Source organism: Paenibacillus nuruki, assembly GCF_001721045.1.
Taxonomy (GTDB): Bacteria; Bacillota; Bacilli; order Paenibacillales; family Paenibacillaceae; genus Saccharibacillus; species Saccharibacillus nuruki.
Genome location: NZ_MDER01000038.1, coordinates 1 through 57671 on the forward strand (window position 1 = coordinate 1; position 57671 = coordinate 57671).

Sequence of the window (57671 nt, forward strand, 5' to 3'; positions counted from 1 at the left end):
CTTAGTAAGTGATATTAAAAAAAGAAACATCAAAAGTTTATTATTAACAGTTGAGTTCTATGATTTATCTAAATATGAAAACAAAGATGATTTTGAGAAACAATTAAAAAAAATTAAAAATCCAACATTATTTTCTATGCATAAGGAAAAAACATTGCTTAAAAAATATAACATTAAAATAGATAATAATTAAATTATGAGGAGGAAACAAAATGGCAACAGATTTAGAATACTTAGAAATGGCTGAGAATCCATATGAAAATGATAAAACTCAACTTTTTATTCCGAAGAGCTAATAGCGTTTTTTTAGATACAGAAAGAGACTAAGTCGCTCTATATGTACATATGTACAAAATACGAGTTTTGTGATTATGTATATATGATTTGAGAATACTTATGTTTTGTACTATTTTATATCTATAGTTATTACTCATATATTGTATATCCTGCTAGCTTTTTATTATTTAATAATTGCTAATCTTAATTTTCTTATTGCCGCTATTTGATACTTTCAATATTTAATTACATTGGTTACTAAAGTTATTGTATTTAAATACATATTTATTCTTTAATTTAATTCATCTATTGATTCTAGCAAATTACTGATCATTTTTTCTATGTAAAGCTACTAGAAATTTTTGTAAGTTATCTAAAAAGATATTACGCTCTCCACGCTCAATTTTGTACCTTTCAATGGACATTATCATTATTCCATCCTGCTCCACATCCAATCCAACCTAGTTATCACCCGATGAATTGAACTTCACAGCTACAAAGACGCCATCTTTTGAGGTTAATCTGTAATAATCAAAATTTGTATGATTTGGGTAATGCTTGTTAGACTTTGATGAAGCTTGATATTCAATGATTATGTTCATTATATAAAAAGACCTCTTGTAAGTTCAAAAAATGCACAAGAGGTCTCCCAAAAAATTGATTTAATAATTAGCTTACATCACGCAGTCTTCAGACTTTGATTTTGCGACCTTTCCAACTCACGGAACGGAAAACATTCACCCTGATAAAGGAATATAAATAGATGCCTATAAAAAACGCAAACCATATCGGGTAAACAATAAAAATCGCTTTTTTGAAGTCCCCGACTCTGCCGGCAAACCATCCTGTCTGAATGGCATACAGGACATATAATATCCCGCTCAACAGGATCGCAGCAGGATTCCATCCTATTAGGGAAGAAACTAGAGCGGATGCAGCAATGAAACTGCCAGATATCCATAAGATGACCATGAACATGACAACCGGATGCGTCGATTTGGAACCGACGGCAAAACTTTTACACCAGCCCTCGATCAGACTGCCAATGCCTTCGGGATACATGCGCAGAGATATAATACCTTTCCCCCCCAGGCAGCGTACAGGAAGATTTTGTTCAAGAAACGCCTCTCCTAGTGCCAGATCATCCATGATGGCTCCTTCGATTTTCTTATGCCCTCCAGACAAAAAATAATCATCGCGATTGCATAAAATACACGGACCGAACGAACCAGCCGTTTTAAAACGCGAACCCCAAATGGTAAACAGATTCATTCCGGTTACAACGATAATGTTAAAAATAACAGAAAGATGTTCATACAAGCGCTCTACCGTATGAAAAGGTTGTAGCGCTGTAATACCTCTGGCTCCCTTTTCCTGATAAAACTGAAGCAGTTTGTTAAGCCCCTCTGGGCTTTCGAATTTGGTATCCGCGTCCAAAAATAATAACCAGCTTCCTTTAGCTTGTTCGGTGCCGTACCAGCAGGCTGAGGATTTCCCCGCTCCTTCGTTCTGCAACACCTTTGCACCGAAGCTTTCCGCTACAGCAGCGGTCTTGTCCGATGAATCGTCATCCACAACCAGAATTTCGAATGAGGTAAACCGCTGCTCCTGTAGGGACCGCAGTAAAGGCACGATCCTGCTTTCTTCATTTCTAGCAGGAATAATAATAGATAGAAATGGTAGATTGGTTGCACCCCTAGAGGAGGCAAGAGGTACAGGTAGCGACCAGAACACGAGGAAGCCGACTATCACTGTTCCGAATCCAATCGCTAGTTTGATAATGTCCAAAGTCGTTATAACATTCGCCCCCTTTCTTTATTTCACCGAATAATCAAACAGCTTGCCTGTATCATCTTGGATCAATTCTTGGGCGGCAATTTTGGCAGACAGAAGTACGATTGGAACGCCAGCGCCGGGATGTGTACTGCTTCCAGTAAAGTACAAATTTTCGCAATCGCTCGCTTTGCTTTGCGGACGGTAGTGGTTGCTTTGTTTTAAAATAGGCTGCAAACCAAACGAAGCACCATTATACGCATTGAACTTGGAACTAAAATCCAGCGGTGTGATATGCGTTTCGGTCACAATCTCATTATCCACATTTTCAAAACCACGAATCTTTTTCAATTCATTTAGGATGTAACTGCGATAATAAGTAACCGTCTCCTCGTCCCACTCATAATTGGATTCGGTTGCATTTGATACAGGCATCAGAATATACAATCCATCTGTTCCTTCAGGAGCCATGGAAGGATCTGCTTTTGACGCAATATACACGTAAAAAGAAGCATTCGTCAGTTTTTTTCCATCAAAGATATCATTGAGATTCTGGTCCATATCCTCATTGAAAATAAAATTATGCACATGGTCAGTTTCTTCATACTTGCGGTTCATACCGAGGTACAGCAAAAAACAGGAGCAAGAATATTTCATGCTGTCAACTTTCTCGTCGGTATACTGTCCTTTGGCAGACTTGTCTTGTACCAGATGTTTGATTGCATAAGGAAAGTCTGCGTTGCAAACAACATAGTCCGAAGAAATGTTTTGTCGGTCCACGACAATCCCTTCCGCTTTTTGATTTTGAATAGATATCTGCTGTACATCTTGACCGTAATGAATGATTCCTCCAAGCTCTTTGAAGAGTCTTTCCATCGACAAAGCCATCGTATACATCCCGCCCTTAATAAACCATACTCCATATAAAAATTGAAGCATCGGAATCATTGTATAAAAAGAAGGGCTAGTCAGAGGTGAAATGCCGATATATAACGTTTGAAAGCTGATCATCTGTCTCAGCCTTTTGTTCTTGATATACCGACCGACAAATTTATCCGCGGTATCGTAAGGTTTTAATTTTATTGCCTTTTTCAGCATTGGGAGGTTATAAAAGTCACTCCTTTTACGGAAAGGTCTGGGAAGAATATAATTTTTAGCAATGATGAATTTTTGATAAATCTCATGCAGATACCGAAAAAAGCCTGCTGTATCTTCTTCACTGATCGCTTCGATCGTTTTGGTCAGCTTGGTCATATCGGAGGAAATGTCAAAAGGCTCATCAGGAATATCACTAAAATAAGCCCGATAAATCGGATCTAGTTTTTCCATAGGAATATAATCGTCCGGGTCGCGGCCGCACACTTCGAATAGTTCCCGATAGATTTCTGGCATCATCACGATGCTAGGTCCCAAATCGAATTTGTATCCTCCGTCCAGTTCGATCCGGTTCATTTTACCACCGGGTGTTAAACCTTTTTCGTAAATTTCTACTTGGTAGCCAGCAGCCTGAAGCCTGATGGCAGAGGCAAGACCCGCCACCCCGCTTCCGATGACAATTACCTTTTTACTCATACAAAATCCTCATTTCCACATCCTATTTTCTTTGTTCCGATATCGATTGTTTACAGAATCCTCTTTCTCAACTTCTTCAAAGCTTTCATGTTTCGTTCCGAATAAGGCGGGAATTTGCCTGGAAAGCGTAGATAATGGTACGTTCGAACGCTCGTTTTTTCATAGCTAAAAGCCAGAAACCCAGCTTTGCCATGGTAAGCGCCGTATCCGCTTTGGCCAACTCCGCCAAACGCAATATGGGGACTCGCCGCATGATGAATGACTTGATTAACGCTGATCGTCGAGGAACGCATATATTCGTTAAATCGCCCAATCTGATGTTTGTCAGTGCTGAATATGTATCCAGTAAGAGCATCGCGCTGAAGACTGCCACCGGATAATAACGAATTCAAATCGGTATAGGGAATAACCGGAAGAACCGGACCGAAAATTTCTTCTTCCAGAACGGAACTTCCCGGCTGAATATCCGTCAACACGGTTGGAGCGATAAACCGGTCGGCTTGATCATACGCACCGCCATACTGAACGGTGCCCTGTTCGATAAAATTTATCACTTTTTGAAAATGGGCTTCGGTACAGATTCGCCCATAATCTTTGCTTGTCTGAGGCTGCTCTCCATAGAAATCAGAAAGCACCGTATAAATTTCAGCCAGCGTTTTTTCGTAAACGGAGCGCTGAACAAAAAGGGTATCCGGCGCAATACAAGTTTGGCCGGCATTGATGAATTTTCCCCATACAATGTCCTTAACAGCGGCTGCCGAAAAACCCGTTTCATCAAGAATACACGGGTTTTTCCCGCCGAGTTCCAGAATTACTGGCGTGAGCTGCTTGGCTGCCTGATCCGCCACCCGCTTACCAGTTTGCCCGCTGCCTGTGAAAAAAATTAGATCAAACGGTGCTGTAGTCAGCAGGCTGGCGGTTTGCGCATCTCCTGTTACCACGTGCAGTTGTTCAAGCGGAAATACCTGATTGATGATTTCTTTTAGCAGCTCGGCTACTGCCGGCGCATATTCGGACGGCTTGATAATACAAGAGTTCCCTCCCGCGATAGCTCCGATCACAGGCATTAGGGTAAGCTGGACCGGATAATTCCATGAACCGATAACCAGTACGCTTCCGTACGGATGTCTCTTTTTTCGGAGTGATTCGATATAGCCTAATTTCAAGTACCGGGAACCTCGGGTACGATTCCATTTATTGATATGCTTGCAGACGTAATCGATTTCGTTCAACAGAACGGCAATCTCCGATGAAAAAGATTCAAATGCCGGTTTACCCAAATCGGAATAAAGCGCATCCGTTAATTCTTTTTCGCGTTCCACAAGAATATTTTTCAGCTTTAAAAGCTGTTTTTTACGCATCTCGTTTGAAGGGCTGCCTTGGCGCAGTAATTCTTCACGCTGCTTTTCAGGCAAGGTCTTCAGAAAATGATTTTCATTGTCCGGCATGTGAAACATCCCTCTGCACAATTTTTTTGCTGACCAGCTGGCCGCTTAACGTAACCATCGGCATTCCGCCGCCCGGGTTTACCGTTCCGCCTACAAAATATAGATTGGTATAGCGTTCGCTTTGTTTGGCATGCTTGAATCCTTTATTTTTTTTACGATTTGATACCGTTCCGTAAATAGCACCGCGGTCAGAGCCATACATCTTTCTGATATCTTCTGGTGTCCACATATCTCTGGTCACGATATTGGCTCGCAGATCGTGTAAGCCCATTTTTTCCAATTTGATCAGAACTCGCTCGGCAAATTGCTCATAGTCCTGCTGAGTGAATGGTTTCTGATCCCGTATGTAAGGAATATGGGGCAATACTTTGATATTTTCGTGTCCTTCAGGAGCCTGCGACGGATCGGTTTTATTAACATTAACCAAGTAAATAACCGGGTCCTCGGGCAGGGTATGTTCATGGAAAATGGATTGCATTTGCTGCTTCATATTTTCCGCAAAAAAGAAATTATGATGGTGAAGCTGAGGGTAGCTTTTTTTCACGCCTAAATGCAAAACAAGACCAGAACTGGCCGGTTCGAATTTTTTCTTTAATTTGTCTACAAAGCGGCTGTCTTCGTCCAGTAACCGTTCGTAAACCGGGATGACCTCCATATTGGAAACGTAATAATCCGCAGTCAACTTTGTTCCGTCTTCCAAAAAAGCTCCCGTGATTTCGTTATTATTTTTTTCGAGTTTGACGATGGGTGTCCCGAGATGGAAATGAACTCCCACTTCTTCAGCCAGCTTCACCAAACCGTTTCCCAGTTTATTCAATCCACCGGGTACATACCATAATCCCTGATCATGTTGCATGTAAATCATCATATTCAAAACGGCCGGTGCGTCGTAAGGCGAAGAACCTACATATTTGATGAAGTAGGACAGCATATCGCGCAATTGTTTATTGCTGATCCGCTTGTCGATTGCTCCATGAACAGTAGAAAACAAATCGAAATTTTTTAACGCACCAAACAGACTCGTATGCTTCATAATTTCTCTTATGTTATCTACACCATGCTTAAAATAGGTTTTGTCCGTCATATTGTAGATCCTTTTGGAATATTCAAGCAGATCCTGATACTCGCGTATATCTTTTTCACTCAGAGAGTCGTTCTTCTCCTTCATGTCCTGTAGATTTTCATATAAGTCGATGATGTTTCCATCAGGAAAAAAGGAACGCCATTGATGATTCAGCTTTTCGATCTGCACATAGTCCTTCATTGATTTGCCACTCGCAGCAAACAAATTCTCAAACACTTGAGGCATTGTCAGAATAGACGGGCCCAAATCAAAACCGAAACCGTCCTGGTCCAGTCGGTTCAACTTCCCTCCGATGTGATTGTTTTTTTCATATAAAGATACCTCATATCCTGCCTGTGCCAGCGAAATTGCAGCTGACAGTCCTCCAAGTCCGCCTCCGATAACCACTACGTTTTTGTTTGTCGTTTTCACTTGTCTTGTTTCTCCTTCCATCAATCAAGAATGGTGTTCATTGTTGCGCCAAGCCGGCACATGTCTTACTTTATTCTGCATACCGCTCATTCGCCGTTTCTCTGATTTTACGTGCAATCATTTCCCAGGCTTCCTCCGCTTTTTCTTTTGGACCCAGTTGGGTAAAAGCGTGCTTGCAGTCTTTGAATACTTTTTCCTCAATATGTACCCCAGCTTCCTTTAATTTCTCTGCATAACATTCCGCTTCCGGCCTGAAAGCATCATATTCTGCGATGAGAATAAGGGCAGGTGCCAAATGGTCGCTTACGACAGCGCGAACCGGAGAAGCGAGAGGATGTTCTGCTTGACCTTTTTCCGGGACATAGCACATGTTCAAAAAGTGAGCGGCCTGGGGATATCGTGCCCGCCATTTGTCCGTTTCCGGCTTGTTGGCATGCGGAGTCGCAAAATCCAGCATCGGGCATGACAACACTTGAAGCAACGGTTGCTTTTCCTTTTTTTCCTCCAAATAGAGACAGAGCGCAGCGGCCAGATTGGCTCCTGAACTTTGTCCGCCGACCATCATTTTTTCCGTGTCAATGTTCAAATCGTCGGCTCTGCTCTGGATCCACCGAAATACTTCATAGACTTGTTCGAGTGCGTTGGGAAAAGGGTACTCCGGCGCTTTTGCGTACTCCACATTCGCAATGATGCATGCTGTCCGGTTGGCCAGATAACGACAGTACGGATCGTCCATCTCCTTTTCGTGCATGATGAACGCTCCCCCGTGAAAATTAATATACAACGGGAGTTTTTTCAGTTTGGATTCCGAGGGATAGTAGAAGGAAATATCCGTGAGTTTTACAGATGTCTCTACTTTCATCTCTTTTTTTTCCTTCACTGGCTCGAAGGGAAGCATGGGCATCTTTTTCGCCTGATTGGGGAGAAGACGAAGTAACCTTGCAGCCATACGGGTGAACGTGAACATAAGGATAACCTCGCTTTTTTGCCATTTAAACTAGAAATGAATCGTTTCTAACTTTAGTTCTCTAATGCTATTACCCTTTTTTCCTTTAAATGTACTAATTTTAAAAAATGTCACGTCAAATACTGATTAATCAGCGTTTGACGTGACATTTTTGTGAAGAATACTTTATACGTAGAAAGCGTCACTATGATTTACTAGAAAATTTCCAACCCTAACAAAACATACATTGTCTATCCCAACTCTGCTTATATTCTGACATTAAGCCCAAATAACAGATTGTTTTCGAAGAAAGCGAACATTTTCTCAACACATTAGATTAGAACATATGCTTCACAAAGCTCTAAGCCTTACGAAGCATATATCTCTCACTCAGCTTGGATAGCATATCTTTCGTCATCGCCTTCAAGTCATAGCGGGCATGAAATCCCCATTCTCTTGTAGCGGCCGTTGCATCAATAGAATGCGGCCAACTATCTGCGATCGCTTGTCTCTTGGGATCCACATTATAATCAAGGACGAAGCCAGGAATCTCCTCTCGAATCGCCTCAGCGATTGCCTCTGGGTCAACACTCATTGCAGTGACATTAAATGAGTTCCGATGTACTAACCGACATGAATCCGCTTCCATTAAATCAATGATAGCGTCTAGCGCATCTGGCATATACATCATGTCCATATTCGAATCCTTCGCAATATATGATGTATACCTTCCAGCCGTCACGGCTGCGTAATATATTTCTACTGCATAATCGGTTGTTCCTCCACCGGGAGGTGTCATATAAGAAATTAAGCCAGGGAAGCGTAATCCTCTTGTATCCAGGTCATATTTATGAAAATAATAATCACACAGCAGTTCACCTGATACCTTATTCACACCGTACATCGTATTTGGTCTCTGGATGGTATCCTGTGGGGTATTATGTCTTGGAGTCGAAGGACCAAAAGCTCCGATCGAGCTAGGTGTGAAGAATTGGCAACCGAGCTCTCTAGATACCTCAAGTGCATTCATCAATCCGCCCATATTCAGATTCCAGGCAAGCAAAGGCTTCTCCTCTGCCGTTGCTGACAGCAATGCAGCCAAATGAATGACAGTATCGACTTCATATCGCTTGGCGATTTCGAACATTGCCTTATCATTCGTCACATCCAGCAACTCGAATGGTCCAGAGCGAGTGATTTCATGGGTAGATGACTTGAGATCTGTAGCAACAACGTGATCCGTGCCATATAGCTCACGTAGCTTCATCACTAACTCTGAACCGATCTGACCGAGTGCTCCCGTTACCAATATCTTTTTCATCAGACATTCCTCCCGAAGTAGACTCCCACGTATGCATCTAGATCAGTTTCATTTCCTTACCGACTTTCTCATAAACAGAGATCACCTGATCTAGCATTTCCTTCGTATGGACAGCCGTTGGCATATTACGTATTCTGCCAGTTCCTTTTGGAACAGTTGGGAATACGATGGCCTTGGCATAGATACCTTCTTCATAAAGCCGCCTGCTGAACTGCTGGGTAGTCACTTCATCGCCGATGATACACGGAGTGATCGGCGTTTCGCTTTGACCTACATCATATCCAAGCTGACTCAAGCCATGCTTTAACTCCTTGCTGTTCGCCCATAGCTTCTCAATCAGTTCTGTATCACTTATTAAAATATCGACTGATGTGCTACAAGCAGCGATTGCAGCCGGTGGTAGTGAGGTCGAGAATAAGAATGGACGGCTTCTCAGCTTCAACCATTCGATCAGTTGTTTCTTACCAGCGACATAACCGCCAACAACGCCGATCGCTTTGGATAACGTACCGATTTGAAAATCAATGCGGTCGGATAACCCGAAATACTTGACGGTTCCTGCACCTGCTCCTAGAACCCCCGAGCCATGGGCATCATCCACATACGTAATCAGATCGAATTCTTCGGCTATTTTTGCGATTTCGGGTAGCTTAGCTATATCGCCATCCATAGAGAACACGCCATCGGTGATGATCATAATTTTATGATATTGTCCTGATTCTGTAGCTTCTTTCGCCTTTTGCCTTAGATCATCCATATCTGAATGCTTATATCGAATCACCTTGGCTCTCGATAAGCGACAGCCATCAATAATTGAAGCATGATTCAGTTCGTCTGATAAAATCGCATCATGCTGATCCATTACCGCAGATATAGCAGCCATATTGCAGTTAAATCCCGATTGATACACGATAACAGCTTCTGTCTTTTTGAAATGCGCAAGCTTATCTTCAAGCTCAATATGCAGATCCATCGTACCATTGATGGTTCGCACAGCTCCTGCGCCAGCACCGTATGTCTGCGCCGCCTTCACTGAAGCATCAATCAGGCGCTGATCGGTTGCGAGTCCCAAATAGTTATTGGAAGACAAATTGATCAGAGACTTTCCATCAATCTGAATAACAGGCCCATTCGCACCCTGTAGCGTGTCAATGACGTTATACAGACCTTTCGTCTTTAGATCCTCGATATTCACAGTCAAAAATTGTTCTAATGCTTGACTCGACATTGCATTCCCTCCCTAACATACAAATGTCCTTTTCCAAGAGACAATATTTTACTTAGTAAACGCTTACAATGTAGATATTATGCTGATTTCAATGTATCATCTTTTTTGTTTTTTGTACACACATGAAGGACATATCGTATACACACCCCTCTTATCAGAAAGAAGCACTTTTTTTAAATAATCTTGTAACTCCAGTATAAGAATGATCATCTAATCTCTAACTTTAAAACCCTAAATCCTCAGTTAAACACATCATTCACATGAATCGTCTATCTAGTGATCCAACGTGCTTTATCACTCATCAGTAACTCGACTACATTGGCGTTCACCCAAACGACCAAATGCATTCATACAGCGATAAGACTCGATTCATTCCTCGGATTTACCGTCCATGAATAGATTGGTATGATTGGTGGCACTTATACGATCAACCTACCTTGTTTGCATTCACTAACTACGTTTCTACTCATATTACCATCGTATCTATAATCTCGATAAACGGGGTCAATCGAAGAAATGATCTAATAGCGACTGTGAACTGTATATTTAGCTTAATAAACAAAAATAAGAGCAATCCGCAAAGGGATACTCTTATTTTTAGATTGATTATTAGTTAGACGATACACTCTCAGAATTGCCTCAGAACGTATACGATTCCCCGTCATTAGGTACATGAACGTTAGCAGACATTCCTTTTTTAATAGCAAAGTTTCTTAGATCTTCTCTTGAGAGATTCCAGTGATTCACGGCTTCCATATGAACAGAGATAATTTGAGATTTTGGAGTAGCTTGATATACATTGTAAATGTCTTCCTCGTTCATAACCAGTGAACCGCCTTGCATAAACTGGTTGTCTCCACCGTTTACTACAATGATTTCGGGTTGATGCGTCTGAATAGTCTGTTGAACTTCTTCATACCAGACCGTATCTCCAGCGACATATAACGTTTTTTCAGTGGGATGCTTGAATACTACACCGCATACTTTGCCTGCCATATTCAAAATTTCTCCACGTCCGTGCTCGCCTTTTGTTTTGATTAATTGAATACCTTCGTATACGGTATCTGTTTGTAGCACTTCAACATTTGTAAAACCAGCGTTTTGGATTTCTTGAGCATCTTCTTCATTTTGTGTAAAAAGCTTTATTGCTTTCGGTAGAGCTTCTTTAGCTGCATCATCCCAGTGATCGATATGCAAGTGAGTAACAATTACTGCGTCTACCTCGCTAATTATTTCCTCGATTGAAAGAGGTAAAGCGACTAGAGGATTTTTTTGATCTTCTCTAGCGGCATTAGGAAAAGCAGGAAGTGTGCCCTTTTCAGATAAAAATGGATCGACCAGAAATTTCTTGCCTGCATATTGAACGATAAGAGTAGCATTACGGATTAATTGAATATTCATTTTATAAAACTCCTTTTATTTAGATACGATAAGTACATATTAAGATTTGTAGAAATAGGTATTTCATTTCTGTACAACTTTTAGCGTATAATCAAATGATAAAGGTTATTTGGATTTCGGAAAACAACCTGACGAAACCATTTCGTAATAAATCATTTCAAGATGAAAGGATTTCTATATGCAACTTGATCACACGGATTATCAGATCCTTCGAATATTAGCAGAAAACTCACGTATTCCTTGGAAAGATCTTGGAGAACAGATTCATATGACCGGACAAGCGGTTGGCAATAGGATCAAAAAGCTTGAAGATAACGGCGTGATCCACTCCTACTCTTTGATTGTGGATGAACTCAAGCTGGGTCTTGCTTATACAGCGTTTGTTATTATTACGATGAATAGTGCCAATCACAAATCTTTTATACATTTTATTGATGAACGGGATGAAGTTATCGAAGCACATCGTATTTCTGGAGAAGGTTGTTATCATTTAACATTGAAAGTCAGTTCGCAAGACCAGTTAAATGATTTTCTGGATGCGTTACTTGTCCATGGCAATTACAGTTTGAATTTATCGATCCAAAAAGTTAAACAAAGCGATGTATTAACAGCCATATTAAAAAATAAAAGTAACTCTTATTCATAATCTTTATACAAAAAGGAGCCTGCAACAATGGGTTCCTTTTTATTGATTACCTCATATCCAATGACAACCTCTCTCTATCATCCTAATCTCTTTTTTCAAACTACATTTGACTACTCATTCCTTATATCGTATTATTCTAATATAACGATATAAGGAGAATTCATATGGACACTACTGCTTTTGATGTAAAAGATCTAAAACAATTTGATGAACCTGCCAATCTATTAAAAGCTTTATCCCACCCTATTCGCTTATGTATCGTGCGTGGACTGATACGCAAACGTAAATGTAACGTTTCATATATGCAAGAATGTCTGGATATTCCACAATCGACGATTTCGCAACATTTACAGAAGCTTCGCAGTACAGGGATTGTCACCACAGAGCGGAGCGGACTAGAAGTGAACTATCTGCTTGCAGATCCACGAATTGAACAGATCATCCATATTTTATTTGGAGAGGAAGATTGCGAATCATGAATCCAAAAAGTCAAAAAGTATTGATTGTTGGCGGTGTCGCTGGAGGAGCATCGGCGGCTGCACGTTTACGCCGACTTGACGAGCACGCCGAGATTATTATGTTTGAAAAAGGGCCTCATATTTCTTTTGCTAACTGTGGATTACCTTACTATATTGGGGGTTCTATTACTGATCGTGAACGTTTGCTTGTACAAACGCCAAAAGGAATGGCAGATCGCTTTCAAATTGATGTGCGGACACAAAGCGAAGTGGTTGCTATTCATCCACATACACGTACGATCCAGATCCAAAGTCTTGAAAAAGGATTATATGAGGAAAGTTATGATAAGTTAATTCTCTCTCCGGGTGCTCGTCCTTTCATTCCAAATCTACCGGGCAATGATCATCCACTCCTTTATACGGTGCGCAATGTAACGGATATTGAGCGTATCAAAGAAAAAGTTACTGCTGAAGATACACAATCTGCTATCGTCGTCGGTGGAGGATTTATCGGTGTAGAAATGGCAGAGAACTTGCGCGAAGCAGGTCTAGATGTAACCATGATTGAAAGTAATGCACAGCTACTAGCTCCATACGATCCTGAATTGGCAGTGTTACTGGCACAGGAAATGGAGCAACACGGTGTGAAGCTAATGTTCAAGCAACGGGTTATAGGCTTTCATTCCCATCAGTCAGGTATCGGGGTTGAACTTGAAAGTGGACAAAATCAACATGCTGATCTCGTGATTCTTGCTATCGGAGTTACACCAGATACTACCTTTTTACAAAGCAGTGGTATTGCTCTTGGAGCACGTGGACATATCCTTGTAAATGAAGCGCTTGAAAGTAGCTTGCCGGATATCTATGCTGTTGGAGATGCTATTGAGGTTAAAGACTATATTCACGGAAACCAGACAACCATTCCGCTCGCAGGCCCTGCCAATAAACAAGGTCGTATTGTTGCTGATCGGATCGCTGGATTGAATTCTACGTATAAAGGAACCATGGGCACCTCGGTTATTAAAATATTTGAATTGACTGCTGCTTCTACGGGGAGTAACGAGAAAACGTTAAAACGTCTTGGGATAAACTATCAGAGCGTTATCGTTCATCCTTCTTCCCATGCTTCTTACTATCCCGGTGCTAGTGCTATTACACTCAAGTTGCTATTTACGCCGGAAGGTACCATTTTGGGCGCTCAAGCGATCGGTTATGAAGGGGTAGACAAACGCATCGACGATATCGCTACAGCTATTCATTTCAGAGGGTCTATTCATGATCTGGCAGAACTTGAATTAAGTTATGCTCCGCCCTATTCTTCGGCTAAAGATCCGGTTAATATGGTTGGTTATGCAGCTGAAAATATAGTTTCTGGACGTGTACAGGTCTTTACCTATGATCAATTACCAGAACGTCGCCCTGATCAGACGATTCTGCTCGATGTACGTAGTGAACTAGAACATAATAATGGACATATTCCCGGCTCATTGTCTATTCCGGTCGATGAACTTCGTCAACGACTTAGCGAACTGGATATGTCTAAAGAAATCTGGGTGTACTGTCAGGTTGGACTACGTGGTTATACAGCTTCACAGATTTTGCGACAATATGGGTTCAATGTGAAGAACTTGAGTGGTGGTTATAAAACATACCGTATGGCTCAATTCCAGCCAACTCCTTTTTCATCCCAAGGATCAGACAACAATAATAGTCACAAGAAAGAAGACAATGTACAAACATGGACTGTAGACACAAATACATCGTCTAACAATGAACAGAAGTCTATCCAACCTATGCATATAGATGCTGAACTCGATGTACGTGGTCTGAGTTGTCCGGGACCTTTAATGCAAGTGAAAAAATCGATGGATCAATTGCCCGATGGACAGACGTTGCGTATACAAGCTTCTGATCCCGGATTTTACGAAGATATCCAAGCATGGGCTACAATGTCTCGCTCGAGTCTACTCAAGTTAGAGCGTGGTAACAGTGGTGTGATTGAAGCTGTGGTCAGTAAAAATATAGTACAACCTAATCCTGAACTTGTAACTGCACATGCTTTAGAAGCCGATCCTGCGAGTACCATGGTTGTCTTTAGTGGTGATCTGGACAAAGCGATTGCTTCTTTGATTATTGCTAATGGTGCAGCTGCAAGTGGACGTAAAGTCACGATGTTCTTCACGTTCTGGGGATTGACTGTTATTCGTAAACAATCGCCACAACCGATATCCAAATCAATGATGGGTCGTATGTTCGATATGATGCTTCCTCGTAGTAGTCGTAAGCTACGTTTATCTCAAATGAACATGTTGGGTGCAGGTCCTAAAATGATTCGTGGTCTAATGAAGCATCATAATGTTCCTTCTCTAGAAGAACTGATACAGGGTGCTGTCGATCAAGGGGTAGAAATGGTCGCTTGCCAGATGTCGATGGATCTGATGGGCATTCACCGTGATGAGTTAATGGATCATGTTAAAAGTGTTGGCGTTGGTTACTATTTGGGAGAAGCTTCGCAAGCGAATCATAATCTTTTTATATAAATGGAAACGACTTGAAGTAAACGTAAAAAGGAGTGCTCATGAAGAAGCACTCCTTTTTTATTTAATCCTATGATAGAGATCAATCATAAAATAAGCACATTTCATACAAAATGATGTTGTTATTCCGAATGCATGTGTAATGCTTCTTGCTCATAAGATTGAAAAGCATTTTCCAAGCCCATAATCACATCTTTTATTTTCATATATCCTTTGGTGTATGTCTCAGAATCTCGAATTTCTTCCCACATATAATGATACTGTTTGATATCTTCGGTCTCACAGACGACAAAATCGGTAAACTCTTTCCCCGGTAAAGCTTCCGCATCAAAAAAACGTACTGTTGTGGATGAACGATACTTATTGATAATTTCTTGCAACCCTGCTGCATGTTCTCGGCGCTCTTCTCGTGGTAAGGCTAACCAAGAAGGATAAAACTCCAGTAAAACAATCATCATTTGTCGCATACTTCTTTCACCTCATCTAAGTAATGTTTACTATATCGTTGCTATATCCCCAGTCTAACGTGCAAGATTTCAAACTGCATTAACATAGGTTAATGATTCTCATGTAGGATTCGGCTAAGTGACACAGGTGAGATGCCTAAGTAAGAAGCGATATGATATTGAGGTATCCTTTGCTCAAGTCCTGGATATTTTACTAAAAAAGCGTGATAACGTTCTAACGCTGATAGATATAATAATTCTCGTTCACGTTCTTCTTTACGGATATAAAGTCGTTCTATAGCTGTTCTAACAAATCGTTCCCAATTATGGCTTCGATCCATAAGATTTTGTAAAGTAGAATATGGAATCTCAATGACAATAGAATCTTCTATTGCCTGAATCGTATATTTCGAAGTTGATCCAGTGATCATAGCTCCATAAGAGGTTGCAAAATCATTTTCTAACGTAAAAGCAACATTGTATTCTCGTCCATCTGGTAATATGTAATACAAGCGAAACAATCCTTGTGTGCAAAAATAAGCATGCTGTACAGGTTCATCCGATTGAATAATAGCCACTCCACTAGGAATAGACCTCACCCTTGTAGCATGAACAAACCATTCCCATTCTGTAGAAGATATTGAAGCTTGATCAGCCATAGCTTGTAGTGTTAAGTAATGTTGTTGCATGGTGGTTTCCTCTTTCTTCAGTAAATGACATACCTTATATAGCATTATTGTAATCATATACATAAAAGAGCGCTATATTAGCGCTCCTAAATGAAGTACGGTATAGATCATTTGCCCATAATGCAGCCGTACATATAGCTACGATACCGATTAACATGACCAGAATAACACGCTACTTTTTCCGCATATTCTGCCCTCTCTGGTTGCATCATCAAGATCTATTTTTGTTGTGCATTGTCTTTCATGTGCTTCACATTTTTATCTAACTGGTCTAATACTTTTTTGAGCATATTAAATTCGGTCTCACTAATATTGGTTAATAGTTCACTTGCAAAATGCTCTTTCTCTGTTTGCGAAGTTTCAATAACTTCTTTACCATAGTCAGTTAATTGCACTAAAATAATACGATTATCTCCATCTTTGCGTCTTCGTGAGACTATCTTGTTATCTTCAAGCTGTCTCAAATGCCTCGCAACAGCTGCTTTATCAATCGTCACTTTTTTTTGTAGATCACTTTGGCTAATTTCAGTTTCCTGATATAGTAAGGCAAGTATTTCAAAGCGAGATTGGCTGATACTAATATAAGCATCGAATGTAGTATTGATGGCATTGTTTACACTATACATTTGGTATAACAACGCACTTTCTTCTGACCAATCTTTCCTCAAAACCATCCCATCTTTCATTATGATATTTATGAATATACGGATAACGTCCCATCGTAATTGATCACCTGTCCATTATGATTCTCATCATCTAATACATAATTAACGATAATCTCAGCAGCTTGAGCAGTCGTTTTCACAAAATCTCCGGTCATATTGCCATTTAGATCCGTAGATACGGCTCCTGGCATAATAGCGAAAATTTCTACCGGTATATTGTCTTTCTCAAAACTCATTCCCCATGATTTGGTCATTACATTCAAAGGAGCTTTTGCTGTCTGATAAGCAAAGGCATTAAAGAATGATAACGGCTCAATAGGAATACTGATATTTTGAATGATGCCTTTATTTGCAATCAACAAAGGTAATAATCCTTTGGAAAGTGCAAATGGGCCGATAAAATTCACTTGATGGGTAGTCAAAAGTTCGTCCACTTCAAATTCCCAGCCTACTTTATGCATATCTCCTGGAATACCTGCATTATTTACCAAAAGACTCAATGCTGGATAGCTCTGCTTAATCGTCGCTACCGCTCGATCAATACTTTGCAGATCAGCTACATCGATCAATAACAACTCTGCATCACCAAATGCTTTAAGCGCATGAACAGCTGTTTCTCCACGTTCCTGATCTCGTGCTCCAACCAGAACATGGTAACCCGCTTGTAGTAAATGTTTGGCAATTTCAAATCCAATACCTTTATTTGCTCCTGTCACTAATGCTGTTCTGGTCATGTATATTCTCCTTTTTTATAGTTCATGTGTATCAAAATAAATATCGTTGATTAATCAACCATTGATATATCAACAGTCTATAATATGTTTTATTAAATAGCAAGTTCTTTTATTTTATAATATAAAAAAAGAATAATTTAACAATTAAGGTATATTAATGAATATAAAATTATTATATACTTTATTTGTTATTCCAATATCTATGTATTAACGAATAAAGGGGGAATTGAGTACATACTAATCTATTTTACGTTTGAAAGGTTGTAACTACTTTGAATATGGCCTTATGATCTGACTTACGTAATTCAACTACACTTATACTGGAGGTTTTATAATGAAAAAATTATCATCTTTATTGCTCTCTGCTACGTTATTCGCTTCTATTCTCCCGATGACATCGGTATCTGCGGCAGATATTGATCAATCTCAAGTGGTATCAAGTCCAGCAACAACAGGTGATCAAGCCCAATCGTTGCAATCTTCTTCTGCTCAAGCATCAGTGAACTATCATAGTATCCGTTTCTCTATCGATTTTATGGATACAATTATGGCAGGTAATAGCGAACCTCGTGGACGTTTTTTCCAAGCTGTTGAAGAAGCTGTCGGAGCACCTGTTATTTTTTATGATTTTTGGAGTGAATTTATAGTAATCAAAGTCATGGATAAGCAGTTGTCTCCTGAAGAAGCAGAAGTAGTCAAAAATAAATTGAATAGCTTGAAATGGATCAACGAAACGTATGGTATTCCATTAGAGCAAGATATCATTACCGATGTTTACTGGTTTGATCGCTGGGCTTAATTAGTAATATAACAAAAGCGTGGAAGCAGATAATTGTCTGCTCTTCCACGCTTTATTTTTTTCTGTTTTTTACTGGTTATTGATGACTTTGCTTGTAGAGACAGAATTTAAACCTTTATAGCATATCAGAGATAATAAGCTCACTATAAAAATAACGATTCCGAATGGCTGGGCAGAATATTCTCCAGCAAGTCCTACCAGTGGAGAAGTAAATGAACCTAATAAAAAAGGTAATACACCCAGTACAGCTGAAGCACTTCCAGCGATATGACCTTGCGATTCCATAGCCAAAGAGAATGACACAGGCCCTATCAATCCAATCGAAAAGCCAAACCAAAACAGAGCGATGACTAATCCGATCAACGATCCGTAAGATAACGTCATCACAAGAATAACGGCACTGGCTACAAAAGCAGACATCAATCCAATCGCAAAAATGCGCCGTTCCGCCATATGCCCTGCCAGATACTTTACCAATTGCGATCCTAACATAATCGCTACTCCATTTAGTGCAAATAGAATCGAAAATACCATAGGCGAAACTCCATAAATATTCTGATAAATAAACGGAGTTGCTGATACATAAGCAAATACTCCGGCAAACAAAATCCCATTCCCCAGTGCATAACTCATAAATGACCGATCACGAAATAATTCTTTATAATTTCCAATCACTTGTCCAAAATGACCAGCTACACGCTTTGAAGCAGGCAAAGTCTCGGTTATCCCCCATAGGGTTAACAACGTAAGTACAATACCCAACAGCCCCAAAACGATAAATATATGATTCCATGAAGTATATGCGATCACTCCACTGCCAGCGAGCGGTGATATAAGTGGAGCAACATTGCTAATCATCGTTAACAGTGAAATGAATTTAGTTAATTCTGATCCATTATAGAGATCCCGTACAATTGCACGAGAAATAACAAGCCCTGCCGAAGCTACAAACCCTTGAACAAATCGAATACCGATAAACAGTTCAATATTAGGCGCAAAAGCACAAGCGATTGAAGAAATAAAATAGAGAATCATCGAAATTAATAAAGGATAACGTCGTCCATAGATATCACTCAAGGGCCCCATCACTAACTGACCGATCCCCAAACCTAATAAGCTAGCGGTTAATGTCGTTTGAATCATCGATGTATTCGTTTGAAAATAACTCATAATTTCGGGTAGAGACGATAGATACATATCTACAGTAAATGGCCCCAATGCAGAAAATGAAGCTAACAACAATGCAAATCCAAATGTATTCTGTTTAGTAGTGACTTTCATTTTTTTCTCCTACCTCAACATACTAAGCTGTCTGATCAAGCCAATCTATAATCAATCTTTATGTGACATAGATATAGATAGATCACGATAAGCATTAACCTGTGCTTGAAGATCAGCAATCTTTTGTTCTGCAATAGCGATAGCATCAGCACCAGCGATAAAGCGATGCGGTGGTTGTTCCTCATTAGCGATATTTATTAGAGCTTGTGCCAATTTAGCTGAATCGCCAGCTTGTTGACCATTTTGAGATTGATAGGACTGTTCATTCATTCCTCTACGTTCCGAGTAATCCTCAATCGAAGGATCAGCATAAGTTGAAGATTGCTCTGTTAACAACTCGGTACGGAACATCCCTGGATTAATAATGGTGGTATGAATACCGAAAGGTATAACCTCAAATCGTAATGACTCCATCCATCCTTCTAAACCAAATTTAGATGCGGCGTATGCCGTATTGAACTCGAATCCAGCAAGTCCTGCTCCGGAAGAAATAGACATAATATGTCCTGCACGTTGCTTACGCATCACAGGTAATACCGCTCGCGTAACATTCATTGGACCTATAAGAGCCGTATTGAATTGTGAGTGAATTTGATTCATCGACAATTCTTCGAAAAAGCCAGCATAGAAGTTAGCCGCATTGTTAACAAGAACATCGATTTTACCAAAAGCCTCCACTGCCGATTCGACTGCTACTTGAGTATCTTCTATATTAGTAACATCTAACTTGGCAATAAATAGATTTGGATGATCGCCCAAAGACGCTCTAAGATGATCTGTATTCCGCCCTGTTGCAACGACTTGATGACCTGCAAGGAGTGCTGCTTTAGTTATATCTAAACCCATACCTCGACCAGCACCTGTGATAAACCATACTTTAGATGTATTCATTTTGTTCCTCCTAGAGATATATAGATTGATTTTTGAAATGATATGAATATGTTTTAACCGACTAAGAATATCCTGTGTTCGTGCTCTGCTATTTATTTTAGCAAACGCATTTTATATAGCAAATACTCATATCTTATAATAAGATATGCTTGTTAAGCATTTCTAACTGCAAAAAAATATTAGGAGGAATAGGTATGGAGATCAGAGTGTTACGTTATTTTTTGGCTATTGCTAGAGAAGGAAGTATTACAGGGGCAGCGGCATCATTACATATGACACAACCTACGTTATCCAGACAATTGAAAGATTTGGAACAGCAATTAGGCAAAGCACTATTTGTGCGTAGTAGCCATCATGTGATTCTGACAGATGAAGGTATATTACTCCGAAAAAGAGCAGAAGAAATTATAGAAATGGTCGATAAACTAGAAGCTGAATTTCAATCTATGAAAGAAACAGTACGTGGTGATGTGTATATTGGTGGTGGAGAAACAGAAGCTATGAAGCAGATTGCACGAGGAGTTAAGCAATTACAGTTGAACTATCCTGATATCAAGTACCACCTCTATAGTGGAAATGCTGAAGATGTAACCCAACGATTAGATAAAGGATTACTTGATTTTGGCATTTTGATTCAACCGGTTAATATATCTAAATATAATTACATCCATATCCCTGCTACCGATGTCTGGGGCGTTGTTATGCGTAAAGATAGTCCACTTGCTCAGAAAAAAACGATCCAACCAACCGACCTGATAGACTTACCGTTGATCTGCTCAAGGCAAGTCATCAAGCAATCGTTTACCCAAAATGAATTTGTAGATTGGTTTGGGGGTCTATTTGATACATTGAATATTGTGACTACGTATAATCTTGCTTACAATGCCGCCATTATGGTAGAAGAAGGCATTGGATACGCTTTAATGTTAGATAAGATTGTGAATACGTCTAGCGAGAGCCCACTTTGCTTCAAACCACTTGAACCCCGACTGGAAACGGGTTTAGTGATGGTTTGGAAAAAAGATCAGATCTTTTCAACAGCGGCAGATACATTTTTAAAAGAAATTCAGGCTAGCCATGGAACAAATACGTAGGTTATGATTTCCCGACATTAATGATCTTTTTGATCCATGATGGCTCACTGGTCGCTGCTCGAACAAGACAGTCTGCGCAGTCTACAAAGGATAAAGGACGAAGTGGTGCAATACGTGTTAAGGGGCCTGCTGTATATGTTATAGAGTTAGCGGTATGACTCAGTACAGAAGGACGTACAATTACCCAATCTAGCTTACTTTCTATTACTGCATGCTCAGCGATCGTTTTGTCTTTGATTGCTTTTGAGAAAATAAATCGCATAGTACGTACTGCACTCTGATTTACAGCCGAAAGTTCTTTTCCATTACTCAAATTAATCCCGCTTTGCATCACTAGACGTTGAACTCCTGCCTGCTGACAAGCAGATAAAATATTCGGTATCCCTTCTGACATCACAGTACCCGGTGAAAAATTGGCTGCAAGAACATTCAAGAACCCTTTGGACAGCGGATGACGTGATGAGAAGTTGGTCGTTGGGCCGATGCAACTGATCACTACGTCTGCACCTATCATAGCTTGGATCATACTAGATGTATTGTACACATCTCCCTGATAAACATGGAGCTGCTCGGTAGGTGCAATTACTTCTGGTCGACGAGCGACAGCGGTAACTTCATGATCTAATTCAAGTAAGCGCTCTACCACTTTCTTACCTGTGGCTCCTGTCGCTCCAATAACGGTAACTTTCATTTCTATATTCCTCCTTAGGTGATTACATGAATACATTCGGTTCAAAAATGCACACTCGTGCATTAAGGAACAACTATGTATAATAGTAAAGAGAACTACAGCATTTACAATGATTAAAAATATAATTTCCGTGTATTAGTTCACATTCTTTTTAGAACTGTGCATTAAGATAAAGAAAGATGGTGCTTCAGATATGATACAGATCGATCGAAGAGTACGAAAATCGCAAAAAGCCATCAAATCAGCTATTATCGACCTCATGATTGCCAAAAAGTTTGACCAGATTACGATACAAGATATTGCGGATCAAGCAGATGTTAGCCGAAGAACAATTTATTTGCATTATACCGACAAATTCGATTTGTTAGATAAGCTGATTCAAGAACATATTGAAGAGATGCAAGAAATTTGCAATACAGAAGACATGAATGCTACTTATATGGAGTCAGCATTATTATGGTTCGAATACTTTGAAAGTCAGTACTCATTCTTCTCTGCCATGCTAGCTAGTAAAGGAAGTTCTTTTTTTCGTACTCGATTCTTAGATTTTTTTCTTCAAGAATTAGAACAAGGCATAATAGACGAAGGAGGTCGAAAATTAACAGAAGGCGATTATGTAGATATTCAGTTTTTAGGAGCGGCTATTTTAGGTGTAGTGGAATGGTGGCTAAAGAATAAGAAACCTCATCCTCCCTCTTTTATGGCTGAACGATTGGGATTATTACTTGAGCATCATTTTGAATTATATGTATATCCATCTCCCAGTTTATAAAAAGTTTATATTTAATTTAACTCCTGTACAGAAATAGTTTGCTTTTGTTTATGTGTAATTTAACTTTCTCCTCTAAGATCAATCTATAATTCAACCTTTATACGGATGATGAAGATCAGGAGGAACAAGATATGAAGAAATACCCTGCATATTTAGTAGTACTCGCAGGCATGGTTGCACTAAGCCAGACGATCAATAACCCTGTACTTGCAGCTCCCACGCACCTTTCAACTACTCAGAGCACCACTTCTACGAGCGCTTCGTTAAAAGCCCTTTCTTCCATCTCGCTTCAATCTGGAGTGAGTGTGAAAGTAACAGATATCCAATTAGCTAGTAAAAATACAGGTAACATCCTAACCTACACACTGAGCTATACTAACCAAACATCCAGTCCATACAAATTAATGAATAGCTTTTCTAGAGTGAAAACAACACATACTTCTCCCGTCAAAGGAATACCTATTCCCGATCAGAAAGATCAAGTGACGATTTCACCAAAGTCTACTCAAGCGATCACATACTATGTAGATATGAAAAAAGACAATACTTTAGCCAGCAGTCAGATCATTATGTATGGTTGGGATTTCAATAGTTCCAATTATGAGAAAAAGCTAGGTACATTTACGATCCCTTCGACATATTCGCCTGCGATAGCTCAAGGAAAAAGCAAAAAAGTAACGATCGGTAATTTACTACTTAATCTCAAGCCACAACAGTTACAAATCGTTCGTTTTAATAATAAGTTATATGCTCGTCTAGCTTTACAAGTAACCAATCTAAGTACAGAAGGTTTAGATCGTCCTCCATATCATACGTATCTGCAATCGTCTAATCGTTCTAACTTTGAAATGCAATTAGATTATGCTAGCCGGGATATCTCGATTCAACCGGGTGAGACCAAAAGTATCGGTTATATCGTTGCTATCCCTGCTTATCTGAATACAACCAATATGTTGCTACAGATCACTAGCAATACGGCTCAAACGGATACCAAAAGCGAAACTTCAACTACCAGTACGACAACGGATATCGAACTACCTATTGTAGCGTTTAAGCTACCTAAAGTAAGCCCTTCGAGTCTAACTGTTCCTGCATCCGCATCTCGAAAAATAACTGTCGATGGCATCACGATTGAGACGCAGTTGAAAAAAGCGACAATTTCTACAAGCGGAGATAAAGCGGTATGGACGATGCAATTTAGAGTCAAAAATATAGGCAATCAAGCTGTCCTTTTACCTACTTATGAAGCATCGATAAAAACAATTGAAGGATATACCTTCCCAATTAATACCAAAGCATTAACCAATCTAGCACTCAAACCGTTACAAGAAAAGCAAATTCAACTATCTGCTGAAATTCCAGCGCAATTAAAACAGCAACAACTACTTTTGCAGTTGTTAGAATCGTCAGCCCCCACTCCGAGCAATACGACGACTAATACGCAGGTATCTGATCGTACCCAAGAATCAAGTCCGATTATTTTACCGACTGCTTTTTATATGATTCCTTACAGTCAGGAGCAGAATCAATCGGCTCAAACAGAATATACTTTTGATAATAATGTGGGTAGCTTTGGTGTGACTCTGGAATCGTTCCAACGTATGCCATGGGCAGCTGAAGATATCGTAGTAGCCAAAATTCGTCTACGTAATGCAGGTACTTCTTCGGTTACATTACCTACTCTGGGCGGATCGATCAAAGCACAAAATAATCGAATCAGTAGCCCTGTGCAGATCATTGCGGAACAAGCAGATAACTCACTAGATGCAGGACAAAGCAAAGTTTACTATCTGGTTAGTCATTTCAGTGCGGATCTGGATCTATCGCAACTAAAAATTGAACTTTATCCTACGGTAGATACTGCCAACAATGATACAAACAGTACTACAGCCAATACAACGAATCCGAATACTAATTCACTGGATAGCGATAATCCATTTTTATCTCTTCAAGTCGGTCAGATTAATTCTAATATTGCCAAAATAGCTCCCGGTGCTTCTTTCCATATCCAGACTACAGGTAAAAAAGCAGAAATCAAAGAGCGACGTACGATGATGTATGAAGGCACAAGTCAAAAGATCGCTTATACCGAACTTGAAATGAAGAGTGAAGAAAAGCGTACTTCGACCCCTGCTCGTCTCGTTGCTTATTACAAAACACCAAATAATGAATATTATGAAGCAACAGTGAATCAATCCGATAAATCGGTCGGACCGGATGGTAAAAACTTGATTACTGTATGGAGCAAATTACCGACTTCAATCAATACCTCTGGACTCACACTATATCTAGGTGAAGCGATTAATGATGGCAAACTGTCTACTGCAACGACAACACCGACAGGATATATCAATGCAGTTGAACTGGGGCTTAACAAACAGACTCCACCGGTTGTGGCTAGTGTAAGTAGTGAGATGGAGTTGTTCCCGTACCGCTTTGCGATTACAGGTGCAACAGGTTCATTAGCAGAAGGTCAGGAAAGTATCGCTTTGAATATGACCTATAACTTTAGCAAAGACAATACCTACAATATGGGTACGTACGGGCATAATCTGATTATTCAGTGGGTTGATCCGTCCGGTCAAATGCAAGAGAAAACGATGGTACCCGGAACCGATTTAACTCTAGGCAAATCAGTCCCTTATTCCACTACACTCAATAGCAATGTATACAAAACAATGAAAGGTGGTCGCTTCTTAATCAATGTGTATGATGAATTTGAAGGAGAGCGCATCCTTCTCGGTACACAGAGCTACAGAATCGATTACACAGCAAATATCGTAAATACACAGCCATCATCACCTGTCGATAATCCAACAACCAATCCAAGTGTACCTCCGACAACGAGTCCACCGGATTCATCAGATCCAAGTCCTAGCACCAAACCAAATCACTCTACAGATCCATCTGCTAAATAACGGAGGAACCTATGAATAGTAAAAAACGAATTTGGATTACACTAGCTATTATTATTGTTTTAGCCGCTTCGGCGGTTACTGGTTATGTTCTCTGGCCGAAGTCGCAAGAAGAAATAGTCGTTGAACCCACTCCTTCTATTCCTGTACAAAAAGGAGAAATTACCGTATTGATCAAAGGTGCTGGGTCAATTAAACCAACAAGTCAGACTGTCGTCTATGCGGATCATGAAGGTAATATTAATCAGGTTAATGCTAAGATCAATACCCGTGTTCAAAAAGGGCAAGTCTTATTCACGTATAAAAACAAAGATAATGCTAAAGATATCACCCAACAGACCAATACACTCAAGCAACAACAAAGCGATCTACAAGATAAGCAAGAACAGTACAAACAGCTTGTTATGAACAACGCTACACCCACAGAACTTGATAGTGCTCGTCTAGGTATTGAAAAAGGAAAAGACGATATCACAGTCACAGAGACCGAAATTGCACGTTTGCAAAAAGATCAAGCCGCTCCTGCTCCATTACTGTCTCCAATTAGTGGCACGATTACTAAAATGAGCGTTTCTCCAGGTGGGGCTGTAAGTAGTGGCGCAGAAGCATTTACGATTATTGATTATCAAGATTTGAGCGCTACCATTCAGGTTGACGAGTTAGACGTTCTCAAAATTCATCAAGGATTAAAAGCTACCCTTCAGCTCGATGCTATTCCTGATCAAACGTATCATGGCAAAGTATCTATGATTGCGAATGAAGGTGCGATCAAAAATGGTGTTTCTACTTTTGGTGTAACCATCCATCTTGATCAACCGGGTGAGATTAAAGCAGGAATGTCAGCTCAAGCTACGATTTTAGTAGAACAGAAAAAAAATATTCTTGTGTTGCCTATTGAGTCAGTGATTCAGCAAGGGAATCAATATGTGGTTCAAAAAGCTAGAGTATCGGCTGGAACGCAAAATGCACAACCAGATACTACTACCGAGCAGAAAGTAAGTATCGGTATACACGATGATAGTCAAATTGAAATCAAAAGTGGTCTAAAAGAAGGAGATCTGGTTGTTATTCCATCCAGTGATATGAGCGGACTGAGTACATCTTCATCGGCAAGTACGATGTCTAATATGGGTGGATCAGATGATAGCAGTTCTACCCCAACTTCAGATAGTAGTTCGACCGATAGTTCTTCTACAGATAGCAGTAGCAACACGTCAACAGACAGTAGCAATACAACGACTGATAATAGTAGCGATAGTTCTTCTACAGGCGGTGGCACACCATGAGTCAGGAGCCACTGATACAGATCAATCATATGAATCATGGCTATATGATGGCAGGACAACGAATGCCTATTTTACAAGATATCTCGATGACAGTTAATCACGGTGAATTTGTAGCGATTATCGGCCCTTCCGGATCAGGGAAATCAACATTAATGAATATGATCGGATGCCTTGATCTGCCAAACAGCGGAGAATATATACTCGATGGGCAAAATGTACGCAAAACATCGGATAATCGCCTTGCCAAAATTCGTAACGAGAAAATCGGGTTTATTTTTCAAAGTTTTAATCTGTTGCCCAAGTTATCGGCAATCGAAAATGTAGAACTCCCTCTGATCTATCGTGGATTGCCTTATCGTGAACGTAAAAAAAGAGCAAGTCAGGCATTAGAGCAAGTTGGATTACATGAACGGATGTATCATCGCCCGAATCAGTTATCGGGTGGTCAGCAACAGCGTGTAGCGATTGCTCGTGCTCTTGCCGGCGATCCTCCTTTGCTACTGGCAGATGAACCGACAGGTGCACTCGATACCCATACAGGTAAAGAAGTGATGCAAATGATTAAAACACTGAATCAACAAGGTCATACGATTATTCTGATTACCCATGATCTAGATATTGCCGATCAAGCCAAGCGAGTGATTCGTATTCAAAATGGGGTCTTGACTGAAGATCGGAGGAATCCTGAATGATCTTTTTTCAAAGTGTACGTATGGCTTTGCTCAGTGTGATTAGTAATAAAATACGCTCTTTTTTGACCATGTTAGGTATTATTATTGGAGTATCCTCCGTTATTCTGGTCGTGTCTGTGGGGATGAGCTTTAATGGTCAGATTAGTGACCAATTTGGCGATATGGGAACCAATTTACTTTCGGTGAATGTTATGGGGCGAGGAGTTACCAGTTCGCTTACGTATGATGAAGTGATTGCCTATAACAAGATCAAAGGGGTATCCGGTGTCTCTCCTACCCTTTCAGGTAATGTCACTGCCAAGCACCGTAACAACAATGTCGATGTATCCTTGGAAGGTGTTATCCCTGCCTATGAGCATGTGAAAGATTTCCATGTACAATCGGGACGATTCGTTCTGAATATCGATAGTCAGTATCGGCAAAAAGTAGCTGTGCTTGGTTCTTCTACGGCAACAACTCTATTTGGCAGTGAGAATCCAGTCGGTCAGGATATACGTCTTAATGGAGAAACATTCAAAATTGTAGGCTTGTTACAAAGTAAAGGCACTAGCTTAATGGGTTCTAATGATGAGAAGATTCTGATCCCACTGGCTACAGCAGAACGCTTTTTGCAGACCAAAGGTATTCAAACGTTTGAAGTCAAAACAGTGACTGAACAAGATATCCCTACGGTCAAAGCCATGCTTGCTAACAGCCTTGAACAAAAATTCAAAGATTCTTCTGCTTACGATATATTTGATGCTCAAGAAATGATCAAATCGATGGAAAAAACCAATGCGTTAATGTCAGCATCTTTAGCCGGAATTGCCGGAATTTCACTGATTGTAGGTGGAATTGGGATTATGAATATTATGATCGTATCGGTAAATGAACGTACTCGTGAGATTGGTATTCGCAAAGCAATCGGGGCGAAAAAGAGTAATATATTGATCCAATTTATGATTGAATCCATATTTTTAAGTACTCTTGGCGGATTACTGGGTATCGGTGTAGGGCTTGGATTCGTATGGATTGCTGGCAAGTTCACTCCATTCCCAATTCAATATGCGTGGAATATGGTGACGATTTCTTTTGTATTTTCATTTGTGATCGGTGTACTGTTCGGGATTATTCCTGCCAATAAAGCTGCACGATTACGACCTATTTATGCGCTACGTACCGATTAAATGCTACAATACATCCGTAATCACTTATACACATTAAAAGGAGTACGTGGTATGACTATTAAGCAACGCCTGATCATTTCTAATATTTTGATGATTGTCATACCTGTACTTATTTCGGCTATTATTATCGGAGCAGGACAATATCTATCGTACCAGTATTGGAAAAATCAATACAACAGTGAAAGCTCGATTTATGATGTGCCTGAAAAAATCACTTCTGTGGCTACCGAGCTTATTCAAAATCCTCAGAAACAAAAAACAACTGAGAAAAAGCAATTAGAAGACTATTTACAAAAGCATTCTATGCGATTGACGGTACACGATTACAATTCTCGCACGTTATTATTAAATATGGGCAAGCTTGATATCGATCCTAATAATAAAATGATAAACGCGATCTGGTCTTTGAGTGGAGAAGGCAGTATCTATCTTTCCGAAGAAGATGTGTATAGCAAAAAAGTCGCTATTAATAATCAAACGTATGTTATTTCGACATTCGATTCTTTTCACGAAAATGGAAACAGCGATGATGGATATTATAGTCAGTACCAGATGTTAATCACACTTTTTATGATTTTATTTGGTATAGGTATTATTGTCACAATCTTTTTTACCAATCGCTTTCTCACCTATTTTGTATTCAAACGAATCAGTCAACCACTGGATACACTGGTCGTAGGTGTGCAGCAGATTAGAGATGGTAATCTGGATACACGTATCCAATATGAGAGTAAAGATGAATTTGCAGCGATATGTCATGATTTCAACGATATGGCATTACAATTAAAACAGTCGATGCAGTTAATTCAGCGTCAAGAAGAAAGTCGTAAAGAACTATTAGCAAGTATTTCCCATGACCTGCGCTCTCCACTGACTTCGATTCGTGCCTATTCAGAAGGTTTGCTAGATGGCGTTGCTAATACACCGGAAGCGCAACATAAGTACATTACGATGATTCAGACCAAAGCAAGAGATATCGACCGAATGGTTGCCAAAATCTTTCTATTTTCCAAAATGGATCTGGGTAATTATCCATATGATCCTGAGCTATTAGATGTGAATTATGAATTGGAATCGCTAGTCAAAGCTACAGCCGAAGAATATCGGAGTAAAGGCTTGTATATCACCACTTCCTTTTCAGATCAGAAAGCTGTTATTTTTGCAGATCAATTGCAATTGGATAGTATATTTACGAATATTGTAGAAAATAGCTTAAACTATAAACATAAAGAACGTGGATGGGTGCATATTCAGACTCGTGTTGATCATGATCAGATCACGATTAGTATCAGTGATGATGGACCCGGTGTCCCTGAACAATCTCTACCCCAATTATTTGATTTATTTTATCGAAGTGATCCTTCACGTAATAATCCTAACAGAGGTAGCGGATTAGGGCTTGCGATTACATCCAAAGCAGTCGAACGTATGGGTGGCACGATCAAGGCTATGCATGCATCATCAGGTGGACTACAGATTATTATCGAGCTGCCATTGATTAAGCAGGAGGATATACGATGAGAAAAATACTCATTATAGAAGATGACGAAGCGATTGCATCGATAGAACGGGATTATCTTGAAATCAATCACTTTGCAGTCGAGATTGCAGACAATGGAATCACCGGTGCAGAACAAGCATTATCCGGACAATACGATCTGATTCTACTTGATCTGATGTTACCCGGTGAAGATGGATTTTCCGTATGTCGTAGATTACGCGAAAAGCTAGATATTCCGATTCTTATGGTGACCGCCAAGCAGGAAGATATAGATAAGATTCGAGGATTAGGTCTGGGGGCAGATGATTATATTGTCAAACCATTCTCCCCTAATGAGCTAGTGGCACGAGTGAAATCTAATCTGGCTCAGTATGATCGTATCAAAGGAAAAAACGATTCTCATCGAAGTAGTCATATTGAAATCGGTTCGTTTGTGATTAATACTCAAGCTCACCGTGCTTATCTGGATGGTAAAGAACTAGAGTTGAAGAAAAAAGAGTTCGACCTGCTCTACTTTTTGATTATGAATGCCAATAATGTATTTAGTAAAGATACATTGTATGAGCGTATCTGGGGATTCGAATCCATTGGCGATAATGCTACAGTAGCTGTCCATATTAATCGATTACGTGAAAAAACAGAAGAAGATCCAAGTAACCCTCGCTATATCCAGACCGTATGGGGTGTAGGTTATCGCTTTCAACCTTAACTACGAATATCTAGATGATAGTGAACAAAAAAAGAAGGACTAATCATCAAGGATTAGCCCTTCTTTTTCTATGAGTAAAATGAACTTAAAGATATTGACGTTCGCCTGTTTGTGCCGACTTTCGTATCGCATCAATCAACTGATGAACTTTGACTGCATCTGCAAAATTTGGTGTTAATGATGTTCCTTCTTGAATATCTTGAGCGAATTTATGATAGACCTGAGCAATATTGAGAACATAGCCGGGATCATTTTTGAGAGACTCAGGTACAGAGTAATATGAATCTGGAATCGTTAATTCTTGAAGCTCTGCATCTCCTACTCCTGCGCCTAGCAATTGATGTGATCCAAATTGAATCGTCATTGGTGCTGTTAGAACAATACTTCCTTGATCTCCAAAGATCTCAAGTGTAACGCCTTTAGGATGTTTGACTCCGCCTTGAATATGGATACTAGCAGCAGCACCATTAGTCAATTTTCCTGTAACTAGAATTTGATCATCTGTTGTTTTTTCGATGACTTTCTGGATATCTTCTAATTGCACTTCAGCAAATTGTTGCGCTGTTGTCGCTGAAAGTTCTGCAAAATCGCCGAGCATATACGTAAATGCATCGATATTATGTCCACCTACTATAGTGAGCAAGTTACCGCCAGATGTGCGATCGAACAAGTATGCTGTAGATTTATCAGCTTTGGCACCCATACCTTGCATCGATACTCTCAATTGCGCAGACAATACTTTTCCTACATACCCTTCCGCAATAAGGTCTCTCACATAGTTGATAGCAGGAGCTTGTCGTGCTTGTAACCCGATTGCTGTTGGAATATGATGTGTTGCTACCCATTCCTGCATTTCAATAGCTTCTTCTGTCGTAGATCCCAATGGCCATTCGCTATAAATCGGCTTACCTGTAGGAATAATAGTTTTGACTGCATCATAATGCTCTTTGACATTGATACTAACGACTACCATATCTACATCATCATGTTGAGCCAGTTCTTCGATTTGATCAAAACCATGAGTGGCTTCAAAAGCCTCTGCACTTTTTTGAGCACTTTCTTTGTTACTTGTTCCTACTGCTGTTAGCTCATACTCCTCAAGATGCTGAAGAGCTGGAATATGTGTACCACTTGCCCATCCGTTATTAATAGATCCACCGATAATACCTACTTTTGTTTTTTTAGTCATGTTTATAATCTCCTTTTTGTACTCCATATTGATAAGGAACTTTCATATTTTCACGCAAGGTATTTCCTTCGTATTCTTTATGAAATACACCACGTTCTTGTAAAATAGGAACGACTAGATGAACAAAATCAGCCACTCCATCAAACGATGCATCCGGTACAATCGAAAATCCATCACATGCCCCAGCAAGAAACCATTCTTCTAAAAAGTCAGCCACTTGCACAGGTGTACCTGCCACCACAGGATGATAATTGATTACTCCATGAGCCAGCACATCCCGAATAGATAAGCCTTGTTGTAGCAATTGTAACGCTTTGGGTGCACGTGGGTCCATTGGGCTTGCATAAGCATATTGAAGTTGTTCGGTTGTTAACGGTTGATCGATATCTACCGAATGTATGGATAACGGTACATTAATCATAGAACCGAGATAACTGACTCTACCTGGAATCTCTTCAGGATTAAAATCCATAAGTTGTTTGCGACGCATGAGTGCTTCTTCTTCTGTAGCTCCTAATGAACACATAAACCCTGCAAACATTTTAATATCATCAGGATCACGACCGAACTGGATAGCACTTTGCCGAATAGCCTGTCTGTGTTCTTTTGCAGATTGAATATCGTAAGGATTAGCATAGACCCCGGAAGCGAATCTCCCTGCTAACTCTAATCCTTCCTGACCTCCTCCTGCTTGGAAAATGACAGGCTGACCTTGCTCAGATGGTGGAATAGGCAGTGGCCCACGAGTCGCATAGTGTTGACTTTGAAGATGAACCGGTTGGATTTTGTCCATATCTGCAAATTGCCCTGTCTCTACATCCAATGTCCAAGCATCCTTTTGCCAACTTCCCCATAAAGCTTGAACTATTTCTATAGCTTCATGCGCTTTTTCGTATCTTTCTTGACGATTAATAGGCTTGCTTCCAAAGTTAGCGGCTACATTAGGATCGGATGTGGTCACAGCATTCCAGCCTACTCGTCCATGACTGATCACATCTAATGCTTTGAATTGACGTGCTAGATTGTACGGGTAATTAAAAGTTGTAGATAGTGTAGCAACAAGACCAATGTACTTGGTTTCTCTAGCGACAGCCATCAAAGCCAGCATCGGGTCCATTGGAAACATAGGTGTCTTATGACCCAAGCTACTTGTTAATGCTGGTGTGTCTGCGATAAAGATCATTTGGAACTTACCTTGCTCGGCTAACTTCGCACGTTCTACATAACTATCTATATTTGTATAGGCAGCTGGATCGGCACCGGGCATTCTCCAAGCATTGAATTCAGCGCCATACCCTGAAACCATTTGTAAAGATAACTGCATTTCCTTTTTCTGTTCCATATTTATCTTTCCTTTACTTAGCAAGCTAACTATATTTTGAAATAAAATGATGCATTTGCAATGTATTAATAGAGAACAACTTAGGATAAGTTGCTCTCCATTTGTTTTAAAAGCCTTCTTAAAAACACACGCTCTTCTGGAAAGATAGAGTCTAGTAACTTTTCCTGTTGCTCTTTCCATTTCTGATCTACTGGTTTTTCCAACAATCTTCCTTCATCTGTCAAAAAAATGCGCATCACACGAGCATCATGTTCATCACGCTTACGATATATAAATCCATTTTGTTCAAGAGACTTGACCATATTGGTTACAGTAGGTGGTTCACATTTTAAATGCTCACATAATTGCATTTGTGTGATACCATCCCCTAACCATAATCGATATAATAATTTATCTTGACCTGCATAAAGATTAATTTGTCGCAAAGATTCATTATAGTCTCGACGCATTTGGGAAGAGACACGATCTAACGACTGGCGGATATCACAATCCACTTGATCTTTGACCGGTTCGTTCATCTATCCATCATTCCTTATTTCTTCAATAGTAGTTAGCGGGCTAAATATAACATGAAGAAATTAATGTGTCAATTGACTGTAGCAGCGACATTTATTTTTTGGCGTATCCCATTTTATTTAAATAATTCATCATATCAGGCAGGATACTTCTTTCTAAATGATCTTGAATATGATCGCTCCATCCTTTAACGGTTTTGACTGTGAAAGGCGCACGAATCGGGCGAGCTTGATAATATTTTTTCACTGTATCATCATAAACAGCCAATTGTTTTGTATCCAATGGTTGGTATTGATTGTCAAACAGTACCATGGATTTCGGTAAGCGTGGTTTAAGACCTGCTTTCTCTCCTGCTGGAACACCGATGCACAAGCCTACTGCTGGAATTACGTATTTAGGTAACTGAAGCAATTCAGATAATTTTTCAATATTAAGCTTAACTCCACCGATATACACACCACCAAGCCCCATCGATTCAGCCGCAGTTAGAGCATTTTGTGCCATAAGCCCAGCATCCACTAAGCCAATCGTTAGAAATTCGATATATTCGATATCTACTTCAGGAGCGATTTCATGATTGCGATGAAAGTCTGAACAGAAAATCCAAAACTCTGCTGCTTCACCGATATAAGGTTGATGACCACAAAGCTCCATGACTTCTTGACGAAGCGCTGGATCTGTAATGCGAATAATAGAGACGGCTTGTAAAAGACTAAATGATGATGTTTGCGTAGCTGCTTGGAAAATGGCATTACGTTGTTCTTCTGTTAATGGTTGATTGGTGTAAGAACGTACAGATGAATGGTTATGAAGTAATTCTAACGTTTTATTCATGATTGCTTTCTCCTCTAATTTTCAAAATTATGATACACTATTACTTAGCCTGCTAAATATAAAATTAATATTTCAAATCATATTCAGTTAGTAACTATTGTTGCTCATCGCTTACTGAAACTATCATAAAATGAATAATTCAAGCTGTATAGAGGGCAATTTAGATGAACATAGTACATTTTTGTGTACTTAGGGAGGAATCAGATTACGATGAGAGTGTGTAAAGATGGATTTCAAAGAGAATTTATAGAAGACAAATCAGATATGTATACTATTGCGTTTACTCAAAATATTTTATCCGGGCGCTGGAAATACTTCATCCTATGGTACTTAAAAGGTCATACACGTCGTTATTCAGATATCAAAGCGTTTCTAGGTGATCTTTCGCAAGGTTCTCTTAGTAAACAGCTTCGAGAATTAGAAAAAGATGGTGTGATTGAGCGTAAAGTGTATCCCGTCGTTCCACCGAAAGTAGAATATTCGCTTACCGAAAAAGGCACCAAACTCATGCCTATTTTAGATGCTATGGAGACTTTTGGTAAAGCGTATGGTGAACAGCCAGATGATACTTCACTTGTATAAATGTTGATTGCAATAGAGTCTATCGCATCCCAACTAAAGAGTACTTAGGACGATACAGATCGGTAAAATTGGAAAATAAACCATTTATTGTTATCATAAAATAAGTACCATATATAACATTCTTCATATACCAAAAAGGAGTGATACAAATGCTACGTATTTTAATTGTAAATTTTCCAGCAGAAGGACATGTGAATCCAACATTAGGAATCACTCATGCTTTTACATCGCGCGGGGATGAGGTTCACTATATTACGACCGAGAAGTTCAGAGATCGAGTAGAAGCCGTTGGAGCGATTGTTCATGTTCATACTGATCTGCTTCGAAATGCGTCTATCCATGTAGGTAGCCCCAACCGAATAAATGAATTTTTAAACATTCATATTCAGACTTCGTTACACATTTTAGCATTAACCGAACAGCTATCGCAGACTATGCAGTTTGATTTTGTATTTTACGATAAATTCGGAGCTGGTGAATTAGTGCGAGATTTTCTGAATATTCCGGGTATTTCCTCGTCTCCATCTTTTTTGATATCTAATAATCAAATGACTAAACGAATTTTCCCAAGTCATGTGGATACGACTTCTCAGATTGCCGAGAACATTCAAGCTGGATTATCGCTAATGAAAGAGAAATACAACGTTATGCCTAAAGAAATGGGCCAATTTATGAATAATAACGGCGCTCTAAATGTTGTTTATACAAGTAAATATTTTCAACCCAATGGCGATCAGTTTGGCAATGAACATCTTTTTATTGGACCTAGCTTTCCAAAACGTACTGAAAATACTTCATTCCCACTTCATCTTCTTAAAGATCAAAAAGTACTATATATTTCAATGGGAACCGTTCTCGATCACACCGAACAATTCTTTAACACTTGTATCGAAGCTTTTACAGACTTCAAAGGTATCGTAATCATTGCTACAGGTGAGAAAGTTGATGTTACAAAGATTAACCCTGCTCCTGAACATATCATGATTTTACCTTATGTTCCTCAGTTGGAAGTGTTACAGCATGCCGATGTATTTATTACCCATGGCGGGATGAATAGTGTTAATGAAGGTATTCATTTTAATGTTCCTTTAGTCGTTTTACCTCAAGATAAAGATCAGCCGATGGTCGCTCAGCGCCTAACAGAACTGCAAGCAGGTTACCGTATTACCAAAGATCAGATCCATGTGCAATCGCTCAAAGAAGCCGTACAGGAAGTACTATCGAATCCGTTATATAAAAAAGGTGTGCAGGAAATTAATAAAAGCTTCCAACACACAGTCGGTCCCCAAGAAGCACTAGATCGAATCGATGCTTATCTTGAACATACCAAAGTTTAAATAATTATAATAACTAAGTCAGTATTATAGCTCCAATATATATTAAAAGTAATGGCTGTGCTCCATATCTGTAAATAAATCAGGATGTTGTATCTTCCAGTCTAATCGCTCTTGAGTGAATGCACTGGAAACGTAATTGTCTACAGATACAAAAGCACCTAGCCAACCAAAATGAGAACCAGCTTGTTCTTTCTTTATACTCGATACAGGTATATTTAGATAACGACCGATGGCATGAGCAATATCACGAAAAGGCACTCCTTCTTCTCCTACTGCATGGAATATAGAACCAGCTGAAGCGTGTTCCAAAGCGAGTCTAAAAAGACGAGCTGTATCTAATCGGTGTACAGCTGGCCATCGATTTGCTCCGTCTGCTACATAAGCCGATATGCCTTTTTTACGAGCAATGCTAATTAAAGTCGGTAATAGACCGCTTTGATCACCTATGCCATGTACAAGTGGGGCTATACGAATAACAGAAGAACGAACCCCGTGATTTGCGAGTGTCAGCGTTGTTGTCTCTGAAATCGTCCTTCCGCCTCCTACTGATTGAGGATCGGAAGGATCATTTTCAGTTGCTAAGGAACCAGCTCGTAGTGCCATTGTTGGAAACGCCATGACAAGTGATCGATCTTCTCCCGAAAGTGCTTTTCCAAGCGTTTCAATCGCACGTCGATCCGTCTCCGTAGCAATTGCCATAAATCGAGATGCCGCATGACGAGGATTACCACCCAATACAATCTTTACACGTGTAGATAAGCTGGCATGCGAGAATTTATGAAAAAAAGCAGTATGAATCACACCATCTGCGTTGTCTACTCCTCTACGTAAATCTTCTACACTTTCCACGTTTCCTTGTTGGGCTGTTGCTCCAAGCGCGGTAAGCTTATGAGCTCCTTCTTTAGAACGGACAAGCCCTGTTACTTGATGCCCTGCTTGAATCAACTCTTGAATCACTGCTGTGCCTATAAATCCATTCGCCCCTGTGACAAATACACGCATCATTTATCCTCCTAAGATCGTTATTGATCATTTTAATGTTCTTGTTTGCTATAGCTATATATGGGATCTATTTTTAAGTCTTTTGTAGTATAGGATAGATTGTCGGGTGAACTTTGCCTATTCTGCGTGAATTCTTGCCTATTTTGCTAGAAAGTCTATATATACCAAAAAAACCTGCAAAGCCGATAGCCGCAGGTTCTATTGCATAGGTTTATTTAAATGATATTCTTATCGCTTAACTGTTCATCTGTTGACGCCATCTATTCATATCCCTACTAGGAGGACTTCCAAAAAAACGGCTATAGTCTCGACTAAACTGCGAATCACTAATATATCCAACCATCCGACAAGCAGTGATAGCATCCATACGACCGGACAACATGAGTCTTCTTGCTTCTTGTAGACGTAATGCTTTTTGGTATTGTAACGGACTCATCGAAGTAATTGCTTTGAAATGCTCACGGAAAGAAGATTGACTTAAATGAACCATATCAGCCAACTCGGGAATTTTTAAAGGCTGTGCAAAATGTTCTTGAAGCCAGCGAATCGCTTTGGCGACTCGTTGTACATTCGATTCTACAAAAACAGTCTCAGCCACAAATACACCGATCGGACTACGCAGAAGCCGTATAAAAATTTCATCCACAATAAGTGGAGCAAGTAATTCACTATCGTTAGGATGAGCAAGACACTCGACCAAACGGGCAACCGCATGTATAAAGGCTAGATCCCCCGGTATCATATATCCAGCACTGCGCTCTGTCACTTTGGGCAATCCTTGAGGGTATACTTTGGGTACTAATTCAGCAATTCGTTGTGGATCAAGATATATCCCTACCCCGAGAAAAGGCTCAGTGGGACTGGCTACGATCGTTTTCATCATGACAGGTAAAGCGACCGGAGCGACAAAGATCGTCGAACCACCATATTCGAAATGCTCATCCCCGACCTGAATTACTTTTTTGCCTTGAGCCGCTATACCTACTGTAGGCCAGTACATGGTATGCGTATAATCTGCTTTTTCCATTTGAGAGAAACGATTAAAGTATAATCCTGAAATCTGCTCAGCACCGTAACTTCCATCTTTAGTCGCATTGATCGAGATCAAATCTGCTAATCGAGCCGTTTCAGCTTCCAATGCTTTTTGACTCTGTTCTGTAGAATGAATCTCTAATTTATTCATCGTCTCCAATGCCTCTCTTAGGTACTTATATATTTACTAGAAGATTATAATACAAAAAAAGAAGTACGCATAAACATTCTTTCTGTTTGTACGTACTTCTTGTTTATTCTATTCTTTATTTAGATTATTTTATTTAACTAGTATTGTTTTACTTTTTACCCCATGTTACTTTCAACATATCGCCTGCTTCACCACCAAAAACAATCAAACCATTTTGAGGAAGAACCACTGATTTTTTGTGATTAATAATAGAAGATTGGACAACCATTCCTTTGTCATCGTATACAACAAAGCCTGCATTGTTGGCATAATCGACAGTGATTGATTTACCAGCTGTCGTTTTATCTATTTTGAACCACTTTACATGTCCATTGGAAGCGATCGTGACTTTGGAAGCATTTTGTTTAGATAAAGGTTGAATCGCATCTTCTGGAATATATAGTTGTTTGACTGCTTTTAGATATTCCACATTATTTTGTTTGACAAATTCTAGATCGAAAGTATCTCTGCCGGTCATAACAGGAATCTGTGCTACATTGACAGCATTGTTCTGATCGATGATTCGGTCTCCATTGACATAACCATTTGTAGCATCGACCTTCAATGTTTTAGTCAAAATAGACGGTGCTATATAAAAAGCAGAATTAATCTTTTCGTCTACAGCATAATATTTTTTACCATCACGTGCTTTCCATGCTTTTTGTACGGTAGTCGAAACTTTATTTTTACTTAATTTTTGATATTCATAAAATACCATGACGGTTTGTCCTAACCCCGGAAGACTTACATTTGCGTTCACTTTGATATAGGTTTTTCCATTCTTTTGTTTATCAAAGCTTACTATCGCACTTCCATCTTTACTGGTGAATTGTTTTTTGCCTGTGTACACATACGTCTGAGCAGGGATAATTCCACCTAATATATCAGGTAGTGCTATTTTCCCTTTGCTAATATCCAATGTTAATGTGTTATCTAATGTGCCGTATAATCCACTATATTGCTTGAGTTCAGCAGGCATTTTGACTTGAACAGCAGGTTTGAAGGTTTGATCAGGTAATATCTTTTTGATTTTACCTTGATCTTTCAATTCTTGTAACAACAATTGAGTTGCTAATTGTGTATTGTATATAGAAGATCCTCCCGCAGAAACGACGGCAGCAGACATATCATATTCTGGCAAAGAGATCAGATCCGCATGATACATAATCGTATCTCCACCTTTGGATAACGCTTTGATCCCGTAATCGCTAAAAGGAGCTAAATTAACAGCATCCCAACCCAATCCATAATTAGTTGTATTTCGTTCTTCTGGAACCCAAATTCCATTCCGATACTCATTTTTTTGCATAGCTTGAGCAGATTTTTCTGACAAAAGGTCGGTCTTATTTCCCATCAACACGTCACCAAATGTAGCTAATTCTTCTGCTGTAGAGTAAATACCGCCTGTCCCTAATATATTCGCGTTTTCTACAGGTAATGCACTCGCGATGCCCGGGAAATATGTTTTGGATAGTTGATTGCGATCAAACGTATCTAATGGCGTATGTGTAGATTTGAAATTCATTGGCTCACTAATATGAGTTTTGACAAATTCAGAATAACTCATTCCACTTACTCGTTCGACTAGCACTTCAAGTAATTGAAAACTATCGTTACTATAGACTGAAAATGCTCCCGGATCTGCTTTGAGACGTTCTGTTTGTAGCTCTTTTAATAAGTTATCGTAGTTCTGAGTATCATTATCATCAAATAGAATACTATTATGGTAATGTGACCCGTATAACCCTGAAGAATGATTCATTAATAGGCGAGGAGTGATTTTTTTGTAACGCTCATCTGCCATTTTAAAATCAGGAATATATGTCGTTAGAGGTTGATTGATATCAATTTTACCTGCATCCACTAACATCATCACCGCTGAAGTGACATACATTTTACTAACAGACCCAATTCCAAACATCGTGTCCGGCGTAATCTGTTCTTTCGCTGCTTGGTTTTTGATGCCTGCATGACCGGATAAAATTACTTTACCATGATCGACAATAGCATACTGAACACCACTTGCTCCATAATCTTTTACCACTGTCGTAGCTAATTGTTTGGCTTTTTCTTCGCTAGATAGACTAGCTGTACTTCCCTGCGCAAACGTCTGACTCATCGGTACCACGGTTAATACAGCCGCTAATAGTAAACTTCCTATCTTTTTCATTCGGTATAGCCTCCTGTAATATATTCAGATGTAATCAATAACTGTATCTTACCTATAAAAATCAGAATTATAACCAAAAGGGGCTGAAACGAAAAAAACAATCCCTCAACGACATCGATAAGAGATTGTTTGGATAGAAATCATTTATTGAAACGGAATAACCACCATATTGTTAAATACTTGATGTTTGCTCTCGATTGTCATATTTCCACCGTATTTATTACAGATACGATCAATATTGGTGAGCCCTATCCCATGATAATCAGGGTTAAGCTTCTGACTTTGCAATTGCCCTGCTCCTTGTTCCATATGATTCAAGATATGAATCGATAAGTGAGACGAACTGGATTGGATTTTGATCAATATATAACGGTCTTCTGCTATTTTAATTTTTTTAGAAGCTTCGATTGCATTGTCTAACATATTGCCCAGTACCACGCACAGATCATAGCGTTCGATCTGTATATGCTGAGAATATAGTTGTAACTGAGTATCGATCTGAATGCCATTGGCTTGCCCAATATTGAGCGCATTGGTCACTAACGCATCAACGACTAGATTGCCTGTATTAACACGCTGATACGCATCCTCGACCTTATTAAGGGTAGTTTGGATATGTTGCTTGGCTTCTGCTAATTCATTTTTTTCGATACATTGCTCGATATAAAGAAATTGCTGATGCGTATCATGAATTATGCGCTTAATCTGTTTAAAACTATGCACAGTTTTCTCATAATTAGCATCTTGGTAATCCATCTGATCTTGCAACTGCATATTTTCATGCATTAATTGAAATTTCTCAATCATATTATCTAAAATGTACATAATAAATACATTCAAAAAAAGAAAGCTAAAAATCGAGATAAAGTAATACATATTCTTCTCACTATACATCGATAATACATTGACTTGATAAATACTGATCGCTGGTATAGTCAGAAATAGTAGATAGTACCGATAATGTAAAGGAAAACTTCTACGCTTCACCACAAACCGAATAATAAGAATAATCACAAACATAATCAGGCAACTGAGCAATACACTTTTGGATAAAATAACATATTCTGCAATATTCACAGGATTGGAAACACCTAGATTTGCAGCATTGAACGGATACAAAATATACAGGGATATAAAATTAACCAACGTCAACAATACAGCATATAGAATCGAAAAAACGATTTTCATTTTGAGTTCAATGTGATAAGAAATCGACAAGCTAAAAATAACTATTAATGCTAATACCGAAGACAATACAGACGATGTATACGAATTTAAGTAAACGAAATCAAGTACACCAAAAACAATAAAATAGATCCACCGATTCGATCCCTGCTGAGCTTTGCCAAAAACAGCATTAAAATAAAAATTAATTTGATAACCCATCACTAACACAATACACGCATTCAGTAACAATAATTGATTTTCCATACGTTAATTCATACCTGTAATCATAAATTTAGTATAGGCATCTTTGACTTCTTTCACTTTAGAACGCCCGATCGGTAGTTCTTCTCCGTTGGACATCAACACCATGCCTCCTGCGAATTTTTTGACATGGAGTAAATTGATGATAATCGAACGATGAATTTGTAAAAAGTGATACGACTTCAGCGCTGTAGCATAGTTCGAAATAATGCCTTTGGTCGTATGCGTTTGCTCAGAAGTCACTACATGCAATTTGTTTTTGATCGTTAAGCTTTTGACCACTTCAATTGAAATAATATCATCGTGTTTAAGTACAACTTCTTCATAGTCTGATTTGATAATCAATATTCTTTTATCTAGCGCTTGAAAATACTGACACAGCTTAAGCATCTTTTCTTCAAAAACATCAACGGCGATAGGCTTGAGCAAGTACTGAAAAGTCACTACATCAAAGCTTTCTATCATATAGTCAGGATAACTGGTCAAAAATACGATCTGTTCATCCAGATGCTTGAGATCTCTAATACGTTGGGCGGTCTGAATTCCATTAATCCCATTCATTTCGATATCCAAAATTAAGATATGGAAAGGTTCTTGACCATTCTGATAATGAGATACTAATGATTCGCCTGCTTCAAAATATTCAATTTCAAAATCAATGCTGGTTTTCATAGATAATGTCATCAGCATATGTTGGACAAGTTCACGTTGCTGCTGCTCATCATCACAGATAGCCACTCTATAGGTCATTTATAAATACTCCATTTCTATCTCTTGATCATTTTTTGCTAGTATCATGTGGCTGATTTCGATTAGTTCACTTTCTAACGGACGAACATCTTCTAATTTGTGCAAAATGCGAATAAGCATATGTTGACGTTTTTCCCCTTCGACATATTGGCTTTTGAGTGCCATGTTAGAGACTAGCTTCCAACGCTGAGCTACATACTGGTACTTGTAAATCAATTTTTCGATGGATGGATGGTAAGATATACCTTGTTGCAAAAAGTAGGTAAACAAATAGCGATTGTTACTTATTCTAGATAAATCTTGATACATTTGTTCAACATAATTATCCGTTAATAACGTAACATCTGCGGTACAGTGACGAATATGATCTATATATCGATCTAATGCTTCTAAGCCTGTATGCGCATTCACTAGAGGTCGTCCATGATCGGTTGTGAGCACATTGGAATGCTGACTCTCCATCACCTCTAGATTCATTTGGATCACATCATAGATATCCTGTTCTTGCACATCCATAACCGCTTGAGTACTATCCACCACATTATAGACATATTGCGTGCCTTCTTCAATCATTTCGGTCTGTGTCAGATCGAGTGCGTTAATCAAGGTCTGTTCATCGATCGTATCTTTAAGATGATAAAATTCGTCTATAAATTCAAATTGTCCGTCTGTATAACCTACAAGTAACAAACAATGTGCAAAATGACGCAGTTGATATAAGGAGTTATATTTCATATCAAAAACATCCAACCAGACAATCACAGGTTCCCCTTGAAGAAGTAATTGTTTGATATGGGATACCACACTACTCTGATCATCTGTCCGATAAATCTGTAGATAGATATGGTGAATATGTTGCAAATCCTTTTCAGTAGCCCTATAGATTGGAGAGATTCGAGCTGTCTCCTCTGTTCCTTGTTCTGTATACACCAATCCGCATTGTTTCCATACACTACAAAATTCAGGAACTTTGTGGTATGCCAAAATACTGCTAACACATAATGTAAAGCAGTCTTCACCTTCTTTGGGTTCAGATCGTGGTTGCATGTTCATTCGTATTCTCCTTTTTTAAGGTTATGGCGAATAGGTGCATACAAGGATTATCCGGTAATACGATAGCATTGATATGAATAGGATGCTCAAACTGAATCGTTTGTAGCCAAATGGTCGTTTGTTTACTTGTTAACAAAGATCCTTTCTGTGTATATATACCACTACAACGATAGACTACTTTTTCATTGTATTTAGGCATCTGATCGGTCCAATTGGTCAAAGCTAACGGCATCCGATGTACTAATGTATCGTTCAAATGATACTCAACATTTTCATCATAAGAGCCATTATCTGCCGCACCCAAAATAGACATTGCGGTATAGTGATGTTCAGGAACAGATAAACGCTGATTTTCTAATTCTATATTATTAAAAGTAGACTTAGCCTCTGGAAATAAAAACGGAATATCTTCAATAATGAGATCTTTCTGATCTGGGATCTCATCTCCAGGATAAGAGGAGCCAAATGTAGTGAAATTACCTATTCGTTGTTCTAGATCATAACTAAACCCGTTGTTATTGTAATAATCGTCTAAAGGTAAAGGATAATATTGTTCCATCAGGCTCACCTCGAAGATAGTTTATTATGTAATAATATTCCAATTAATTCGAATGTTACGTTATTTTATAATGATAGTCAATCTTAATGTTAACGCTTACTTTATTTACACTAATATAACCAAAAAAGGACTACAGCTGTATATGCTATAGTCCTTTTATCTATGGCTATATCTATTAGATATTAAGCTTGTTTGACCAATTTAGACATCGCATTGACCATACCTGAATGTGAACTTTCGTGCATCGTGTTCAACTCTAACAGATCGCCGATCGTATCTGCTTTGGCAAAGTTCTCTTTGTTCACTACAGGTTCATTGATCTGTCCTGCAAATGTTTCGCGTACCAGATGAGTTTGCTTAGCAAATAGATCAAGCAATTCTTCCCATGCTGGTGCTTCTGTAGTCCAATCGGCTGGTTTGGTACCTGGTCCGAAGAATGTTTTGTACTCAGCAGGAACCTCGCCACTTTTGCCTGAAAAACCAAATAGAATCATATCCGTAACCACCATAATATGACCCAATTGCCAGTGAATATTATTGTTGAACCCTGTAGGAACAATCGAACGTTGTTCTGGAGTCAACTCTGCCGTATAACCAAGAATACTTTTACGTGTTCTTTCAAATAATCCAAATATAAATAAGTCTGACATGATGATCCTCCTAATATAAAAATATAATCTAATCTCCATGCTTTTATAGAACAAAATAAAAGCAACCTTTTAAAGTCTAACTTTAATCCATTTTAAATTCAACTTTGCTACTAAATAAAACATTAAAAAAGCTAAAAATAATCAGTAAATGTAAGCGAAATCAAGTATACGTGATCTGAGTAAGCTAAATGAGATTTTACAGTCCCAAAACAAACTTTACTCCCCTTTAACTTTTGAAAAGATAGGTTTATTATAAAGACATCACCAAGAGGTGCTGCATCACATAAGCAACACACAAGCACCAATCAGGTGATAGTCTCATTTCCGTATTAGTAGTTAAGATATACAGGAAGGGAGCAGGATTCCGTTGGAAAATGTTAGCGAAGTATACTAGAATCGATAACACGCAAGAAAAGCGTCAGTGAAAACGTTTTTCGTGAGATCGTGGGTATACGGGAAATCATAAGCGACATGATTTGGATGGAAGCCGGATATGCTTGATGAAGTTCTCCAAAACTTGAAGATTGGAGGAACGGATATCGCTATCTCCTTTACGTAGAGTTTGGAGGTAAGGCGAACAAAGAAATGTTTTTTATCAAATAAGTATAACAATCAGTACAACGATTATTGAAATGGTGAAGACCTAATGATCGGCAACATGGAAAATATGAAAGTATGTGCCATGTCACGCAGGAGGATTGTTTCAGGAGGAAAAATTTAATTGTATATTCAAAATAACACGTAAAACCCCACACTCTTGATATTCAAGGATGCGGGGTTTTATGTGTTTTATAGATTAAAAATACGTTTTAACGCTTCTGCACCTTGTAGTACACCTGCTGTTGCTTTATCGATCTGTGGCATACTCATAAAACCATGAATCATTCCTTCGTAACACATATATTCTACAGCAACACCTTGTTCTTGTAGCTTTTTGGCATAAGCTGCTCCACCATCTCGCAATGGATCATATTCAGCTGTAATAATCATCGCCGGAGGCAATCCACTCAAGTCTTCATATAATAATGGGGCTGCATACACATGCTGACTTTCCTCTTCTGTATTGAAGTAATGTGTACGGAACCAATCCATCATATCTGCTGTAAGCAAATACCCTTTTTGATTGTCACGATAAGAATCTGTATCTTTCTCATTACCTACAGATGGATAATATAGCAATTGATATTGAATAGCAGGTACTCCGCCCCGTTGCTTCGCAATAATACAAGCTACCGTAGCTAGATTGCCACCTGCACTATCTCCACTTACTGCGATTCGCATCGGATCGATCTGGAACTCTTCTGCATGTTCTGTCAAATACACTAATGCATCATACGCATCCCATACCGCTGTGGGAAATTTATATTCTGGTGCTAAACGATAATCGACAGCAATCACGGTACAACTAGACTCATGTGCAAGCCTACGACACATTTCATCATGAGAATCTAGACTTCCTACTACCCATCCACCACCATGATAAAAAACAAGTGCTGGACGTGGTCCTTCTGCTGCGGTTGGTCTATAGATACGAATAGCAAGGTCACGATCTTTCAAAGGAATCACTTGATCTTTCACTTCATGTAATTCTGTTTTATTTGCCATAAAAGGTAATGTCATCATCTTCTCCATATCACGATAGTCTGATGGAGAGATCGTATTAAATGGAGGCATAGGAAATTGATTGATCATATTAAGCAATTGTTGAACTTGAGGATCGACGGGCATAAGTGAGTACATCCTTTCTTTAACTTATTATAGTATACCTATACTCAAGGATTGATTCCCCAACTCTAGCTATAATGAAACCTTGATCTTCGATCTAATCATATGTAAAAAAAGTCAGATCGCCTTATTAAGCGATCCGACTTAAATCTTAAACGAGTCTTCTATACCTTATGATCATGGAGATAATATTTCAATTCCGACGTCAATAAGTCGAATATCATTGAGTAAATGTATTTCAATTTTGGCTCTGCCTTTACGTTTATCAATTTTACGTATAATAGCTTCTTTTCCCATAAGCGGACCTGAAATAACATGAACATTTTTATCCAAGACCATAATATCAGAATAACCAATAATATGATTTTGTCCAAAAAGTTGAAGTAACCAATCCATTTGATTTTCAGGAATTTTAGTAAAATATTCTTTCCTGTTACTTGTCGTGCAAGAAGAACTACCTACTAAATAATAAACATGAGGCGTTGTTTTGATCGAATGATATACATCTTGAATCATATTTGTTTTCACAAAAATATAACCTGGAAATAATATTTTCACTTCATCTTTGACAATACCCTTATGTTTTTCAGGTATTATTCTTTTGGGTATCATGCATTTGAGTTGCTCGTCGTCATAATGTCGGTCCATATGCTGTTTAATGTTTTCTTCTTTACCGGTTTGGACGAAAAATGTATACCAACTCATAATGCCTCCTCAACAAAAATAATTTAAATTAAAACCATTAATTACATTTTAAACCATTTTTATTATACGAAAGTAAATTAAAATATGAAAGTATTTTATTCCGATTTGTTATCTGTATTTTTTAATAAAAAGACCTATGTACTTTTGCCAAGTTCCACAGGTAAGCTTTTCAGGCTATAAATGTTGCTATACGCAATATCAATCTGATAATTAGAGCTCACTCTCATGTTTGGATACTTTTGTATAAGAGCTGTTAAAGCTGCTTTCACTTCAATTCGAGCCAATTGAGATCCCAAACAAACATGGATACCTTTACCGAATGAAAGATGCTTATTATTACGGCGACTAGGAAGAAACAATTCTGCTTGTTCGAAATGATCTTCATCTCGGTTCGCTGATCCTATCCAATTCGCGATATAATCTCCAGCTTTTAACGATTTTCCACCAATCTCTGTATTTTGTGATACTTTACGAATAGTACGTTGAACAGGAGCACGGTATCGCAATACTTCTTCAATAGTAGTGGGAATAAGTTGTGGCTGTGTATGCAATGTCTCAAACAAATTATTTTGATTGAGACAGTAAATAGAATTCGTGATTAGACTTGTTGTCGTTTCATTACCTGCTATAAGCAAAAAGACACAACTACCCATCAATTCTTCAGGGGATAATCTGTATCCATTTTCCTCTGCTTGAATAAGATCGGAAATGATATCTTGCTCTGGTTGAGCACGCTTGATCTCTATAATATGTTGGAAATAAACGATTAATTGTTGACTTGCTTCTGCTTGAATTTGAGCAATACGCATATATTCTTCAATAGTATTATCTTGCGGTGCTACAGTAAGTGTACTCACCCATGCTCTAAACTTTTCAAGATCTTCCGTAGGAATCCCAAGCAATTCTGAAATGATAATCATTGGAAGTGGAAAAGCAAAATCTTGCACAATATCGATCTGCTGTTTACCATCTATGGCATCCATTAGTTCAGCTATGATGTGATCAATTTTTGGAATCCAAGACATTACCGCTTTGGGTGTGAACGCTCGATTGATCAATGCTCGATTAAGTGTGTGCTTGGGCTGATCTAAACCCATTAACGAATCTTTAATAATATCAGGAAGTAACACAGCATTCGAAAAATAATCTTTATCTTCAGCTACTCTTTTCACATCATCGTACTTAAATACATTCCATACATCTTGTCCTTCGTCATAATATACAGGGTCATTTTGCCGCATTTGTTGATACCATGCAAAAGGTTCATACTTCTCTTCATTGGTTGTAAAACCGCTCACTTGCGTCAAGTCAGGAAAATACTCTCTTGTTTTGTTCTCCATTCTAATTCCTCCTAATGGTCTGTTATTTTATAAATAGCAAACAGTGCTTGGCAGTATAAGTGCGATCTATTCTATCTAGTCCAATCCGAAAATGATTTTTGAAAACCAAAATATCTTACATCTGTGTTTTAATATTGTTGGAACGTCTGCTTCATTACTTTCTCTTCTAATGAAATTCGATTAATTAATGTAATCAAATGCAAAATAAATAAAGGAATAAAGACTATCCATGCTTGAGAAATCAGTGCAAAACCGATCAACTCTGGAATAATATTCATGTAATAATTAGGATGGCGTACATGCTTGAACAATGGACTTTCAACCAGTTTGTGATCTTTAGCAATATACAATTTGAATGTCCAAAAAGGACTAAGTGTGCGAATAACATACATTAGTGTAACCAAAGAGAATAGATATACTAGTAATCCGACAATCGTTAGCCAGCTAAACTGAACATCATATACAAAAGCATAAATGATACATCCTAAATAGATTAACCCTTGTACAGCAATAAGTAGTTTGCTGTTATTCATACCATACTCGACTCCACCATTAGCTTTGATTTGTTTCTCATTACGTGCAGATATCATGGCAGACGGAACACGAATCATACATAGTAGAATTAAGATAATACCGATCATCATTACAAACATCTCCTCTTATTTTCGTATAGGCATTACTTCACATAGAACAAATACAGCTATGACATTTAAAAATAAAATCAACAAATACCCCGGTTCTCTGCATCACCTCCTTTACAGGGTACCGTAGGTTGTTTAATCCTTTATAAAGTTATAGAAGATACTGTATGAGAGATATCAGATGACGTATAAATTGATTGAATAGATATCATAATCTGTTGGAGCGATTTCTGTTCAGATAACATCACAAAATGATTAGAAGTATCAATATCCACTATATGAAGATGTGGTAAGATCGTTCTCCATTTCTGCCAGTAATCGGTAGGATTTGTGCTATTCTCGTCTACAAAAATACCATTCTGATTACGGAAATAGTAACTACGAATCGATTGTGAATCCAGTAAAGGAACCGGCTGATATTGATCTAATTCATACGCTTGTTCTAAACGATAACAAGTATCTATAAATTTTTCTTTTGAAGCCGTCGAACCATTTGGATAGAGCATTTGCCATAGATACGGATGCTCTGTATTCCATTGAAGATTGGAATCATCAGGATAAAAGGAATCAATCATAACTATTGAAGATACTTCTTGCTCCATAGTCTGCAATATACGGATAATCTCATATGCTAGTATGCCGCCTAATGAATATCCGCCTACATCGTATGGACCTTCAGGTTGAATATCACGAATAATACGTGTGTAATAAGCAGCCATAGCATAAATACTTTGCAAAGGAGGTTCATCATTTAAATAACCTTTAGCCTGAATACCGTAAAAAGGTCGATTCAGTTGAGTAGCTAACTGTAGATAAGATTCAACACCACCTGTTCCGCCATGAATCCAAAAAATAGGCTGTCCTGTTGTCACTGCATTCAAATGAATCAATTCAGAATAGGCGATAGATTCCGAATCTGAATGAATATCAATAGAATCAACAGGCAAAGCAGCGACTAACTCTTCAATCGTATTACACTCTACAATATCTTCTAGCTGAATGGATGGATCTATATGACTCTGGAACTTTTGTAACATCTGTAAAATAAGAATAGAGTTCATACCATATCGATCTAACGGAACATCAGCTTGTATAGAAGTATCCGCTACTCCTAACAAGTCAGCTAAAATGGTGGTGATTTGCTTTTGGATAGAGACTACAGCATCGACTTCAACTTTTGGTGATATTGAATTTATGCTTGTATGCCCTTCTTGGTTTTCTTGATCTTGGGATTTGCTTATATGGTTCTCTTGTAACTCCACTCTTTTCTCACTAAACGATGATACATTTACCCAATATTTTTCTTTGGAAAAGGGATACGTAGGTAAGCTTATTCGTTGCATTTGAGAGTCTTTATACCATGCGCTCCAATTCACATCAATCCCTTTCACCCACACTTCAAGTAACTTATGATATTTAGATCGTTGCATCCATTGATGCACAGCTTCAGATAATTCCTCATCTGCTTTGAACAAAGCAATAAATGATTTGTGCGCTGAGGCATCACCCGTATACACATTTTCTATAGGCTGTTCAGATATCACATAAGCTTGAAGCTTTTCTTTTAATTCATCAATCGAACTCACGATACATCCGAATCGTATATCAAATGCGTCTCTTCCGACTTGAAGTGTATACGCCATATCAGATAGTTGAGCGTCTGTATAATGATTTTGTTGAAGTACTTGTATCCACTGCTGAATCTGTTCGTCTAACCGTTCTTTGGTAACAGCAGATAATACAAAAAGGACAGGCTGATGTGGAGATTCAGTCTGGTTATGATGTTGAGATGTTTCCGGAATATATTCTTCAAGTACGACATGAGCATTGGAACCACCAAAACCAAAAGAGCTTACTCCTGCTCGCCGAGGTATTTCTTGTCCATTCTCATTTCTTAGTCTTTGCCAGTCTTGCGTTTCGTTAACAATATAAAAAGGGCTATTTTCTAAATGAATATAGGGGTTCACGATTTCGGCATGTAGACTTTTGACCAGCTTCTGATGCTTCATCTGCAATAACACTTTGATCACTCCAGCGATACCTGCGGCCATTTCCAAATGACCAATATTGCTTTTTACAGAACCGATACCACAATAACCGACAGCATGATTAGATACTGTTGATTCCTCAGGTGAAGCTTGAAAAGCTGATTTTAAAGTATTGATTTCTATCGGATCGCCTAGAGGTGTTCCTGTACCATGAGTTTCAATAAAACTAATCGTGTCTGGTGAAATACCTGATCTCAAAAATGCTGTTTTTAGCAAAGCCGTCTGTGCTTTAGGATTAGGAGCAGTCAGAGAACCTGCTTTGCCTCCATGATTCTCATAACTGCCTCGAATAACACCATAAATATGATCTCCATCTGCTTGAGCATCTGTTAACTTTTTCAAAAAGATCATGCCTACACCTTCTCCACGTGCATAACCATCGGCTTGTGCAGAAAATGTTTTACAACGTCCATCTGGACTAAGCATTCCAGCTTTATTCAGACTGATATGTGCATCCAATGACAAAATCGTATTCACACCACCTGTTACAGCCGTATCACAATCGCCACTACGGATAGCATTTACTGCTCGGTGAATAGCGACTAGTGAGCTTGAACAGGCAGTCTCAATCGGTTGGCTTGGGCCATGTACATTTAAAAAATGACTCATTCGATTAGGTCCTACTGAAGGTACATTCGCTGTAATGGAGTAAGCTTCCACCTGTTCATTGGCTTGTGCCATCATGACATTGTAACCACTGCTACCTGTTCCAACAAATATACCTAACTGTGAACCTGCCAGACTCGAAGCCGCATATCCAGCATCTTCAATCGCTTTCCATACATACATCATTAATAGACGTTGTTGGGGATCCATATGCACGGCTTCACGAGGAGCAATACCAAAAAATAAAGGATCAAATTCATCAATCCCTTCGATAAATCCTCCCCATTTAATATTGGTTCTATAATTATTTTGATTAGGATCACCAAAATGTTTTTTCCAATCCCAACGATTAGAAGGAATCTCACCAATACAATCTTTCCCGGACACAAGATTGTCCCAGAATTGATCGATATCTTCTGCTTGCGGAAATTTAGCACTCATTCCGATAATAGCAATAGGTTCTTGATGATCTACCGGTAAAGAAGATGAAACAGGAACGCCTGATTTTGGTAGTGAACTCTCTTTTGATTTTGATGATGTCGATAAATTAGTGTTATTTCGCTTCATGGGCTCAGGACGCTGTTGAATAGCATCACTAAAAAATTGCTTTATTTCTGTACTATATTGATCTATCAAAAATACTGTAATTTGTTGGATCGTTGTTTGTTCAAAAAAATGAGCAGGTGTTAGATCCGTTTGTAACTGATGATTGAATTGATCGGCTAATTGTGTAAATAAAATCGAATCAAATCCATACTCACTTAGTTCCACATCGTTCTCTATATCTATCATTTGTACTTTGAGTATTTTAGCAGCAGTCGTCTTGATCCATGTCTTCACTTGTTCTTCGATGATAGATAAAGACTTTATTGAAACGTGTTCTTCGATAGACTCTTCATGTAAAGAAGATACAGCTACTTCTTCTGATTTTACTTCTTCTAATGGTACCTTTGGTTCATTAGATATTTGTTGTTCGTTCGATAAGCTAGCAGAATCAATGTCTGGAACCCAATAGCGATTTGTTCTAAATGGATACGTAGGCGCATGGATCAACTGACAAACGTGATCTGGATACAGTATCGTCCAATCGATTTTGACTCCTTGCATCCATACATGAGCTAATGTATTCCATTCTTGCTTCGCTATAAGTTGGGATATGAACACATTACGATCTGATTGCTGGTCAGGTATAGTTAATGTCGGCTGGATAGGAGCTATATCTGTTTTTTGTATAAAAGTATTCAATTGTTGTTTGAGATCAGCGATATCTGCAATATTAAATGCAACACGAGCTTTCATTTCAGTACGCCCCAATTGAAAAGTATATGCCAGATTGCACAAGTTCAATGAGGTATCCGCAGTGTGTACAAAATCTAGTAATTTTTGCGCATAGACTTGAAGCCGTTCTTCAGTCTGAGCAGATAAAGGAATAATGACTGAGCTTTGATGATTGATAGTGTGTTGTTGCTCCATGTTTGAAGGTACAGGAACGTACTCTTCTACTATTACATGAGCATTACTTCCATTGGCTCCAAATGAACTAATCCCCGCACGTAATGGAATTTCACTTGTGCTATTATTGTCCGTAATCGTTGGTCGCTCCCACACTTTCCCTTGATGTTGTACATAAAAAGAAGTTGATCCAAAAGGAATAAGTGGATTCAACGGTTCTGCATGAAGAGAAGGAAAAATTTCTTGATGCTTAAATTGCAGTAATAATTTAGTTAGTCCTGCAATACCTGCGGCAGCTTCTAAATGTCCTATATTGGATTTGAGTGAACCGATAGCGCAAAATTGTTGTTGGGTACTGCCTGCTTTTCGAAAAGCACGTTCTAATGCTTGTAGTTCTATTGGGTCTCCTAAAGAAGTGCCTGTGCCATGAGTTTCGATATAGCTTAATGTACTGGGATCGATATGAGCCGCTGCTAATGCATTTAATATCACTTCTGATTGAGCGACTGGATCAGGAACAGTAGCCCCTGATGTTCTTCCTGAATGATTAAGAGCCGAACCTTTGATAACCGCATAGATAGGATGACCTTGTTTTTTAGCTTCAGCTACTGAAGTCATAAGTACTGCCCCTACGCCTTCCCCGGGAACATATCCATCACCATCTTTACCAAAACTTCTGCATTTCCCTTCTGACGATAAAAATTGAGCTTCTTTCAAAAATACATACTTGTGAGGATGAGTGACTAGATTAACTCCGCCTGCTACTGCATAATGACATTCGCCACGTTTTATACTTTCACATGCAAGATGAACGGCAGTAAGTGACGATGAACACATACTATCCAAAGCCATAGACGGTCCGTGAAAATTCAAATGATACGATACCATATTAGCAATAGAAGCCGAATTGGTACCAAAAGCGGAAGGACGACCTTGCTGTGACATCTCGGCACTATATAACTCGTAATGATTCCAAAATACACCTGCAAAAACCCCTACACTACGACTGCTCGAAGCTGAATAATCATGTTGATTACGATGTACAGCAAATCCAGCATCTTCACATGCTTCCCATACGGTCTGTAAAAATAACCTTGCTTGCGGGTCCATTCGTTCTGCTTGATATGGAGAAATATTAAAAAATAAAGGATCGAAATCATCTATACGATCGACAAAACTACCGTAACGGTAATAGTCCTCTACCGAATATGCAGTATGATTGGAAGCCCAACGATGTTCTGGAATAGTGGTAATAGAGTCTTTACCTGCTTTTAAATTTTCATATAATTGTTCTATCGTATTAGCATCTGGATACCGCCCACCCACGCCAATAATAGCAATGTCTGTAGAATGATCCTCCTGCGTCTGCTGTGGAGAACTATCGTTATTTTTTGAGGATACAGAAGATTCAGATCTATGCTCTTGTATACGAGAACGAATTTGTTCTGCATCTCCATATAATATGGCTAATTGAGGAGCATCAGACTTCAAGATCAGATCAAGCATATGGAAGCCTTCATCTGTTGGTAAAGGAACCATCCCGCCAGACTTATACATTAACTGACGATGTGCATCACTAACTTGCATACCCCCTTGTTCCCACAATTGCCAATTGATCGTATACGTACCGCCAGAGCGTTGTCCTTTTTTCACTTTAAGCGCACGTTCTAATACAAGTTGATCTAAATATCCATTGGCTACTGCATAATCAGATTGTCCTATATTTCCTACTACAGCAGACAGCGAAGAAAAAACAACAAAAAAATCAAGCGATTGTTGAGAAAGCACTTGATCTAAATGAATAAATCCTTGAATTTTAGGTTGCAGCGTCTGGTGTAATTCGGTGAGTGATTTCTGAATCATTAACTTATCTTGAATAATACCTGCACAATGAAAAACACCATTAATCGTTGAATATTTTGCCAAAATCAGATGAACCATGTTTTCGACGTCTTCATGTTTACTAATATCTGTTTGTATATATATTGCTTCTGATCCTTTAGAACGTAGTAGCTCTAACTGTAAAGATAATGAATCACTTAATGGTGATCTTCCTATGAGAATAAGGACAGTATGAGTACGATCTGCAATATGCTTGGCTAGCTCATATCCCAAACCACCCATCCCTCCAATAATCAGGTAGACACCACCATTTCGAAAAGAATGCTGGGTAATAGAATGAGAACCAGAATCTAACAGCGTCACTTCTTGCAAATTTCTAATATGGCGTTCTAATCTATGACCTTGATAATGAATACTAATTGATGGAACAATAGATGACTGTTCAAACTCTTCATCTAATCGTTCTACTATTTGATCTGAATAAGCTACACTTTCCACGTCGAACAAGATCAATTGACTTTGAATAAAAGGATATTCTTGAGCAATGGTTTTAAACATTCCTTCGAGTCCCCAAATTGTTCCTGTTCTATCAGATCTATCAGCGACGATTTGAATCACAGTCGGACGATGTCCATTGGTTTGTAAATGTTGTTGAATCAGTGTAAAGATCTGTTCTATTAAAGAAGGTAGATAAGATACAATATTCTCTAACTCATGTTGAAGTTCAGTAATATGCGTTATTTTAGGATGATCTGATAATACTTTTTTCCACACTTGAGATGGCGTATATAAAATGATCATCCGATCGACAGCATCATCTTTAGCTGAAGATGATGTTGAGATTGGAATTACTTCCCATACAGGTTGATAAGCAATTGTACTATTCTCAAATGTATCTATAGTATCTGATTCCACTAAAGGGTTCGAGAACGATCGAGATTGAGTGTATGTTTTCAAAAAAGCATCCTGCCAGTGATCATTCAAATAAGCTGCTAATGTAGCCACTGTAGAATATTCAAATAATAATGTTGGGTATAACTCGATTTGAAGATACTGTTCTAAAAAAGTAACTAATTCAAGTAACTTAATCGAATCTAAACCTAATTCATAAAAACCCGTTTCAGAATCAATCTGTTCTTGTTCAGTCATCAAAATATCTGCTAATTGTAACTGTAAAAACTGTTCTATTTGTGTTAGTGGCGATTCTGATATATGGCTATTTAGAGATGTGAAATGTTCTGCTTTT

47 protein-coding genes and 2 pseudogenes (1 of these 49 running past the window's edge) are annotated in these 57671 nt (G+C 38.8%); 15 read left to right on the top strand and 34 right to left on the bottom strand.

Annotated features, from left to right (window positions below):
- The coding region (locus tag PTI45_RS24135; RefSeq protein ID WP_175425166.1) for a hypothetical protein at positions 1–193 on the top strand (193 nt) is incomplete at its 5' end.
- A 773-nt stretch (positions 194–966) separates the two neighbouring features.
- Here PTI45_RS24135 and PTI45_RS10635 read toward each other — a convergent pair.
- The 8 genes from PTI45_RS10635 to PTI45_RS10670 form a co-directional block, all read right to left on the bottom strand.
- Complete coding sequence (locus tag PTI45_RS10635; RefSeq protein ID WP_083243464.1) at positions 967–2064, bottom strand: glycosyltransferase; 1098 nt, start codon at positions 2062–2064, stop codon at positions 967–969.
- A gap of 27 nt (positions 2065–2091) precedes the next feature.
- Positions 2092–3621, bottom strand: a complete 1530-nt coding sequence (locus PTI45_RS10640; protein ID WP_069327557.1) for a phytoene desaturase family protein — start codon at positions 3619–3621, stop codon at positions 2092–2094.
- A gap of 50 nt (positions 3622–3671) precedes the next feature.
- On the bottom strand, positions 3672–5069 hold the full coding sequence (locus tag PTI45_RS10645) for an aldehyde dehydrogenase family protein (protein WP_069327558.1): 1398 nt from the start codon (positions 5067–5069) through the stop codon (positions 3672–3674).
- A complete protein-coding gene (locus tag PTI45_RS10650) occupies positions 5056–6564 on the bottom strand; it encodes a phytoene desaturase family protein (protein ID WP_069327559.1) in 1509 nt (502 codons plus the stop codon). Before PTI45_RS10650 ends, PTI45_RS10645 begins: the two co-directional genes overlap by 14 nt.
- Before the next feature lie 70 nt (positions 6565–6634).
- Positions 6635–7513, bottom strand: coding sequence for an alpha/beta hydrolase (locus tag PTI45_RS10655; protein ID WP_342672118.1), 879 nt, complete (start codon positions 7511–7513; stop codon positions 6635–6637).
- Positions 7514–7871: 358 nt separating this feature from the next.
- Positions 7872–8831 (bottom strand): L-threonine 3-dehydrogenase, encoded by a 960-nt coding sequence (locus PTI45_RS10660; protein ID WP_069327560.1) that lies wholly within the window; start codon positions 8829–8831, stop codon positions 7872–7874.
- A gap of 37 nt (positions 8832–8868) precedes the next feature.
- Positions 8869–10059, bottom strand: a complete 1191-nt coding sequence (locus PTI45_RS10665) for a glycine C-acetyltransferase (RefSeq protein WP_069327561.1) — start codon at positions 10057–10059, stop codon at positions 8869–8871.
- A gap of 639 nt (positions 10060–10698) precedes the next feature.
- Positions 10699–11460 (bottom strand): MBL fold metallo-hydrolase, encoded by a 762-nt coding sequence (locus PTI45_RS10670; RefSeq protein ID WP_069327562.1) that lies wholly within the window; start codon positions 11458–11460, stop codon positions 10699–10701.
- Positions 11461–11638: 178 nt separating this feature from the next.
- On the opposite strand from PTI45_RS10670, the gene PTI45_RS10675 reads away from it, so the two are divergent.
- From PTI45_RS10675 to PTI45_RS10685, 3 genes are all read left to right on the top strand, one after another.
- The gene (locus PTI45_RS10675; protein WP_069327563.1) at positions 11639–12106 is read left to right on the top strand and encodes an Lrp/AsnC family transcriptional regulator; all 468 of its coding nucleotides are present in this window, start codon (positions 11639–11641) and stop codon (positions 12104–12106) included.
- 164 nt (positions 12107–12270) lie between these two features.
- On the top strand, positions 12271–12585 hold the full coding sequence (locus PTI45_RS10680) for an ArsR/SmtB family transcription factor (RefSeq protein WP_069327564.1): 315 nt from the start codon (positions 12271–12273) through the stop codon (positions 12583–12585).
- A complete protein-coding gene (locus PTI45_RS10685) occupies positions 12582–15104 on the top strand; it encodes an FAD-dependent oxidoreductase (RefSeq protein ID WP_069327565.1) in 2523 nt (840 codons plus the stop codon). Before PTI45_RS10680 ends, PTI45_RS10685 begins: the two co-directional genes overlap by 4 nt.
- A gap of 119 nt (positions 15105–15223) precedes the next feature.
- On the opposite strand, the gene PTI45_RS10690 is transcribed toward PTI45_RS10685, so the two are convergent.
- The 4 genes from PTI45_RS10690 to PTI45_RS10705 all read right to left on the bottom strand — a co-directional run bounded on the left by PTI45_RS10690 (position 15224) and on the right by PTI45_RS10705 (position 17635).
- The gene (locus tag PTI45_RS10690) at positions 15224–15568 is read right to left on the bottom strand and encodes a darcynin family protein (protein ID WP_069327566.1); all 345 of its coding nucleotides are present in this window, start codon (positions 15566–15568) and stop codon (positions 15224–15226) included.
- 89 nt (positions 15569–15657) lie between these two features.
- Entirely contained in the window at positions 15658–16236 is a 579-nt protein-coding gene (locus PTI45_RS10695; RefSeq protein WP_069327567.1) for a Crp/Fnr family transcriptional regulator, read from the bottom strand.
- A 218-nt stretch (positions 16237–16454) separates the two neighbouring features.
- The gene (locus PTI45_RS10700) at positions 16455–16922 is read right to left on the bottom strand and encodes a MarR family winged helix-turn-helix transcriptional regulator (RefSeq protein ID WP_083243465.1); all 468 of its coding nucleotides are present in this window, start codon (positions 16920–16922) and stop codon (positions 16455–16457) included.
- 8 nt (positions 16923–16930) lie between these two features.
- Positions 16931–17635 carry an SDR family NAD(P)-dependent oxidoreductase gene (locus PTI45_RS10705; protein WP_069327568.1) on the bottom strand — a complete coding sequence of 235 codons (705 nt, stop codon included), beginning with the start codon at positions 17633–17635 and terminating at the stop codon, positions 16931–16933.
- A gap of 334 nt (positions 17636–17969) precedes the next feature.
- Between PTI45_RS10705 and PTI45_RS10710 the strand changes: the two genes are divergently transcribed.
- Positions 17970–18434 carry a hypothetical protein gene (locus PTI45_RS10710; RefSeq protein WP_069327569.1) on the top strand — a complete coding sequence of 155 codons (465 nt, stop codon included), beginning with the start codon at positions 17970–17972 and terminating at the stop codon, positions 18432–18434.
- A gap of 69 nt (positions 18435–18503) precedes the next feature.
- Here the strand turns inward: PTI45_RS10710 and PTI45_RS10715 are convergent, their stop codons facing one another.
- A complete protein-coding gene (locus PTI45_RS10715) occupies positions 18504–19715 on the bottom strand; it encodes a multidrug effflux MFS transporter (protein ID WP_069327570.1) in 1212 nt (403 codons plus the stop codon).
- A gap of 51 nt (positions 19716–19766) precedes the next feature.
- Positions 19767–20606, bottom strand: a complete 840-nt coding sequence (locus PTI45_RS10720; protein WP_069327571.1) for an SDR family NAD(P)-dependent oxidoreductase — start codon at positions 20604–20606, stop codon at positions 19767–19769.
- A gap of 194 nt (positions 20607–20800) precedes the next feature.
- Here PTI45_RS10720 and PTI45_RS10725 point away from each other — a divergent pair, with 194 nt between their 5' ends.
- The gene (locus PTI45_RS10725; protein WP_069327572.1) at positions 20801–21700 is read left to right on the top strand and encodes a LysR family transcriptional regulator; all 900 of its coding nucleotides are present in this window, start codon (positions 20801–20803) and stop codon (positions 21698–21700) included.
- Between the two features lies 1 nt (position 21701).
- Here PTI45_RS10725 and PTI45_RS10730 read toward each other — a convergent pair whose 3' ends face one another.
- Positions 21702–22391, bottom strand: a complete 690-nt coding sequence (locus PTI45_RS10730) for an NAD(P)-dependent oxidoreductase (protein ID WP_069327573.1) — start codon at positions 22389–22391, stop codon at positions 21702–21704.
- Positions 22392–22584: 193 nt separating this feature from the next.
- On the opposite strand from PTI45_RS10730, the gene PTI45_RS10735 reads away from it, so the two are divergent.
- From PTI45_RS10735 to PTI45_RS10765, 7 genes are all read left to right on the top strand, one after another.
- Positions 22585–23163: a TetR/AcrR family transcriptional regulator gene (locus PTI45_RS10735; protein ID WP_069327574.1), complete on the top strand. Its 579-nt coding sequence runs from the start codon at positions 22585–22587 to the stop codon at positions 23161–23163.
- Positions 23164–23294: 131 nt separating this feature from the next.
- Positions 23295–26081 carry a hypothetical protein gene (locus PTI45_RS10740; RefSeq protein WP_069327575.1) on the top strand — a complete coding sequence of 929 codons (2787 nt, stop codon included), beginning with the start codon at positions 23295–23297 and terminating at the stop codon, positions 26079–26081.
- A gap of 11 nt (positions 26082–26092) precedes the next feature.
- Positions 26093–27364, top strand: a complete 1272-nt coding sequence (locus PTI45_RS10745) for an efflux RND transporter periplasmic adaptor subunit (RefSeq protein WP_069327576.1) — start codon at positions 26093–26095, stop codon at positions 27362–27364.
- Positions 27361–28056, top strand: a complete 696-nt coding sequence (locus tag PTI45_RS10750; RefSeq protein ID WP_069327577.1) for an ABC transporter ATP-binding protein — start codon at positions 27361–27363, stop codon at positions 28054–28056. Before PTI45_RS10745 ends, PTI45_RS10750 begins: the two co-directional genes overlap by 4 nt.
- Positions 28053–29222, top strand: a complete 1170-nt coding sequence (locus tag PTI45_RS10755; protein WP_069327578.1) for an ABC transporter permease — start codon at positions 28053–28055, stop codon at positions 29220–29222. Before PTI45_RS10750 ends, PTI45_RS10755 begins: the two co-directional genes overlap by 4 nt.
- Positions 29223–29273: 51 nt before the next feature.
- Positions 29274–30743: a sensor histidine kinase gene (locus PTI45_RS10760; RefSeq protein ID WP_069327579.1), complete on the top strand. Its 1470-nt coding sequence runs from the start codon at positions 29274–29276 to the stop codon at positions 30741–30743.
- On the top strand, positions 30740–31432 hold the full coding sequence (locus tag PTI45_RS10765) for a response regulator transcription factor (RefSeq protein WP_069327580.1): 693 nt from the start codon (positions 30740–30742) through the stop codon (positions 31430–31432). Before PTI45_RS10760 ends, PTI45_RS10765 begins: the two co-directional genes overlap by 4 nt.
- Positions 31433–31517: 85 nt before the next feature.
- Here the strand turns inward: PTI45_RS10765 and PTI45_RS10770 are convergent, their stop codons facing one another.
- From PTI45_RS10770 to nfsA, 4 genes are all read right to left on the bottom strand, one after another.
- On the bottom strand, positions 31518–32621 hold the full coding sequence (locus tag PTI45_RS10770; RefSeq protein WP_069327581.1) for a Gfo/Idh/MocA family protein: 1104 nt from the start codon (positions 32619–32621) through the stop codon (positions 31518–31520).
- Complete coding sequence (locus PTI45_RS10775; protein WP_139129242.1) at positions 32614–33969, bottom strand: NtaA/DmoA family FMN-dependent monooxygenase; 1356 nt, start codon at positions 33967–33969, stop codon at positions 32614–32616. The genes PTI45_RS10770 and PTI45_RS10775 overlap by 8 nt, the downstream gene beginning before the upstream one ends.
- A 74-nt stretch (positions 33970–34043) precedes the next feature.
- A complete protein-coding gene (locus PTI45_RS10780; protein ID WP_069327583.1) occupies positions 34044–34481 on the bottom strand; it encodes a MarR family winged helix-turn-helix transcriptional regulator in 438 nt (145 codons plus the stop codon).
- Between the two features lie 91 nt (positions 34482–34572).
- Entirely contained in the window at positions 34573–35313 is a 741-nt protein-coding gene (gene nfsA, locus PTI45_RS10785; RefSeq protein WP_069327584.1) for an oxygen-insensitive NADPH nitroreductase, read from the bottom strand.
- Positions 35314–35523: 210 nt separating this feature from the next.
- Here nfsA and PTI45_RS10790 point away from each other — a divergent pair, with 210 nt between their 5' ends.
- Both PTI45_RS10790 and PTI45_RS10795 read left to right on the top strand, forming a co-directional pair.
- Positions 35524–35895 carry a winged helix-turn-helix transcriptional regulator gene (locus PTI45_RS10790; RefSeq protein WP_069327585.1) on the top strand — a complete coding sequence of 124 codons (372 nt, stop codon included), beginning with the start codon at positions 35524–35526 and terminating at the stop codon, positions 35893–35895.
- Between the two features lie 149 nt (positions 35896–36044).
- Positions 36045–37232, top strand: coding sequence for a macrolide family glycosyltransferase (locus tag PTI45_RS10795; RefSeq protein ID WP_069327586.1), 1188 nt, complete (start codon positions 36045–36047; stop codon positions 37230–37232).
- Between the two features lie 42 nt (positions 37233–37274).
- Here PTI45_RS10795 and PTI45_RS10800 read toward each other — a convergent pair whose 3' ends face one another.
- The 15 genes and pseudogenes from PTI45_RS10800 to PTI45_RS24635 all read right to left on the bottom strand — a co-directional run.
- Positions 37275–38234 (bottom strand): SDR family oxidoreductase, encoded by a 960-nt coding sequence (locus tag PTI45_RS10800; RefSeq protein ID WP_069327587.1) that lies wholly within the window; start codon positions 38232–38234, stop codon positions 37275–37277.
- Between the two features lie 235 nt (positions 38235–38469).
- The gene (locus PTI45_RS10805; RefSeq protein ID WP_069327588.1) at positions 38470–39417 is read right to left on the bottom strand and encodes an AraC family transcriptional regulator; all 948 of its coding nucleotides are present in this window, start codon (positions 39415–39417) and stop codon (positions 38470–38472) included.
- A 148-nt stretch (positions 39418–39565) separates the two neighbouring features.
- A complete protein-coding gene (locus PTI45_RS10810) occupies positions 39566–41626 on the bottom strand; it encodes a serine hydrolase domain-containing protein (RefSeq protein WP_069327589.1) in 2061 nt (686 codons plus the stop codon).
- A 144-nt stretch (positions 41627–41770) separates the two neighbouring features.
- Positions 41771–43057: an ATP-binding protein gene (locus PTI45_RS10815; protein WP_069327590.1), complete on the bottom strand. Its 1287-nt coding sequence runs from the start codon at positions 43055–43057 to the stop codon at positions 41771–41773.
- A 3-nt stretch (positions 43058–43060) separates the two neighbouring features.
- Entirely contained in the window at positions 43061–43804 is a 744-nt protein-coding gene (locus PTI45_RS10820; protein ID WP_069327591.1) for a LytR/AlgR family response regulator transcription factor, read from the bottom strand.
- A complete protein-coding gene (locus PTI45_RS10825) occupies positions 43805–44857 on the bottom strand; it encodes a BtrH N-terminal domain-containing protein (RefSeq protein WP_069327592.1) in 1053 nt (350 codons plus the stop codon).
- Complete coding sequence (locus tag PTI45_RS10830) at positions 44835–45416, bottom strand: hypothetical protein (RefSeq protein ID WP_069327593.1); 582 nt, start codon at positions 45414–45416, stop codon at positions 44835–44837. The genes PTI45_RS10825 and PTI45_RS10830 overlap by 23 nt, the downstream gene beginning before the upstream one ends.
- A 182-nt stretch (positions 45417–45598) precedes the next feature.
- Complete coding sequence (locus PTI45_RS10835; protein ID WP_069327594.1) at positions 45599–46066, bottom strand: DinB family protein; 468 nt, start codon at positions 46064–46066, stop codon at positions 45599–45601.
- A 789-nt stretch (positions 46067–46855) separates the two neighbouring features.
- Entirely contained in the window at positions 46856–47794 is a 939-nt protein-coding gene (locus PTI45_RS10840) for an alpha/beta hydrolase (RefSeq protein ID WP_069327595.1), read from the bottom strand.
- Between the two features lie 174 nt (positions 47795–47968).
- Positions 47969–48496, bottom strand: coding sequence for an antiterminator LoaP (gene loaP, locus PTI45_RS10845; protein WP_069327596.1), 528 nt, complete (start codon positions 48494–48496; stop codon positions 47969–47971).
- Between the two features lie 134 nt (positions 48497–48630).
- On the bottom strand, positions 48631–49836 hold the full coding sequence (locus tag PTI45_RS10850) for a cytochrome P450 (RefSeq protein ID WP_069327597.1): 1206 nt from the start codon (positions 49834–49836) through the stop codon (positions 48631–48633).
- Between the two features lie 128 nt (positions 49837–49964).
- Positions 49965–50480, bottom strand: coding sequence for an isoprenylcysteine carboxylmethyltransferase family protein (locus PTI45_RS10855; RefSeq protein ID WP_175425167.1), 516 nt, complete (start codon positions 50478–50480; stop codon positions 49965–49967).
- Between the two features lie 140 nt (positions 50481–50620).
- Positions 50621–51907: a thioesterase domain-containing protein gene (locus PTI45_RS24625; RefSeq protein ID WP_425415578.1), complete on the bottom strand. Its 1287-nt coding sequence runs from the start codon at positions 51905–51907 to the stop codon at positions 50621–50623.
- Positions 51908–52018: 111 nt separating this feature from the next.
- Positions 52019–53983 (bottom strand): annotated as a pseudogene (locus PTI45_RS24630) (beta-ketoacyl synthase N-terminal-like domain-containing protein); the annotation flags it as partial.
- Positions 53984–54367: 384 nt separating this feature from the next.
- Positions 54368–57671, bottom strand: a pseudogene (locus PTI45_RS24635) (SDR family NAD(P)-dependent oxidoreductase); its annotated part runs 923 nt beyond the window's last position; the annotation flags it as partial.

Coding starts and splice junctions, on each gene's coding strand:
- PTI45_RS10640 (WP_069327557.1), bottom strand. CDS start 3,621: ATGAGTAAAAAGGTAATTGTCATCGGAAGCGGGGTGGCGGGTCTTGCC.
- PTI45_RS10645 (WP_069327558.1), bottom strand. CDS start 5,069: ATGCCGGACAATGAAAATCATTTTCTGAAGACCTTGCCTGAAAAGCAG.
- PTI45_RS10655 (WP_342672118.1), bottom strand. CDS start 7,513: ATGGCTGCAAGGTTACTTCGTCTTCTCCCCAATCAGGCGAAAAAGATG.
- PTI45_RS10660 (WP_069327560.1), bottom strand. CDS start 8,831: ATGAAAAAGATATTGGTAACGGGAGCACTCGGTCAGATCGGTTCAGAG.
- PTI45_RS10665 (WP_069327561.1), bottom strand. CDS start 10,059: ATGTCGAGTCAAGCATTAGAACAATTTTTGACTGTGAATATCGAGGAT.
- PTI45_RS10670 (WP_069327562.1), bottom strand. CDS start 11,460: ATGAATATTCAATTAATCCGTAATGCTACTCTTATCGTTCAATATGCA.
- PTI45_RS10675 (WP_069327563.1), top strand. CDS start 11,639: ATGCAACTTGATCACACGGATTATCAGATCCTTCGAATATTAGCAGAA.
- PTI45_RS10680 (WP_069327564.1), top strand. CDS start 12,271: ATGGACACTACTGCTTTTGATGTAAAAGATCTAAAACAATTTGATGAA.
- PTI45_RS10685 (WP_069327565.1), top strand. CDS start 12,582: ATGAATCCAAAAAGTCAAAAAGTATTGATTGTTGGCGGTGTCGCTGGA.
- PTI45_RS10690 (WP_069327566.1), bottom strand. CDS start 15,568: ATGCGACAAATGATGATTGTTTTACTGGAGTTTTATCCTTCTTGGTTA.
- PTI45_RS10695 (WP_069327567.1), bottom strand. CDS start 16,236: ATGCAACAACATTACTTAACACTACAAGCTATGGCTGATCAAGCTTCA.
- PTI45_RS10700 (WP_083243465.1), bottom strand. CDS start 16,922: ATGAAAGATGGGATGGTTTTGAGGAAAGATTGGTCAGAAGAAAGTGCG.
- PTI45_RS10705 (WP_069327568.1), bottom strand. CDS start 17,635: ATGACCAGAACAGCATTAGTGACAGGAGCAAATAAAGGTATTGGATTT.
- PTI45_RS10710 (WP_069327569.1), top strand. CDS start 17,970: ATGAAAAAATTATCATCTTTATTGCTCTCTGCTACGTTATTCGCTTCT.
- PTI45_RS10715 (WP_069327570.1), bottom strand. CDS start 19,715: ATGAAAGTCACTACTAAACAGAATACATTTGGATTTGCATTGTTGTTA.
- PTI45_RS10720 (WP_069327571.1), bottom strand. CDS start 20,606: ATGAATACATCTAAAGTATGGTTTATCACAGGTGCTGGTCGAGGTATG.
- PTI45_RS10725 (WP_069327572.1), top strand. CDS start 20,801: ATGGAGATCAGAGTGTTACGTTATTTTTTGGCTATTGCTAGAGAAGGA.
- PTI45_RS10730 (WP_069327573.1), bottom strand. CDS start 22,391: ATGAAAGTTACCGTTATTGGAGCGACAGGAGCCACAGGTAAGAAAGTG.
- PTI45_RS10735 (WP_069327574.1), top strand. CDS start 22,585: ATGATACAGATCGATCGAAGAGTACGAAAATCGCAAAAAGCCATCAAA.
- PTI45_RS10740 (WP_069327575.1), top strand. CDS start 23,295: ATGAAGAAATACCCTGCATATTTAGTAGTACTCGCAGGCATGGTTGCA.
- PTI45_RS10745 (WP_069327576.1), top strand. CDS start 26,093: ATGAATAGTAAAAAACGAATTTGGATTACACTAGCTATTATTATTGTT.
- PTI45_RS10750 (WP_069327577.1), top strand. CDS start 27,361: ATGAGTCAGGAGCCACTGATACAGATCAATCATATGAATCATGGCTAT.
- PTI45_RS10755 (WP_069327578.1), top strand. CDS start 28,053: ATGATCTTTTTTCAAAGTGTACGTATGGCTTTGCTCAGTGTGATTAGT.
- PTI45_RS10760 (WP_069327579.1), top strand. CDS start 29,274: ATGACTATTAAGCAACGCCTGATCATTTCTAATATTTTGATGATTGTC.
- PTI45_RS10765 (WP_069327580.1), top strand. CDS start 30,740: ATGAGAAAAATACTCATTATAGAAGATGACGAAGCGATTGCATCGATA.
- PTI45_RS10770 (WP_069327581.1), bottom strand. CDS start 32,621: ATGACTAAAAAAACAAAAGTAGGTATTATCGGTGGATCTATTAATAAC.
- PTI45_RS10780 (WP_069327583.1), bottom strand. CDS start 34,481: ATGAACGAACCGGTCAAAGATCAAGTGGATTGTGATATCCGCCAGTCG.
- nfsA (WP_069327584.1), bottom strand. CDS start 35,313: ATGAATAAAACGTTAGAATTACTTCATAACCATTCATCTGTACGTTCT.
- PTI45_RS10790 (WP_069327585.1), top strand. CDS start 35,524: ATGAGAGTGTGTAAAGATGGATTTCAAAGAGAATTTATAGAAGACAAA.
- PTI45_RS10795 (WP_069327586.1), top strand. CDS start 36,045: ATGCTACGTATTTTAATTGTAAATTTTCCAGCAGAAGGACATGTGAAT.
- PTI45_RS10800 (WP_069327587.1), bottom strand. CDS start 38,234: ATGCGTGTATTTGTCACAGGGGCGAATGGATTTATAGGCACAGCAGTG.
- PTI45_RS10805 (WP_069327588.1), bottom strand. CDS start 39,417: ATGAATAAATTAGAGATTCATTCTACAGAACAGAGTCAAAAAGCATTG.
- PTI45_RS10810 (WP_069327589.1), bottom strand. CDS start 41,626: ATGAAAAAGATAGGAAGTTTACTATTAGCGGCTGTATTAACCGTGGTA.
- PTI45_RS10815 (WP_069327590.1), bottom strand. CDS start 43,057: ATGGAAAATCAATTATTGTTACTGAATGCGTGTATTGTGTTAGTGATG.
- PTI45_RS10820 (WP_069327591.1), bottom strand. CDS start 43,804: ATGACCTATAGAGTGGCTATCTGTGATGATGAGCAGCAGCAACGTGAA.
- PTI45_RS10825 (WP_069327592.1), bottom strand. CDS start 44,857: ATGAACATGCAACCACGATCTGAACCCAAAGAAGGTGAAGACTGCTTT.
- PTI45_RS10830 (WP_069327593.1), bottom strand. CDS start 45,416: ATGGAACAATATTATCCTTTACCTTTAGACGATTATTACAATAACAAC.
- PTI45_RS10835 (WP_069327594.1), bottom strand. CDS start 46,066: ATGTCAGACTTATTTATATTTGGATTATTTGAAAGAACACGTAAAAGT.
- PTI45_RS10840 (WP_069327595.1), bottom strand. CDS start 47,794: ATGCCCGTCGATCCTCAAGTTCAACAATTGCTTAATATGATCAATCAA.
- loaP (WP_069327596.1), bottom strand. CDS start 48,496: ATGAGTTGGTATACATTTTTCGTCCAAACCGGTAAAGAAGAAAACATT.
- PTI45_RS10850 (WP_069327597.1), bottom strand. CDS start 49,836: ATGGAGAACAAAACAAGAGAGTATTTTCCTGACTTGACGCAAGTGAGC.
- PTI45_RS10855 (WP_175425167.1), bottom strand. CDS start 50,480: ATGATGATCGGTATTATCTTAATTCTACTATGTATGATTCGTGTTCCG.
- PTI45_RS24625 (WP_425415578.1), bottom strand. CDS start 51,907: ATGCAACGATCTAAATATCATAAGTTACTTGAAGTGTGGGTGAAAGGG.